A 57438-nucleotide genomic window follows, 5' to 3' on the forward strand; every position below is an offset into this window, starting at 1 on the left:
GATGTGATCGGACAATTGCTTTTGCAGGCGTTTCATGCGGAATTCCTCGACGACGCGCTGGATCACGAACTGATACGCCGTGCCCAGGAAAATGAACCAGATGACGATGCGGATCGGCACGATGAAGAACGCATCGATGAGACGCGCCCGCGCGGTGACGGGCACGATGTCGCCGTAGCCGACCGTCGCGACGGTCACCATCGTGAAGTACACGAGATCGGCGACGGTCATCGGCGTGCTCTTGGTCGAATCGCGCAGGCCGTCCCGATCGAGATACAGGACGAGGAACGCGAGCACGCACAACAGCACGACCGCACCGACACGAAACAGCAGCGTGCGCCGCGGCGACGTCGCGGGACGGGTGAACAGCATGCGCGCACGCGGCGCCTGCCACGGGTTGCGGGCGCGACGCAGGCGTGAGCGCAACGAACGGCGCTTGGCGGAAGGCGTTGCCAACGGGGGAATCTCCTGAAGGATGCGGGCTCGATTCTACGACGGGAAGACGGCGATCCGGCCCGACATCATTGCATCGATTCGTCCGTTACAGCATGCTGCGCAGCCGCACCATCGTCCCGTCGACGAAACGCTGCGCGCGAAACGCCGACAGGTCGAGCGACGGCGCGCCCGTGTCGATCCATTCGGCGAGCAGCCGGCCGACGATCGGCCCCATCGCGAAGCCGTGACCGCAGAACCCCGTCGCGATCGCGAGCCCCGACGGCGTGCCCGGCGCATCGATCACCGGAATGCCGTCGGGCAGCACGTCGATCAGGCCGGCCCACGACTCGACGATCTGCGCATCCTTCAGCGCGGGGAAGATCGCCTTGAGCTTCGCGAGCGCGCGCGGCGCATGCGCGCGATTCGGCTGCGGCTGCGGATCGCGCGGCTCGATCGGTCCGGCCGCACCGTTGATGCGGGCAAGCGCATCGCGCCACGCAGCCGAATTCAGGTGTAGCCGGAACTTGTCGCGCTGCGACCAGAACGCCGGCCAGAACAGGCTCAACCCGCGCAGGTGGCCGAGCGTCAGGTCGACGTCGACCTGCATGTCGTCGGCGAGATTGATCGCACCGTTCTTGCGCTGCCGGATGCCGAGGCCGTGGCCCCACACCGTCGACGCCGACACCGGCGGCACCACATTGGTGCGCATGCACGTGCCGCGTACCGCCTGTTGCGGCAGCCGGATGCCGACGCCGTCGAGCAACCTGAAGCTGGTCGCGCCGGCCGCGCAGATCACGCGCCGCGTGCGGATCGTGCCGCGCTCGGTCACGACGCCGGCCACCGCACCGCCGGCCGTCTCGATTGCGCTCACGCCGCAGCCTTCGAAGAAGCGCGCGCCCGCCTCGACGGCACGCGCGGCGAATGCGGCCGCCACGCGGCGCGGCTCGGCCTGCCCGTCGGTCGCGGTGTACAGCCCGCCGAGCGTGCGCGCCTGCGGCGAAAGGCCGCTGACGCGCTCGTCGATCTGCGCGCGCGTCAGCGTGCGCGTGTCGAGCTCGTGCTCGCGCGCGACGGCGAGCCACGCGTTGAACGACGCCCAGTCCGTTTCGTTGTCCGCAATATAGAGACAGCCGCCCTGCCGCCATTCGAGATCGAAACCGAGGGTTTCCTCTAATCCTTCCCAGATCCGCATGCCGGCCATCATCAGCGGCACCTCGGCTGCTTCGCGGCCCTGCTGCCGCACGAAGCCCCACGCGCGCGTCGACTGCTGTCCGGCGATGCGCGACTTGTCGAGCACGACGGCCTTCAGGCCGCGCAGGCCCAGGTAATACGCGGCTGCGCAGCCCATGATGCCGGCGCCGGCGATCACGATATCGGCCTCGGTCGGGAATGGTGTGCCGGCGAGGGTCAGTGCATCGTGCAGCGGATAGGTTGTCGTCATTGCTTCCTGTCAGGCGTTAATACGTCCGGATACGGACCTCGGTGGTAACGTCGTGACACACCTTTCACACAAACGCACCTTTCACGACGCTGAATAACGACCATTTTGCGGTAAAGTTATCTTTTCCGCGCGTGGCCGGTCGGCTCGCCCCTGGACGTCATGAAGACTGTCCGTCGAGACTGCCGCAAGGCGTCGTTCTGAACGTCACGATCCGTTCCCGTAGCATGACCACTGAAGCAATCACCACGGATTCCCTCGCGGTTGCCGAGCGCGTGCGCGAGCTGATGACCCGCAACGGCATCGGCAAGCGCCAGCAGACCACCGAGCTGTGCCGCATCCTCGACCTGAGTTTCTCGCAAGGCCACCGCAAACTGCGCGGCAGCAGCCCCTGGACGCTCGCGCAAATCAAGAAAGTCGCCGAAGCGTACGGCGAACCCGCCGCTCAGCTGTTCGGCGCGCAAACGCTCGACCCCGGCATGGTCGGCGCCTATTCGCAGGAGGCCGTACTTTACGCGGGCGTCGCCGAAATTCCTTGCACCGCATGGATCGGCGCGCCGCTCGAAGCCGGCGCGCGCCCCGAATTCGTCGCGTATGAACAAAACGGCCGCTGGCGCGTGCTGCGCCACACCGGCGTGCTGTACCAGAACGCGTACGACGTGCACAAGATCGAGATCTATCCGCGCCGCGCGGAGAGCGACAAGCTCGTCGTCGCGGTGATCGACCCCGATCGCGTCAGCGCGACCGAGCTGTGCCGCTATCTCGAACGGCAGGGTTTCGCGACGGCCTCGTTCGACGGCCTCGCGCCGTTCGTCGACGCGCTGCAGGGCCAGGCCTTCGATGCTGTACTCACCGAATGGCTGTTCGACGACGCCACGGCCGCGACCGCGATCAAGGCCGTGCGCACGTCCGACAACCCGGGCGCGCCGATTTTCGTGCTGACGGGCGACCTGCTCACCGGCCGCGCGAGCGAAGCCGACATCAGCGAAGTGATCCGCGCGTTCGACGTCGTCTGCTACGAAAAGCCGGCGCGCATGGCGATCCTCAGCGCCGATCTCGCGAAACGGCTCGCACGCGGGTAGCACCCCGGGCCGCTGCTCCCCCGGGCGGCCGACGTCAGCGCGGCACGGCGGTCGTGAACAGGTGCATAGCTCAGTACAATAGCCGCACCCGTTCACGCCCACGCCGGCATCCGCCGCCCGACGCCATGGCCCGCCTCATCCCCGACGACTGGAAAAGCCTCGCCGCGACCGGCGCGGCCGAACGCGAGCGCGAAACGCTCGCCGCGCTCGAACACGCGCTGCCCGACAGCTACACCGTGTATCACGGCGTGCACTGGACGCGCGCCGACCAGGCGTTCTCGGTATTCGGCGAGGCCGCGTTCGTCGTCGTGAGCCCGGCCGGCCGCGTGCTGCTGATCGAGCAGAAAGCCGGCTTCCTGCGCGAAACGCCGAAGGGGCTCGTGAAGGTCTATCTGCAGAAGGAACGCAATGTTCCGATCCAGCTTGCGCGCACGCAGGAAACGCTGCACCGGCGCCTGACGGCCGCGCTCGGCGCAGGCGTCTACGGCGTCGAGGCGCTGCTGTACTGCCCCGACTACGCGATCCGCGACGCGTCGATCGCCGGCGTCGCGGCCGACCGCATCGTCGATGCCTCGCGTAAAGCGCAACTCGCGCAGGTGATCCTGCAGATCCTGCCCGAGGACGACGAACACTTCCCGAACGCGCCGAAGCTCCACCATTTCCTCGCGGACGAGCTCGCGCTCACGCCCGATACGAGCGCGCTCGTCGGGCAGGCCGGCACGCTCGTCACGCGGCTGTCGGGCGGGCTCGCCACGTGGGCGCGCCAGCTCGAATTCGCGCCGTTCCGGCTGCGCGTCACCGGCACGGCCGGCTCGGGCAAGACGCAGCTCGCGGTGCAGGCGATGCGCGATGCGGTCGCGGCCGGCAAGCGCGCGCTCTACGTGTGCTTCAACCGGCCGCTCGCCGACTACATCGCGCGCATCGCGCCGCCCGGCGCGAAGATCGCGAACTACCACCAGCTGTGCGACTGGGTCGCGCGCGACGGCGGCTATACGCCCGACTTCCAGGTACCCGGCGAATTCGAGCGGCTCGAGGCGCGCTTCGCGGAAACGCCCCTTCCCGAGCACTGGCGTTTCGACGTGCTGGTGGTCGACGAAGGACAGGATTTCCATGCGCCGTGGGCGGCCGCCCTGGAGCGCTTGCTGGCGCCGGATGGCGCATGGTGGTGGCTGGAAGATCCGCTGCAGAACCTGTACATGCGCGAGCCCGTCGCCCTGCCGGGCTGGGTCACGCTGAAGGCGCTCACGAACTACCGGAGCCCGCGCGACCTGCTCGAATTCGTGCGCGACATCGTCGGCCGGGTCGAGCCGCTTGCGGCCGAACTGCGCTCGGGCAGCCCGTTCGACGGTTCGGATCCGTCGGTGTCGTCGTACGGGGAAGAAGGCGCGTCGGGAGATGCGTTGGCCGACGCCTGCATCGATGCGACCAAGCGGGCGATCACGCACGCGCTGTCGCTCGGCTTCCGCAAGCAGGACATCGCGGTGCTGTCGTATCGCGGCCGTGAAGGCTCGGTGCTCGCGCCGCTCGACCAGCTCGGCCCGCACCGGCTCAAGAGCTTCACCGGCAAGTACGACCTGTTCGGCAACCCGGAGTATCGCGAAGGCGACGTGCTGCTCGATTCGATCTACCGCTTCAAGGGCCAGTCGGCGCCGTGCGTGATCCTCACCGAGGTCGACTTCGACACGCTCGACGCGCGTGCCGCGCGCAAGCTGTTCGTCGGTGCGACGCGTGCGACGATGAAGCTGCTGATCGTCGCGTCGTCGCGCGCGGCCGCGCAACTCGCGGCCGTCTGATGTAACGGGCGGGCGGACGGCAGGCGGGCAAGCGCCCGCCCCGCCGCCGCACGCGGTCGATCAGGCTACGCGGAACGCGCCTACCGCGCGACGCAGCCCGTCGGCCTGCTCTTCCAGCGATGCGGCAGCCGCCGCGGCCTGCTCGACGAGCGCCGCGTTCTGCTGCGACACCTGGTCCATCTGCGACACCGCGCGATTCACCTGCTCGATCCCGTCGCGCTGCTCGTTCGACGCAGCCGCAATCTCCGTCATGATGCCCGTCACGCGGCCGATCGCCTGCTGGATGTCCTGCATCGTCGCGCCGGCCAGGCCGACGAGCCGCGAGCCGTTCGCGACGCGCTCGACCGATTCACCGATCAGCGTGCGGATTTCCTTCGCCGCCGACGCCGAGCGTTGCGCGAGCGTGCGCACCTCGCCCGCGACCACCGCGAAGCCGCGGCCCTGCTCGCCCGCGCGCGCGGCTTCGACCGCCGCATTCAGCGCGAGGATGTTGGTCTGGAACGCGATGCCTTCGATCGTGCCGATGATGTCGGCGACCTTCTGCGAGCTCTGGTCGATCTCGTTCATCGTGCCGATCACCTCGCCGACGACCGTCGCGCCGCGCGTGGCGATCTCGCTCGCGGTATCCGCGCAGGCCTGCGCCTCCACCGCATTGTCCGCGTTCTGCTTCACGGTCGCGGTGAGCTGCTCCATGCTCGCGGCCGTCTGCTGCAGCGCGGACGCCTGTTCCTCGGTGCGCTGCGACAGGTCGGTGTTGCCGGCCGCGATCTGGTGCGTCGCCGTCGAGATCGCTTCGGAACCCTGGCTGACCTGGCGCACGGTGTCCGCGAGACTGCGCTGCATGCCGGTCACGCCCTTGACCAGCTCGGCCATCTCGTCGCGCGACGACCAGCGCACTTCCGACGTCAGGTCGCCTTCCGACAGGCGGCGGAAGTGCGACAGCAGGCGATTCACCGGCTGGGTGATCGCGTAATGCAGGCCGATCGCGCAGCCGAGGCACGCGGCCAGGCCGAACGCGATACCGGCAATCGCGCCCGCGCGCATCCAGCCGTAATAGGTCTGCGCGGTGTCGTACACGTCCTTGCCGCGCGCGACCTGGTACGCATCGAGCGCATCGGTCGCCTGCGTGAGCGCGACCGACAGCGGCGGCGCCACCGACATCAGCAGCCGGTCGGCCTCGTCGCGACGGCCGTCGCGGACCGCGTCGATCATCGGCTTCAGCGCCTGCCCGATCAGCGCCTGGCGCGCCGCGTCGAGGCGGCTCGCGAGCGGGCCTTCGTCGCCGTCGTGCGGCATCGACGCGTAGCCGCGCCAGGCGGTGTCCGCCTTCGCGAGATAGTTCTCGGCCTTCTTGACGAGATCGGGCACTTCCGGCGCTTCCGGATGCAGCAGCGCGCGATCGAGCGTCGTGCGCACGATCGTGAGGTTCAGGCTGGCCGCCGACAACGCGGTCTTCGCGGCCAGTTGCTGCGTATAAGCCTCGTCGAGCGCGCGGTTCGAGCTCTGCATGCCGGCGAGGCCGATCAGCCCCGATACGACGAGCAGCACGGCGACGAGACCGAGCGTGGAGAAGATCCGCGTACGGATCGAGAAACGGGAAAACAAGGCGTTCAGGTTCATGACGGGACGTGAGCGGTGAAAAGTGCCGCGGCAATCGCTCCGCAGCACTCTGGATTACGGTTTGCCTGCAAAAAACTTGAGTCCGGCCCCGCTTCTCGCCTGATCCCGGTCAATTTTTCGCGCCGGCAATCTTCTGTTACGGCTGCAACAGATCGAGGCTGAGCAGAAATTGACTAGTCAATCATCCATGGCTATAGTTCGACACAATTCCCTGCCATGGCAGATATCTCGATGACAACCGACACCCTCCTCACTCCGCCGGCCACCGAGACGGCCCGTCGCGACGCGCCGACCGGGCTGATCGTCGCCGCGCTGCTGCTCGTCATGCTGCTGTCCGCACTCGACCAGACGATCGTGTCGACCGCGCTGCCGACGATCGTCGGCGAGCTCGGCGGGCTCGACCAGTTGTCGTGGGTCGTCACCGCGTACCTGCTCTCCTCCACCGTCGTGCTGCCGCTGTACGGCAAGCTCGGCGACCTGTACGGCCGCAAGATCGTGTTGCAGGCCGCGATCGTGCTGTTCCTCGCGGGCTCCGCGCTGTGCGGCGTCGCGCAGGACATGACGCAGCTGATCGTGCTGCGCGCGCTGCAGGGGCTGGGTGGCGGCGGCCTGATGGTCGTCACGATGGCCGCGATCGGCGATCTGGTGCCGCCCGATCGCCGCGCGCGCTACCAGGGGATGTTCGGCGGCGTGTACGGCCTCGCGACGATCATCGGCCCGCTGCTCGGCGGCTTCCTGGTCGAGCACCTGTCGTGGCGCTGGATCTTCACGATCAACCTGCCGCTCGGCTTTCTCGCGCTCGCGGTGATCGGCGCCGCATTCCGGCCGCACACCGCGCACGTGAAGCACCGGATCGACTACATGGGCGCCGCGTTCCTCGCCACCGCCCTCACCTGCGTGATCCTGTTCACGAGCGAAGGCGGCTCGCTGCTGCCGTGGACGTCGCCGCAGCTGTGGATGACGCTCGTGCTCGGCGTCGTCGCGATCGGCGGCTTCATATATGAAGAGCGGCTCGCGGCCGAGCCGATCATGCCGCTCGACCTGTTCCGCCATCGCACTTTCGTGCTGGTCAGCCTGATCGGCTTCGTCGTCGGCATCGCGCTGTTCGGCTCGGTCACGTTCATCCCGCTCTACCTGCAGGTCGTGAAGGGCTCGACGCCGTCGCAAGCCGGGATGCAGCTGCTGCCGATGATGGGCGGCATGCTCGTGACGTCGATCGTCAGCGGCCGGCTGATCTCGCGGCTCGGCTCGTACCGGCTGTTCCCGATCCTGGGCACGCTGACCGGCGGCATCGCGATGGCGCTGCTGTCGACGCTGACGCTCGACACGCCGCTGCACACGATGTACGCGTACATGGCGCTGCTCGGGATCGGGCTCGGCATGGTGATGCCCGTGCTCACGCTCGCCGTGCAGAACACGGTCGAATTCCGGCACATGGGCGTCGCAACGTCGGGCGCGACGCTGTTCCGCTCGATCGGCGGCTCGCTCGGCGTCGCGGCGTTCGGCGCGCTGTTTTCGCACGGGCTGCAGTCGCGCGTGATGGATGCGCTGCCGGCCGGCACGGAGCTGCCGCCCGCGCTCGGCCCGGCCGCCGTGCACCAGTTGCCGGATGCCGTGCGCGACGCGTACCTGCATGCGTTCGCCGGCTCGCTGCATGTCGTGTATCTCGCGGCGGCGACCGTCATCGCGATCGCGTTCGTGCTCGCGTGGTTCGTCGAGGATGCGCCGCTGCGCAAGCACAACTGATCGGGATGCGCGTCGCGCAGCGCCCGGCACCGGAAACGTGCCACGCCGCAGCCTTTGGGCCTTTGACGCGCCGTACCCCATCCGCAGCGGCCCGCCGTCACGGCACCAGCACGACCGCCCCCGTCGTCGCGCGCGACTCCAGCAGCCGGTGCGCATCGGCCGCCTGTTCGAGCGGCAGCCGCGCGCCGATCTCCACGTGCATCCCGCCCGCCAGCCGCTCGAGCGTCGCGCGCGCGGCTTCGCGATACCCCGCGACGTCGCGCGCGATGAAGCCGAGCACACTCGGCCGCGCCAGCGCGATCGAGCGGGCCGGGCCGAGTTCGTCGAGATCGATCGTCTGCCGCGCGCCGATCGCGGCCACCTGCCCGATGCTCGCGACCATCCCGAACGGACGGACCGCGCCGAGCGTGCGCGTCAGCACGTCGCCGCCGATCCCGTCGATCGCGTAATCGACCCCCGCGCCACCGCCGAACGCGCGCGCGGCCGCGACGAAATCCTCTTCGCGGTAATCGACGACCGCCTCGGCGCCGTGCTGGCGGGCGAGCGCGGCCTTCGCGGCCGACCCTGCCGTGCCGATCACCCGCGCGCCGAGCGCACACGCCCATTGCGTCGCCAGCAGCCCGACGCCGCCGGCCGCCGCATGCACGAGCACCGTGTCGCCGGCGCCGACCTGACGGACGCGATGCAGCAGCATATAAACGGTGATCCCTTTCAGCAGCCCGGCCGCGGCGGCTTCGTCGCTCACCCCTTCGGGGATCGGCAACACGCGCTCGGCCGGCATCGTGCGCAGGCTCGCATAGCTGCCGGTCGGCATGCCCGCATACGCGACACGCTGGCCGAGGACGAGATCCGTCACGCCGGGCCCGACCGCGTCGATCACGCCGGCCGCCTCGACGCCAAGCGCGTCCGGTAGCGCGGGCAACGCATGCGCGCCCGTCCGGAAATAGATGTCGACGAAATTCACACCGACCGCGGTCTGGCGAATCCGCACTTCGCCGGCACCGGGCGGCGCGACGGGCGCATCGACGCGGCGCAGCACGCCGGCGTCGCCGTAGCGGTCGATCCCGATCCGGATGGCGGTGGCAGTTTGGGTCATGACGTTCCTCGCAATCGAATGAAGTGACACGATCATCCCATCGTGCATAATCGATCGGAATTCCCGCTCCCCGCCCATTTACTGTGCAAAATTCGACCGATCAGGATCGCGTTCCCACGCCGGCGCTGCCGATGAGCTGGGACGACATCCGTTATTTCCTCGCGGTGATGCGCTGCGGCAGCCTGTCGGCCGCCGCGCGGGCGCTGCAGGTCCAGCATTCGACGGTCGCGCGGCGCATCGACGCGCTGGAGTCCGCGCTCGGCATCCGGCTGTTCGACCGGCTGCCACGCGGCTGGCCGCCGACCGACGAAGGGCTGCACCTTGCCGAGCACGCGGCACGCCTCGAAACCGACGCGCATGCGTTCGCCCGCGCCGCCCAGGGCGCGGCGGCGCTCGACGGCGTGGTGCGCGTATCGGCGTCGCCGGTGTTCGCCAGCCACTTCCTCGCGCCACGCCTTGCCCGCGCGCAGCGCGCGTGGCCGGCGCTGCGCATCGACCTGCTGGGCGAGATGCACGCGGCAAACCTGTACGCGCGCGAGGCCGATCTCGCGGTGCGGCTGTCGCGGCCGACCGAGCCGGGACTCGCCGCGCGCCGGCTCGGCACGATGCGCTTCGCGCTGTGCGCAGCGCCGGAATGGGCGGACGCACCGCCCGATACCTGGCCGTTCGTCGGCTATGACGACGCGCTCGCGCAGACGCCGCAGCAGCAATGGCTCGAACGCTTCGCGGCCGGGCGCCGCTTTGCGTTCGTCACCAACGACCTGGCCGCGCAGCATCGCGCGTGCGCGGCCGGTGCCGGCGTCGCGCTGCTGCCGAGGTTTCTCGTCGACGATTCGCTCGCCGCGGGTGGTGCGGGTGGTGCGGCGGGCACGGCGGGCACGGCGGGCGCGGCACCATCGTCCGCCCCGGCGCCGCTCGTCGAGCTGACTTCCGCGCCACGCTGTGACATCGAGCGCGAGATCTGGCTCGTCGTCCACCCGGACGTGCGCCGCTCGCCGCGCGTGCAGCGTGTCGCGGATGCGATCGCCGACGCGGTTCGCGCGGCGGACGGCCGGCTTTGACGCCACCGGCCCGCTCGCGTCAGAACCGCTGCTGCACCCCGGCCATGATCCCCAGCTGGCTCCGCCCCGTATCGACCGTGCCGCCGGCGGCGACCGCCTTGGCGGCCGTCGCGCCGTTCAGCATGTAGCCGACCGACGTGTAGACGCGCGTCCGCTTGGACAGAAGATGGTTGGCACGCCCGACCAGCAGGGTCGCGTTCGCGCCGCGCGCGTGCCCGCGTTGCAGATAGCGCGTGCCTTGCGCGTCGAACGACAGCGCGGGGGTCGGCATATAGGTGACGCCGGCGAAGACGATGTCGGTCTGCCAATGAGCAGCCGCCGCGACGTTGTTCCGGATCCATCCCGCGCCGAGCTTCGCGCGCCCCATCACTGCGTAACCGGAGACGACGCCGTGCGCGCTCGCATGGGCGCTGCTGTCGAGCGGCGCCGCCGCGCCCGCTCCGCCGCGCTTGACGTCGTAGGACGCCGCGACGCCGAAGCGCGCCGCGTCGTAGGCTACCAGCGCCGTATATTGCCGGCACGCGAGCGGATTGCCCGGCACCTGCCCCGCGCAGCCGGTAGCCGAAGGCCCGGCCGGCCCGGCGGCGTCACGGCCGAAACTGTAGGTGCCGCCGATCGTGAATCCGCGGAACTTGCCCAGGTAGCCGATCGCATTGTCGCTGCGCGCATTCGGCAGATAGGCGTCGAAGCCGCTCGGCGAATGAATCGACGGCCCGATCACGTCGGCGTTGGCAAGCGCGTAGGCCGTCATGTTCATTTGCCTGCCGAGCGTGAGCGTTCCCGCCTCGCCGCTCAACCCCACGTTCGCCTGCCGGCCGAACAGCCGCCCGCCGTGATTGAATCCGCCCGTACCGGGCTGGAAGCCGCTTTCCAGCACGAAGAACGCGCGCGCGCCGCCGCCCAGGTCTTCGTCGCCCTTCACGCCCCATCGCGACGGCACTTCGCCGGTCAGGTGCGGGATGCCCGTCGCGGCTCCGCCCTTCGCCGCATGGTTGTAGTACGAAATACCGGTATCGACGATGCCGTACAGCGTCACGCCGCCTTGCGCATGCGCGATGGCCGATGTCGCCGCCAGCGCCGCCGTGAGTACGCTTGCCTTCACCCTCGCGTTCCACGCCCCAGAATCGATATGCATGACTGAATTTCCAGAAAAAACGACGCGCGCTGCGTTGCCGCGCGCGATCGGCCGCCGGCCTCGCACCGGCGGGCTCCGCCAATGTGCCGCTCAGGATTGCCGGACGGCCGACGCCTGCCGTTCGCCGGCCGCAGCCGCCAGGCCGTGTTGCGAAGCCGAGCGCCGATGGTCGATCAGGCCGACCGCGGCGGCGGCCGCCAGCGCGGGCAGCCCGATCGCCATGAAGTTCTGTTCCAGCGGCAGATCGATGCCGACCAGCAGACCGATGACGATCGGCGCGAGGATCGCGCCGCAGCGGCCCACACCCAGCGTCCAGCCGATGCCGGTGGAGCGGATCGCCATCGGATAGAACTGCCCCGCATACGCGCAATTGACGATCTGGGTGCCGATGGTCGACGCGCCCGCGAACGCGACCAGCACGAACAGCAACGCGGGCGGCATCGGATAGCCGAGCAGCGTGATCGATACCGCGGCGAGCAGATACATCGATACGAGCACCGTCTTGATCGGAAAGCGATCGGCCAGCCAGCCGCCACCGATCGCACCGGCCATCGCGCCGGCGTTCAGCACCAGCACGAAGGTCAATGCCGAGCCAAGGCTGTGGCCGGCGCTCGCCATCAGCCGGGTGAGCCACGAGCTGAGCGCATACACCATGAACAGGCACATGAAGCAGGCGATCCAGAACATGACCGTGCTGAATCCGCGACCGTCGTCGAACAGCTGGCGAACCGGCGCGCCGCCCGCCTTGTCCTCGCGCGGGACGACATAACAGTCGCCCGGTTGCGGCCGGTACGCCGGATCGAGCCGGCGCGCGATGCGCGCGAGCTCGTCGGTCCTGCCGCGCCGGATCAGGAACGGCAGCGATTCCGGCATCCACTTCACGAGCAGCGGAACGAGCAGCACCGGCGCCCCCGCGGCGACGAACACGGACTGCCATCCGTACGCGTCGATCATCCCCTTGCCCATCACGGCCGCGAGCATGCCGCCGACCGAATAGCCGCTGAACATCAGCGTCACCAGCGTGCTGCGCATGCGGCGCGGCGCGTATTCGGTCATCTGGGCGATCACGTTCGGCATCACACCGCCGATGCCGATGCCCGCCAGGAAGCGGGCCGCGCCAAACAGCGCGGGCGTCTGCGCCAGCCCGGCCGCCGCGGTAAAGACGCTGAACAGCGTCAGGCAGGCCGCGATAGCCCAGCGTCGCCCGATCCGGTCGGCTACCGTGCCGAACACGATGTTGCCGAACATCATGCCGAACAGCGCCGAGCTGACCATGAAGCCGGCCTGCGCCGGATTGACGCCCATCTCCTTCATGATCGCCGGCAGCGCGATGCCGGCCACGGCGAGGTCATAGCCGTCGAACACGATGATCAGCGCGCACCAGAACAGCACGACGCCGTGCAGCTTGCCCAGCCGCGCATCGTCGGAGAGCGCCTGCAGGTTGATTTGACGCATGGACTTCCTTCCTTTTTCCAGTGGGGATTCGGGCCTGGCGGAAGTGTTCGCGTCACACGCGTTCGAACCAATACGATCGCTGAGTCAATCGATTTAGTAGATGTCCGAAATATTGTCGTGCAATGCGCCACTTTCCGTCCGGATGCCGGCGCAGTGTAGGAAGCCACAATGATTCTCACTATCCGGAATTTGCAGGCGGCCGTGCGAACTCGATCCGCCTTTTTCCGCGCGCCGGGCGCTATCCGGATCTTTCCCCGCGACGAACGGGACTATCCGATTCTTGCAAAACTTTCGACAAGCCTGACAAAGATCAATATCATCGTTTCAGGATATCTCGCTCACAAGAGAAACCGATGTGGCACGACGCGCGTCCGCAACCAGCCGGGTGCGCCGCACGAAAACCGCCACACAGGAGACGCCCCATGCCCCTCGCCCCGAATGCGGAAGTGCTGTCCGCGCTGTATCGGAATTGCGTGTTCCGATCCGGATTGCGCATGGATGCGCACGAGCAGGTTTCCACGGAACTGGCCGAGCATGCGCTGCGCTGGAAGCAGGGCGTGCCCGACGCAGCGCTGTTCAAGGGGCAACTGAATCAGCTGACCGTCTACGCGCTGCAGTACGGCGCCGAAGTCGAGGTCGCCCCGCGCCCGTTCGACGGCTTTTCGCTCGTCCACACGTCGCTCGCGGGCGGCGCCGAAATCGAGTGCGACGGGCACGTGATGGGCGTATCCGCGGGGCGCACCGCCGTGCTGGCGCCGACGTCGCGGGTTCGCCTGCGCTGGCGGTCCGGCACGCGGCAACTGATCGTCAAGGTGCCGGATTCGCTGATGCGCGCGGTCTGCGGCCGCCGGCCCGACGACGCGGCGCCCGGCCTCGCGCCCGGCTTCCTGCTGCCGACGGCGCTGGCGTCGCAATGGGATCTGATCGCGCAGTCGCTGCTCAACGTGCTCGCCGTTGCCGACGACGGCGGCATCCGGGCCGAATGGCGCGACCACTTCGAACGAAGCCTCGCGCTCTTCCTGCTCGTGCATTGCCCGCCGTCGCCCGCCGCCGCGCAGGCCGGCGCGGCGCCGCCGGCGCGCGGTACGCCGGCGGAATCCGGATCGCGCGGCGGCATCCGGCAGATGGATGCGCTGCACGCATTCATCCATGCGCGGCTTTGCGCGCCGATCTCGCTCGAAGATCTCGCGCGGGCGGCCGGCGTCAGCCTGCGGACCCTGAACGTGCTGTGCCGGCGCTACCACGGCGCGACCCCGATGGAGCTGCTGCGCAACATCCGGCTGGACGCCGCGCGCGTGCAGTTGCTCAGCGACCCGACGGCCAGCATCACCGATACGGCGCTGACGTTCGGCTTCGGGCACCTCGGCCGCTTTTCCGCGTACTACTTCGCCCGCTTCGACGAGTTGCCGCGCGACACGCAGAAGCAGCGGCAGCCGAACTGAACGCCGCGCGCCGGGCGCACGGCCGCCGCTTTACGCGTCAGGCGATCGCCCCCATAGTATCGGCTTGCCCATAACCGCCCCTGCCGCACCGTCACCATGTCCGCCACGCCAGCCGCCTGCGTCGTTCGCGACGCGACCGATGCCGACCTCGATGCGATCCACGCGATCTATGCGCACCACGTGCGCCACAGCGTCGCGTCGTTCGAGGAAACGCCACCCGACGTCGCCGAACTGCGCGCGCGGCGCGACGCCGTGCTGCGCCACGGGCTGCCGTACCTCGTCGCCGAATGCGACGGCCGCGTGGCCGGCTACGCGTACGCAACGCCGTACCGTGCACGCAGCGCGTACCGCTTCACGGTCGAGGATTCGATCTACATCGACGACGCACAGCGCGGGCGCGGAATCGGCCGCGCGCTGCTCGCCGCGCTGATCGAACGCTGCGAGGCCGGCCCGTGGCGGCAGATGATCGCCGTGATCGCCGACGGCGGCACCGGCGGCTCGACGTCGCTGCATCGCGCGTTCGGCTTCGAGCCGGCCGGCATGCTGAAGGCGGCCGGTTTCAAGCACGGCCGCTGGATCGATACGGCGCTGCTGCAGCGCCCGCTCGGCGACGGCGCGAACACGCTCCCCGTCTCGCCCGAGCCTGTCACGTCGCGCTAGAATGATCGCATGTCAAAACAGACTCATTCCACTCCCGACGAGGCGGCGCCGGACGCCCGCAACGAGTACACGGTCGACGAACTCGCGCGCGTGTCCGACACGACCGTGCGCAACGTCCGCGCGTACCAGGATCGCGGTTTGCTCGCGCCGCCGGAAAAGCGCGGCCGCGTCGGCATCTACGACGACACGCACGTCGCGCGCCTGAAGCTGATCAACCACCTGCTCGCGCGCGGCTACACGCTGTCGAACATCCAGGACCTGATCAAGGCGATCGACGAAGGCCACGACCTGCGCTCGATCCTCGGCCTCGAAAACGCGATCGGCGGCCGCTGGTCGCACGAACTGCCGAAGACCTATTCGCTCGCCGCGCTCGCGCAGATGTTCGGCCCGCAGGCGACCACGCAACTGTCGCGCGTGACCGAACTCGGCCTGCTCGAACGGCGCGGACTGTCGTTCGTCGCAAAGAGCCCCGCCCTGCTCGAAGCAGCGGCCGCGATGACGAAGGAAGGCATCCCGCCGCGCGAGCTGCTCGACGTGATCAGCCTCGCGCGGCCGCATTTCGACGCGATCGCGCGACTGCTCGTCGATCTCGTCGTGAAGCGGCTCGACCGCTACGACGCCGGCACGCTGCCGCCCGCCACCGACGTGCCCGAGCTGGTCGACGCGATCTGGCGCCTGCGTCCGCTCGCGGCCGTGTTCGTCGAAGGCGAGACGAACCGTGCGCTGGAAACCGCGGCGAGCGCGTATCTCGGCGGCCGCGTTGCGACGATCCTCGACAAGAAGCTCAGCGACGAGGCCGCGCGACAGTCCGGCACACCGGCCTCGAAAGACGACAGCGACGAAGCATAGGCGCGCCGCCGTCATATTGATATCGGCAATGCTTCGTTTGCGGGCGTGATCGCCCATGCGACGATTCTTCCAGCCGAGCGCCACCACCGCTCGCCCGAAGACGTTTTGCATGGAGTCCGTTCGATGATTCGTTTCACCCGCTGGATCGCCCGCACCGCCGCCGTGACGCTCGTCACGCTGTCCGCCGCGTCGGCCTTCGCACAAGGCGGCGCCGACAAGGTCGTGCGCATCGGCTACCAGAAGGCCGGCCTGCTGTCGGCCATCAAGGCGCAAGGTTCGCTCGAAGCGCGGCTCAAGCCGCTCGGCTATGGCGTGCAGTGGTTCGAATTCCCGGCCGGCCCGCAACTGCTCGAGGCGCTGAACGCGAACAGCATCGACTTCGGCTATACGGGTGCGCCGCCGCCCGTGTTCGCGCAGGCGGCCGGCGTGCAGTTCGTCTATGTCGGCGCGGAACCGCCGGCGCCGCACAACGAAGCCGTGGTCGTGAAGGCCGATTCGCCGATCCGTTCGGTCGCCGGCCTGCGCGGCAAGAAGGTCGCGCTGCAGAAGGGTTCGAGCGCGAACTACCTGCTACTCGAAGCGCTGAAGAAGGCCGGCGTACGCTATGACGAAATTCGCCCCGTCTACCTTGCGCCGGCCGACGCGCGCGCCGCGTTCGAGAGCGGCAACGTCGATGCATGGGTCGTCTGGGATCCGTACTACGCGGCCGCGCAAGACACGCTGAAGGTGCGCACGCTGTCCGACTACACGGGCCTCGCGGCGACCCACAACTTCTACGAAGCCACACGGGATTTCGCGCAACAGCATCCCGACGTGGTCAGCGCGATCCTGAAGCAGGCGCGCGAGACGGGTCAGTGGGTCAACACGCATCCGGCCGAAACCGCCGCGCTGATCGCCCCGAAGGTCGGCCTGCCGCAACCGCTCGTCGAGACGTGGATCAAGCGTGTCCCGTTTGGCGCGGTGCCGCTCGACGAAAAGATCGTCGCGGCACAGCAGGGTGTCGCCGATGCGTTTTACGCGGCGAAGCTGATTCCGCAGAAGCTGAGCGTGGCCGACAACGCATGGGTCGATAAAGGCGTGCAAAGTGCGCTCGCGGCGAAGTAGCGGGAACGCAGTGCGCAATTGCCAACAGGCCGACGGGCGCACGACTCGTCGGGCTTTTTCGTTCTTGCCGAATTTTCGGGAAACGCGGGACGAACTGTCGGCGTCCAGCCAAAGCGCGGGTCACGCTTTGACGTTTATCATGGACGACCGCGACGCGACTCCTGGCCGCAAGGTGGTTCGTGACTCGAATGGCTGTGTCGGATCTGGTTATGTGGCCACTGCGGGTCGTTCAGCGCCCCCTACCCCATCAGGCCCTACTCAACCTGCGCGTCATGCCGGGTAGCACGCGCAGCCAGGCAAGGCCGCATCGCTTCATCCGCAAATCCGACCACCCGAAGAAACAGTTACAAAGTAACGATTGACGCCGGCACCGCCCGGCGGTTAATGTGTCGCCAGAAGTTCAAGAAGTCCGATTGCTGTTCATCAATTCATCGCTCCTCAGCGGTATTCGTTGTCCTCTCTCTCCTTGACGCTTCACGTGCTCTTTACTGAGCAAATCTTCTCATTTTTTCTCAAGGATTCTTCATGGATACCGGTATCGTCAAGTGGTTCAACGACAGCAAAGGCTTTGGCTTCATCACGCCCGACAACGGCGGCGACGACCTGTTCGCTCACTTCTCCGAAATTCGCGCCGACGGCTTCAAGACGCTGGCTGAAAATCAGAAGGTAAGCTTCGAAACGAAGCAAGGCCCGAAGGGTCTGCAAGCGGCCAACATCCAGCCGCTGTAAAGTTTGAAGAACCCGGCTTCCCGTCACGGACGCCGGGTTGCAGCGACACCCTCGCGGAGATTGCTCTCCCAAAGTTGGCGCGACTGCTCTTAGCTGCATCTGTTCATTCAGCAGCTCGCCGAGCGCCACACGCCTCGTTGCACTTCATTCCCCCTCTGGCTGCAAAGCCCTTTTTCGCTTTACGACTGCTTCAGATTCGGCTCGCAATGGCTTTGAATCGGCGTACTCGTGCACCTTTCGCACGGCACGCGAGCACTCGAACATTATTAAAATTAAAATGCAAAACATCCGAATTCAACAGTACAACGGCTATGCCGTTCAATCCTCGGCGCATCGTTTGCCCGACGGTAGTTTTTCATCCAACCTGCTGCTTGAACGCGCCGACAGCACACGCGCCGAAGGCCGCTACCAGTTCTATTCGCTCGACTACTTCACGAGTGAGGAGCAGGCGTTGCAGCATTCGGCCCGCTGGGCACGCAACTGGGTCGACACGCGCGGTTAAAGGCAGCGCCCGGCCATCGATCCGGCGACGCGCGCAAGGTATAGCCTGCGCGCGCCCATTTGCTTCACTGGCCCGCCACCTTCTCCGCCGGCCGCGTTGACCACGATATCGCGGGTCTCGAACCGCTCTGCCAGCACATCCCGAACACGTTCCACCGGATCTCAGGCACGCCAAGGTCGGCAGCCAGGGCGCGGTGGGACGCGCATCGGGAAACACGCCGCCGATCGCTTCGGCGGCGCGTTCCAGCATGTTCGCGCGCGGTCCGACGATGACGACATCCGCATCGTACTGAGCCAAATGCGTCGCCGTGGTCGGGTCGACTCCCGCCCCGCCGTCTCGCCATCTCACACCGACACCAGCCGATTCATCGCACCGCCTCAAAGATCGCCGTTCGAAGACAACCACTCGGGTTCATACGCACCCAGTGCGCGCGCCGGATAAAACCAACGGAGCGGTGCATCGTCGATCCGCACGGGCGGAAGGAGCCGGGATGCCGGCCCCCACGACGTCGATTCGACGTGTTCCGCGCGATCGCGTTGTCCTTCGGCGGCCAGTTCGATCACCTCGCTCATGGGCTCCGAGCGCAACTGCAAATCGGCCGCCGTACGCGCCAGCGACGCGCGGACCTCGACACCGACGCCCCTTTTCATGCGCGTCGTCAGCCCGCGAATGGCGGCCGTCGCCATCAGGTAACCCGTCGCATGGTCGATGGCCTGAACGGGCAGGTTCACCGGCGCATCGTTGCCCGTCACACGCATGCCAGCCTCGGCGATTCCCGTGCTCATTTGAATGAGGCTGTCGAAGCCACGCCGGCAGCGCCATTCACCGGTCCAGCCATAAGCGTCGAGCGACACGTCGATGAGCGCAGGATTCAGTTCGCGCCGATGCGCGGCATCGAGTCCGAGGCGCGCCAGCGCATCGGCCCGATAGCCGTGCACGACGATATCGGCACTGCCGAGCAACTGCTTGAGCGTATCGAGATCCGCGGCATCCTTCAGGTTCAGCCGCGCACACCGCTTGCCGAGGACGACTTCCGGCACCGTGCCCGGTTCTTCCCAGCCGTACGGATCGATGCGCAGCACGTCGGCGCCCAGGCCCGCAAGAAACCGTGTCGCCACGGGGCCGGCGAGAATGCGCGTCAGGTCGAGCACGCGAATGCCACGCAACGGCCGGTCTTTCGAAGGCCGCCAGTCATGCGCGACGGCATCGGTCGCGGCATGAACGTGCAGCAGCGGTTCGGTTGCGACCGCCTTGCCCTGCGGATGCCCGGCCCACTCCTGCGCCGAGTACATCGCCGCCGCACACCCACCGCGCTCGACGATCGCATCTTCAAGCGCACCGGCATCCCAGCGATTCACCGCTTGCGCGACCGACCGTGCATCGGCGGCGCACTCGAGCACCGACAAGGCAGCCAGTCGATGATGCGGCGCGTTGGTGTGCAACCGGATCCAGCGATCGCGCGCCCGATAGTTGCCGGCCACCGGATCCCATTGAGGCGGCATCGTCCAGCCCTGCGGGCGCAGCGACGTGCCGAACCACAGCGACGCCATGCGCCGGTCGACCCGAACCGACGGCAACGTTCCGGTCGACGCATGCAGCAATTCGGCAACCGACATCCCCGCCGCGCCGATCGCCGCCGTGGCCATGTCGGTTACGCGAAATGCCGAAACCAGTTCTCCCGCGCCGCCGAAGCTGCACGACTCGAGGAACGCCTGGGCCCCACCCGCCGCCAGCCAGAACGCCCGTAGATGACGCGACACCCGATCCTCATCGGCCGCGGCCGGTTCCTTCGAGATTTGATCGACACGCATGTTCGCCTCGCATGAATTGGGTGAGGCAAAGATCGTCTCGCTCGCATTTGTTGTCAACGTTGATTATCCTGATCAACCTGTCGAACGATTCCCCCTGCGCACGATGTCGAACTACCTAAATTCGACCGAAGCCGCGGCAAGGCTCGGCGTCTCGCGGCAAACCCTCTATGCGTACGTCAGCCGCGGCCTGCTTCGCGCGGAGCCGGGCGGCAGTCACCGTGAAAGCCGCTACCTCGCGGCCGATGTCGACCGGCTCGCGGATCAACGCGCACGCGGTCGCAAGCCGAAGGAGGTGGCGAAGGCCGCGCTGAACTGGGGGTCGCCCGTGCTCGAATCGAGCATCACGTTGATCGACGGCGGCCGGCTTTTCTATCGCGGCGTGGATGCACTCGATCTCGCTACCCGCGCAAGTCTCGAGGAAGTCGCGGCGCTGCTATGGCGATGCGACGAGCAGACCGCTTTCGGCCGCCACGTCCCCACGACGACGCCGGTACTGCGAACCCTCTTCAGGCACTACGCCGATCAACGCGCCGAGCAGGCCCTGCTGCCGCTCTTCACCGTCGCAAGCGAGGACGCGCCGACGGCAATCTGGCATCAGTCGGCCGATCGCCAGGCGCAGGGCTGCGGCGATCTCGTGCGGATTCTGGCGGCATGCCTGCTGCGCACCCGGATCGATACGGCACCCCTCCATGTGCAATGTGCACGGGCCTGGGATGTCGGGCCTGCGGGCGCCGATCTGATCAGGATGGCGCTCGTGCTGTGCGCGGATCACGAACTGAATGCGTCGAGCTTCACGGGGCGATGCATTGCGTCGACGAACGCGAGCTTGCGGGCCGTCGTGGTCGGCGGCCTGGCCGGCCTGTCGGGCGAGCGGCACGGCGCCACCACCGCGCGCGGCGAAGCACTGTGGGACGAACTGGGCAACAAGGACGTCGAGCAAAAAATGGCCGCGCGTCTCGCCCGGGGAGACGGCTTGCCGGGCTTCGGACATGCGCTCTATCCCGGCGGCGACGTGCGCGCGACGTTCCTGTTGTCGCGGATCCTGCCGCGTCATCCTCAATGGAAAAGGATGATCGATGCGGGGAGCACGCTCGTCGGGCAGAAACCCTCGCTGGATCTCGCGCTGGTGGCACTGCGCAGGCATTTGCGGCTTCCCGTCGGCGCCGCATTCGGCCTGTTCGCGCTTGGCCGCTCGATCGGCTGGATCGCGCATGGGCTGGAGCAGCGCGAGCAATCCGATCTCATCAGGCCACGCGCGGTTTACACGGGGACGTGGCCTGATGGCGCCGGTGCGGATCATGCCCGATCCCGCGGACGGTCGGGAAAGCGGCAGACCACGCAACCCGCAGCGCCGAAAGACGACATGCTTGCCGCCTTCTTCAGGACTCGATAGCTTTTCGCCCGATGACGTCGCGGCCCGTCATCGGCGGCACGCCAACGCGTCGTTGGCATAGGGACGCAGCCACCCGCCGACGTTTCGCGGATGTCGCCAACGAGTCGGCTGGGCGCCTCTACGCAAATCCGCGAAGACGTCTCTCCGGATCATTGAAATACAAACAGCACACCGCCCAATGATCCGGCGATGCGCGCACCGCGCCGGCGGCGCACGCACGCATGCCCAGCATGCCGACTTACTTCAGCGTCCCCGCCACCTTCTTCTGCCTCCACAGGCACAGCAAGTCGCACGCAACATGCGCGGCCGCAATCGCCGTGATGTCCGCGTGGTCGTACGCGGGCGCAACCTCGACCACATCCGCGCCGACCAGGTTCACAGCGCCGAGCGCGCGCACGATCGCAAGCGCCTGCGCCGACGACAGCCCGCCCGCGACCGGCGTGCCCGTGCCGGGCGCGAACGCCGGATCGAGGCAGTCGATGTCGAAAGTCAGGTACGCCGGCCGAGCGCCCACGATATCGACGATCCGCTCGACCGCCGCGCGCGGGCCATGGTCATGCACCCAGGCCGCATCGAGCCGCTCGATCCCGAGAAAATCATCGTTCCATGTGCGAATCCCGACCTGCACCGACGTCGCCGGGTCGATCAGCCCTTCCTTCACCGCCTTGTAGAACATCGTCCCGTGATTGAGGCTGTCCGGATCGTCGTCGGCCCACGTGTCGCAGTGCGCGTCGAAATGGATCAGCGACAGCGGCTTGCCGTAGCGCTCCGCATGCGCGACCAGCAGCGGATACGTGATGTAGTGGTCGCCGCCGAGCGTCAGCATCTTCGCGCCGGAGCCGAGGATCGTGCGCGCATGCTCGACGATCGCGGGCTTGATCGACAGCGGGTTGTGCGCGTCGAACCAGCAATCGCCGTAGTCGACGGCCGCGAGCTCGTCGAACGGGTTGAAGCCCCACGGATACGGATGAAGCTCCGCGAGCTGGACGCTCGCCGCGCGGATCGCAGCCGGGCCGAGCCGCGCGCCGGAACGGTAGGTCGTCGCGAGGTCGAGCGGCACGCCGGAGATCGCGACGTCGACGCCGTCGAGCTCGCGCGAATAGTTGCGGCGCATGAACGACAGCACGCCCGCATAGGTGTTTTCGATCGACGAGCCGTACGGCGTCGTGCGACGGATCGCGCCGTCGCCGTGGAGAAGTTCGGTCATGGTCGGACCTGTTTTCGTGGGGAGGCCAGCCCGCCCCGCGTCGCACGAGCGCACGGGCCGGGCACGGCATGGATTTATCGGGCACACACCGGCTCGCGCATCCAGCCGCGCGGCCGAGCGGAACAACGACAGCAACAACCACATCGATAACGGCAATACCGCGGCGATCATAGCAAGCCGAATCGAGGTCGTTGCCCCGGTTCAACCGGGGCAACGCGCCGAAACTTTCCGCCACCGGCCGCGCCCTCGATTCCTAGAAGGATTCGCCGGTTTTCGCACGCCCTTTCTTCCGGATAATGGCCGGCAGCCGCGCTCTCGACGGCGCGCCGTCCACCGCAGACAACAACAAACCGGAGACACCCGCCTTGATCGCCACGCTTCCCGCCACCTACCGCCGGCTCTGGCCGCTCGCCGTCGTCGCCGCGCTGCTGTACGGGCTGTCGCTCGCCGCCGCGCCCTATCCCGGCCAGGCCGCGGCGAAAGCCGCGATGGGAATCCTGCTGCTCGCGGCGGGCAGCACTTGCGCCGCGCCGCGCGAACGCGCGTGGCTGTGCGCGGCACTCGTGACAGCCGTGCTCGGCGACGTGCTGCTCGCGCTGCCCGGCTGGCCGCTGTCGTTCGTCCTCGGCCTCGGTGCGTTCCTGCTCACGCACCTGTGCTATTGCGCGATCTTCATGCGCTGGCGCGCGCGGCCGCACGGGTGGCGCATCGTCGCGCTCGCCGGGCTGTGGATCGCCGCGCCGGCGTTCTACGTGGCGTTCTTTCCGCACCTCGGCGAGTTGATGGCGCCGGTCGCCGTCTACATGCTCGTGCTGTGCGCGATGGCGAGCTTCGCGCTCATCGCCCGCACGCGCGGCCCGCTGGTGGCCATCGGCAGCCTGATCTTCGTCGGCTCCGATACGCTGATCGGCGTCGGCCGCTTCCTCGGCGGCTTTCCGGGCATCGATTACCTGATCTGGAGCCTCTACGCGCTCGCGCAGGTCACGATCGTGGCCGGGGTTTTCCATGAGACGGCCGCCCGACCGATCCGTCCCTGATACTGTTTCAAACAGGCCGCCGCGCGCCGGCGGCCTCGCCGGCTTCCTCTCTCGCCCTATCGACGGACCTTTCCGCGCCTCCCGCAATGCGGAAACCGGCCCGTTCCAAACCCCGCTCAGCCTTTTCCCGCCTGGCTTCCGGCCCTTAGAGCGCCGCTTCTAGCCTCTTGCGGTTTCCGGGTTCACCCACTATCGTTACATCAAACAATGTAACATTCAAAAATGAGCCAAATCGGAGACACCCGGATGAATGCTCGCACGTTGCCTTTCGGTCCGCCCGGCCACGACGGCCTGGACGAAACCATCGACATCGCCATCATCGGCACCGGCTTCGCCGGCCTCGGGATGGCGATCCGCCTGCGTCAGACAGGCGTAACCGACTTCGTCGTCCTCGAGAAGGCCGCGTCGGTCGGCGGCACGTGGCGCGACAATCATTACCCCGGGTGTGCATGCGACGTGCAATCGCACGTCTATTCGTTCTCGTTCGCGCCGAACCCGCGCTGGACGCGCATGTTCGCGCCGCAACCGGAAATCCGCGCGTATCTGGAAGACTGCGTGCAGCGCTTCGGGATCGGCGCGCACCTGCGCCTGAACCACGAGTTGCAGCGCGCCGAGTACGACGAGGCCGCACAACGCTGGCGCCTCACGTTCGCGAACGGCAAGCGACTGTCCGCGCGCGTGCTGGTGTCGGGGATGGGCGGGCTGTCGCGGGCCGCGCTGCCGTCGATTCCCGGCGTCGAGAACTTCAAGGGCCGCGCGTTCCACTCGCAACAGTGGGATCACAACTATGCGCTCGAAGGCAAGCGTGTCGCGGTGATCGGCACCGGGGCGAGCGCGATCCAGTTCGTGCCGCAGATCGCGCCGCGCGTGAAGGAACTCGCACTGTTCCAGCGCACGCCGCCGTGGATCATGCCGAAGCCCGACCGCAACCTGACCGGGTTCGAGAAATGGCTGTTCCGCACGCTGCCGTTCACGCAGAAGATCGTGCGCAGCGGCATCTACTGGATGCTCGAATCGCGCGTGCTCGGCTTCGCGATCCATCCGTCGCTGATGAAGAACGTGCAGAAGCTCGCGCTGCGCCACATCCGCAAGCAGATTCCCGATCCGGAGCTGCGCAAGATCGTCACGCCGAACTACACGCTAGGCTGCAAGCGCGTGCTGATCTCGAACGACTACTACCCGGCGCTGTCGCGCAAGAACGTCGACGTGATCACGACCGGCATCGACCATATCGAAGCCGACGCGGTCGTGACGACCGACGGCAAGCGCCATGAAGTCGACTGCCTGATCTACGGCACCGGCTTCCAGGTGGCCGATCCGTATCCGCGCGGCGCGATCATCGGCCGCGGCGGGCTCGACATCGTCGACGCATGGCGCGACGGCGCGCACGCGTATCTCGGCTCGACGCTGCCCGGCTACCCGAACTTCTTCATGATCGTCGGCCCGAACACGGGCCTCGGCCACAACTCGATGGTGTTCATGATCGAGTCGCAGATCGAGTACATCCTCGGCGCACTGCAGGCGATGCGCCGCGAACGTGCGGATGCGATCGAGGTGCGCCCGCTCGTCGAGGCGCAATTCAACAGCGACCTGCAGGGCAAGCTGAAGAAAGCGATCTGGTCGACAGGCGGCTGCAAGAGCTGGTACCTCGATCCGCGCACCGGCAAGAACACGACGCTGTGGCCGGGCTTCACGTGGCGTTTCCGCCAGGCGACCGCGCACTTCTCGATCGCCGACTACCACGCGTATCGCGCGCCGCAACACGACGCGACCGCGCGGCCCGCCGCCGCGCCCGCCGCTTCCGCTTCGACTTCCACGTCCGCCGAAGCGGCCTGAGCCAGACAAGGAGCAACCGACATGAGAGATTTCGCCAACAAGGTCGCCGCGATCACGGGCGCCGGCTCGGGCATGGGACGCGCGCTCGCGATCCAGCTCGCGCAGGCCGGCTGCCAGGTATCGCTCGCCGACAAGAACGGCGTCGGCCTCGCCGAAACCGAACGGATCGTCCGCACGATCGCGCCGAACGTGCGCGTATCGACGCGCGTGCTCGACGTCGGCGACCGCGACGCGATGTTCGCGTGGGCCGACGACACCGCGAAGGAGCACGGCAAGGTCAACCTGATCTTCAACAACGCGGGCGTCGCGCTGTCGAGCACGATCGAAGGGATGGAGTACAGCGACCTCGAGTGGATCGTCAACATCAACTTCTGGGGCGTCGTGCACGGCACGAAGGCGTTCCTGCCGCACCTGAAGGCCTCGGGCGACGGCCACGTGATCAACACGTCGAGCATCTTCGGGATCTTCGCGCAGCCGGGCATGAGCGGCTACAACGCGACCAAGTTCGCGGTACGCGGCTTTACCGAATCGCTGCGCCAGGAACTCGACATGATGAAGTGCGGCGTGTCGGCGACCTGCGTGCATCCGGGCGGCATCCGCACGAACATCGCGCAGTCGAGCCGCGTCGCGAAGAACATGGTCGGCTTCATCGTCGAGAGCGAACAGCAAGGCAAGGACAGCTTCGAGAAGTTCTTCATCACGACCGCCGACGACGCCGCGCGCACGATCCTCGCCGGCGTGCGCAAGAACAAGCGCCGCGTGCTGATCGGCCGCGACGCGAAGGGTGCGGACTGGATGGCGCGCATCCTGCCGTCCGCGTACCAGGCGCTCGTCGTGCTCGCGACGCGCCGCGAGGCCGCGAAGGCCCGCCGCGCCGCGCGCGGCACGCCAGCGGCCGCGCCGCTACATGCCACCTACAACAACGCAGGCAACCAGGGAGGAGAACAATCATGACGACCCCGAACATGATGCCCGTACGGCGCGACATCCGTTTCGCGCTGCCGCCCGAACGCGCGAAGGACTGGCACGTGCAGGGCGTGCCGGTCACGCATTTCATGAACGCGCTGTCGCTGCTGTTTCCGGCCGGCGAACGCTTCTTCATGGATTCGGTGCGCAACTACCGCGACCGGATCGAGGATCCCGAACTGAAGAAGCAGGTGCTCGGCTTCATCGGCCAGGAAGCGATGCATACGCGCGAGCACATCGAATACAACGACCTGCTGCAGTCGTCCGGCCTGCCCGCGCACAAGCTCGACAAGCGCCTGTGGACGATCCTCGGCTGGTTCAAGAAGGTGCTGCCGCATTCGATGCAGCTCGCGATCACGATCGCGCTCGAGCACTACACGGCGATCCTCGCGAACCAGCTGCTGTCGGGACACGAGCACCGCATCGACGGCTCGGTCGAAGGCTACCAGCAGATGTGGATGTGGCATGCGATGGAGGAAACCGAGCACAAGGCGGTGTCGTACGACGTATGGACCACCGTGATGAAGCCGGGCCTCGGCAGCTACCTGCTGCGCACGGGCACGATGCTGACGACGACCGTGTTCTTCTGGGCCATCGTGTTCGACTTCCACGTGCGCCTGATGCGCGCGCACCGTCGCGAACACGGCAAGTTCGGCGGCATGTGGCGCCTCGTGAAGTACCTGTACAGCCCGAAACACGGCGTGTTCCCGAGCATTGCGCGCGAATGGCTCGACTACTTCCGCCCGGGCTTCCACCCGTGGGACCACGACAACCACCAGTACCTGCAGGGGCTCGACACGCTGCTCGAGAACATCGACGCGACCAACGCGCGCTACGCGGCGCAAGCCGCCCCGCGCCGCGTGCCGCTGCACCCGGTTCCGCAGGCATGACGCCATGGCGCGCGCCCACGAGATGCTGACCGTCCAGTCCGGCGACGTGAAGCTCGCCGTGTATGTAAGCGGCTCGCGTCGCGCGCCGCCGCTGATCCTCGTGCACGGCTACCCCGATTCGGCGGCCGTATGGGCGCCGATCCGCGCGCGGCTCGCGAAGCGCTACCGCGTGATCGCGTACGACGTGCGCGGCGCCGGCGCCTCCGATGCGCCGCGCCGCCGTGCCGACTACACGCTCGAACGGCTCGCCGCCGACCTGAAGGCGGTGGCCGACGCGACCTGCGGCGGCCGGCCGTTCCATCTCGTCGGCCACGACTGGGGCTCGATCCAGTGCTGGGAGGCCGTGACCGACCCCGCGTTCCGCGGCCGGATCGCGTCGTACACGTCGATCTCGGGCCCCTGCCTCGATCACGTGTTCCGCGCGAAGATGCGGCTCAAGCAGAGCCTGAAGTCGTGGTACATCGCGTTCTTCCACCTGCCGCTCGTGCCGTCGCTGGTGTGGCGGCTCGGCGGCGCGGCATTGTGGCCGCGCTGGCTGCAGCTCACCGAACGCGTGCGGGCGGAGCGCGACCCCGTGCAACTGAAGAACGCGCTGAACGGGCTGCAGCTGTACCGCGCGAATTTCATCGCACGGGCACGCAAGCCGCGTGAACGGTACGCGCAGGCGCCCGTGCAGATCCTGGTGCCGGTGCGCGACCGCTACGTGACACCCGAGATGTCGGTCGACCTCGACCGCTGGCTCGGCGACCACGTGCGCGAGGAAATCGACGGCACGCACTGGATCGTGCTGCGCCATCCCGACATGATCGCGTCGCGGATCGACCGCTTCGCGTCCGCGCAGGAGCGGCCGTCGGTCACGAACGCCGCGGTTCAGCGCACCGCCGGCGCCGGCAGGCGCCTGAACAGCGTCTCGTAGTCGACGACGAGCCCGTCGTCGTCGATTTCCATCTCGGCCGTGAAATTCCGGAAGATGCCTTCGTAGCGGTAGCGCCGGCCCGGCTCGATGCATGCGTAAGCCTGCTTGACCAGCGTGACCTTCAGGTCCGGCGTCGAGATGTACGCGACGTCGATCGGCCGCCGCTCGCCGCGCGCGAGCCCGAGGCGGCCGATCGGCAGCGAATTCGTGAACGGCGTCGCCGCGATGTCGATGTCGATGCAGCCGTCGAGTTCGGGCAACGCGCGGCCCGCGCCGTCGTGCCAGTGGCCTGCGCCGTCGCCGCGCAATTCGAGCGTGCCGCCGCCCATCACCTTGAGCACCGCGTATGTCACGCGCCAGTGCGCATCGCACTCGACGCGATACGCGAGCCCGTACGCGCGGCCGTACCGCTGGCCGACTACCGCGCTTTCGACGACGATCCCGCCGCCGCTCCGGTCGAACGTCAGATGTTCGACCCCGTCGCCCTCGAGCGACGCCCAACGCACTTCGCGCATCGTTCCGCCTCCCGGTTTCCTTGATGCGTGGCATCGTCGCACAAATTCCCGAACGACAACGACAACAAACGCGTACTTGATCCGAAAGGCTGGCGATCGCTCAAATTCGCCGCGGAAACTGACACATTGCCCGAAAACGTCAGCGCAGGCCGGCTGGCATCACCACGCCCCAATTCGGGGCGCCGCCCACAAATCCTGACTATCCATGATTCCCTATTCCGGTGCACAGGATTGTGTCCTATGCTCGCGGCTCGTCCTGTTACGCCGCCGACATGCCTACCGCCCGTTCCGCCTCGCCGTCGATCGACCTGCGCATTTTGCTGCGCGGCATCGGGCAGATCGTCCTGCAGGCGAATGCGTTCACCGGCGCGATGCTGCTCGCCGCGCTGGCGCTGACCGACGTGCGGCTCGCCTGCGCGGCGCTGGTCGGTTCGGCCGCCGCCAGCATGACCGCCGTGCTGACGGGCGCCGAGCGCCGCGACGTCGAACAGGGGCTGCACGGCTTCAACGGCGCGCTCGCCGCGCTGATCGCCGTGCTGTTCGTGCCCCATCCGCTCGCCGCGCTCGCGCTGGTGCCGCTGGTCGCAATCGGCGCGGCGCTCGTGCAGCGCGCGATGCGCGCGCCGCTCGCTCGCTGGCGCCTGTGCCCGTATTCGAGCCCGTGCCTCGCCGTCACCGCGCTGTGGCTGCCGTTTGTCGCGCTGCAGCAAACGAACGGCGCCCCGGTCGGCGCGCCACTGGCGCCGTCTTCCATCGCCGACGCGCTGCTCGCGGGCGTCGCGCAGACTACCTTCGCGCAAGGTGCGTGGGCCGGCGCGCTGATCGTCGCCGGCATCGCCTGCGCGTCTCGTCGCGCGGCCGCGTTCGCGCTCGGCGGCGCCATCGTGTCGACCGTGCTGCTGCTCGCGCTCGGTGCCGATCGCGTATCGTTCGCAGGCGGCCTGCTCGGCTTCAACGGCGCACTCGCCGCGCTCGCGCTGATGCCGCGCGGCCCGCGCGCGGCGTTCGCGGCCGCCGCACTCGCCGCGTTGATCCAGTGGCTCGCGACGCAAACGGGCATCCCCGCATTCACGGCCCCGTTCGCGCTCGCGTCGTGGGTCACGGTGGCCGTCGCGCGCCGCTTCACCCTCGGAGAAACCGATGTCGTCATTCGCACACCGTCCTGATGCCGTGAAACCCGGTGGCCCGATCTCCGACGCCGAACACCGGCTGCGCGTCGACCTCGCCGCCGCGTATCGGCTCGTCGCGCTCAACGGCTGGGACGACCTGATCTACACGCACCTTTCCGCGACCGTGCCCGGCGAGCCCGGCCACTTCCTGATCAACCCGTTCGGCCTCACGTTCGACGAGGTCCGCGCGTCGAATCTCGTGAAGATCGACCTGGCCGGCAACCGGATCGGCGACAGCGAGCATGCGGTCAACGTGACCGGCTTTGCGCTGCATGCCGCCGTGCACGCGGCGCGCGCCGACGCCGTGTGCGTGATGCATCTGCACAATACGGTCGGCATCGCCGTGTCGATCCAGCGCGACGGGCTGTTACCCGCGTCGCAGCACGCGCTGCGGTTTCATGGCGACCTGGCGTACCACGACTACGAGGCACTCGCGTTCTCGCCGGCCGAAGGCGCGCGGCTGACTTCAAGCCTCGGCACGAAATCCGCGATGCTGCTGCGCAATCACGGCACGCTGACGGTCGGCCGCACCGTCGGCGAAGCCTATGTGCTGATGGATACGCTGATCAAGGCGTGCGACATCCAGGTGCGCGCGCAGGCGGGCGGCGGGCCGCTCGTGCTGCCCGACCCGGCCGTCGCCGACCGCACCGCCGAACAACTGCGCGACGGCGGCGCGATCGAAGGCGAACTGGAATGGCCGGCGCTGCTGCGCCGGCTCGACCGGATCGATCCGACGTATCGCGACTGACGTTGCCGGCGTCCCACCGAATTTCCACCCCAAACCATCGGAGCCCCCAGTCATGCCGACTTTCAATATCCAGTTGTTCGAAGGCCGCACGGTCGAACAGAAGCGCGCATTCGTCGAAGCGATCACGCGCGTCACGTGCGAGACGCTCGGCTGCGAGCCGGGCTCGGTCGATATCATCCTGACCGACGTGAAGAAGGAGAACTGGGCGACGGCCGGGAAGCTGTGGAGCGACGAGCGCTGACAGGCATCGCGTCGGCGCCGGCAGAACCTTCCGGGCGGTATGCGCTCGAGCCGCGGTGACATCGGAACCGCCGCGCCGCACACACGGCACTCGATGGGGACTGCATGATCGAAGACAAACACATCGCCAAGACACTGAACGAAATGATCCTGTCGATGGGCATGAAACTGGATCAATCGCTCCATCGGGTCAAAGAGACGCGCCCGGCGCACGAATTCGTCGCCTATCGTGAATTCGTATCGCAGGTGCTGACCACAATGCGGGTCGACTTCATGAACCCGCTCTACGCGCGCCACCCCGACCTGAAGCCACCCGAGCTGACTTGACGCTCGCCTGCAACGCCGAGCACGCGCGTTGCAGGCTCTCCCCTCTCCTCCCGTTGTGCGCCCGCACATCGCTTTGTCACGCAATCGGCGCATAATGCCGGACAGACGCAGCAGCCAATGGCCACCCGGGAGACCGCCATGGAAGCGAAGAACGAGGAAGTCGTCGCACACCTGCTCTCCGACGTCGTCGAATTCGCGCGCGGGCGCCTGCCCGAAGCCACGTTCCGGATCGTCGAACCCTTCCTGCGTCATTACTACGATTTCGTCGATGCCGACGATCTGCAGAACCGCAGCATCGCCGATCTCTACGGCGCCGCGATGGCGCACTGGCAGACCGCCCAGAAATTCGTGCCCGGCAGCGAACGGCTGCGCGTGTACAACCCGATCCTCGAACAGCACGGCTGGCATTCCGACCACACGGTCATCGAGATCGTCAACGACGACATGCCGTTCCTCGTCGATTCGGTGACGATGGCCGTCAACCGCCTCGGGCTCGCGCTGCATTCGGCGCTGCACCCGGTGTTCCGCATCTGGCGCGGTCGCGATGGCGCCATCGAGCGCGTCGATGCGGGCGGCGCGACGCCCGGCGACGGCCAGTCGCAACTCGCGTCGTTCATCCATTTCGAAGTCGATCGCTGCGGCGATGCCGCGCTGCTCAACACGTTGCGCAACGACATCGCGCACGTGCTCGGCGACGTGCGCGCGTCGGTGGAAGACTGGCCGAAGATCGTCGACATCGCGCGCGCGACGATCAAGGACATGAAGGCGCGCGAATCGACCGCGGAAGACATCGAGGCGCGCGCGTTCCTCGAATGGATGGCCGCCGATCACTTCACGTTCCTCGGCCAGCGCGACTACGCGCTCGTGTCGGACGGCACCGGCTTCGGCCTGCGCGGCATCGAGGGTACCGGCCTCGGCATCCTGCGCGAATCGCTGCGCACGTCGGGCGCGCCCGACGTGACGCCGCTGCCGCCGGCCGCCGCCGACATCATCACCGGCGCCTGGCCGATCTTCCTGACCAAGGCGAACTCGCGCGCGACCGTGCACCGGCCCGGCTATCTCGACTACGTGGGCGTGAAGCTCGTCGGCGCCGACGGCAAGGTCACCGGTGAGCGCCGCTTCATCGGGCTCTACACGTCGACGGCGTATTTCGGTTCGTATGCCGACATTCCGATCGTGCGCCGCAAGTGCGCGAACATCGTGCGGCGTGCAGGCTTCCTGCCGAAGGGGCATCTCGGCAAGTCGCTCGTGACGGTGCTCGAAACCTATCCACGCGACGAACTGTTCCAGGCCGACGAAGACCAGCTCTACGACATCGCGCTCGGCGTCCTGCGGCTGCAGGAACACCAGCGCACGCGGCTGTTCGTGCGCCGCGACCGCTTCGACCGCTTCGTGTCGTGCCTCGCGTACGTGCCGCGCGACAAGTACAACACCGACCTGCGCCGGCGCATCGCGAAGCTGCTCGTCGATGCCTACAACGGCGTGAACGTCGAATTCACGCCGCTGCTGTCGGAATCGGCGATCGCCCGCATTCATTTCGTCGTGCACGCGGAACCGGGCACGATGCCCGACGTCGACACGCGCGAACTCGAGACGCGGCTCGTGCAGGTGGCGCGCCGCTGGCAGGACGATCTCGCCGACGCGCTGCTCGACGCATTCGGCGAAGAACAAGGCAACCGCCTGCTGCAGCGCTATGCCGATTCGTTCCCGGCCGGCTATCGCGACGACTATCCGGCGCGCACGGCCGTGCGCGATATCGAGCTGATCGAACGCGTGAAGGAGTCGGGCCAGCTCGCGATGAACCTGTACCGGCCGATCGAGGCCGACGCGCGCGCGTTCCGCTTCAAGGTCTATCGCGCGGGCGACCCGATCGCGCTGTCGCGCAGCCTGCCGATGCTCGAGCATCTCGGCGTGCGCGTCGACGAGGAGCGGCCATACCGGATCCAGACGCAGGACGGCTCGCACGCGTGGGTGCACGACTTCGGGCTCGAGCTCGCCGACGATACCGAGTTCGACATCGAGCGCGTGAAAGGCCTGTTCGAGGATGCGTTCGACCGGATCTGGAGCGGCCGGATCGAGAACGACGACTTCAACCGCCTCGTGCTGCGCGCGCACCTGAGCGCACGCGAAGTGACGATCCTGCGCGCGTATGCGAAATACCTGCGGCAGGTCGGCTCGACGTTCAGCGACGCCTACATCGAGCGCGCGCTGACCGGCAATCCGGCGATCGCTCGGCAGTTCGTCGAACTGTTCCTGCTGCGTTTCGACCCGGCCACCGGCGACACGCGCGACGTGCAGGCCGAGCGGCTGCTGAAGGCGATCGAAGGCGCGCTCGACCAGGTGCCGAACCTCGACGAGGACCGCATCCTGCGCCAGTTCCTCGGCGTAATCAACGCGACCGAGCGCACGAACTACTTCCTGCTCGACGCGAACGGCGAATCGAAACCGTACCTGTCGTTCAAGTTCAATCCGGCGAAAGTGCCGGGCCTGCCCGAACCGAAGCCGATGTTCGAGATCTGGGTGTATTCGCCGCGTGTCGAAGGCGTGCACCTGCGCGGCGGGCGCGTCGCGCGCGGCGGCCTGCGCTGGTCGGATCGCCGCGAGGATTTCCGCACCGAGGTGCTCGGGCTGATGAAGGCGCAGATGGTGAAGAACGTCGTGATCGTGCCGGTCGGCTCGAAAGGCGGCTTCGTCGTGAAGAACCCGCCGCCGCCGAGCGATCGCGAGGCGTGGATGCGCGAAGGCATCGCGTGCTACCAGACCTTCCTGCGCGGCCTGCTCGACCTGACCGACAACCGGGTCGGCAACGCGATCGTGCCGCCGCCCGACGTCGTGCGCCACGATCCGGATGACCCGTACCTGGTCGTCGCCGCCGACAAGGGCACGGCCACCTTCTCCGACTACGCGAACGCGATCTCGCACGAATACGGCTTCTGGCTCGACGACGCGTTCGCGTCCGGCGGATCGGTCGGCTACGACCACAAGAAGATGGCGATCACCGCGCGCGGCGCGTGGGAATCGGTGAAGCGGCACTTCCGCGAGATGGGCATCGATACGCAGACGACCGATTTCACGGTGGTCGGCGTCGGCGACATGTCGGGCGACGTGTTCGGCAACGGGATGCTGCTGTCGCCGCATATCCGGCTCGTCGCCGCGTTCGATCACCGGCACGTGTTCCTCGACCCGAACCCCGATCCGGCGATCAGCTTCGCGGAGCGCCAGCGCATGTTCGCGCTCGAACGGTCGAGTTGGGCCGACTACGATCCGGCCGCGATTTCGGCGGGCGGCGGCGTATATCCGCGCACCGCGAAGACGATCCCGCTGTCGCCGGCCGTGCAGGCCGCGCTCGGCATCGACGCACATGCGCTGCCGCCGGCCGAGCTGATCCGCGCGATCCTGCAGGCGCCGGTCGACCTGCTGTACAACGGCGGCATCGGCACCTACGTGAAGGCCGCGCGCGAAACCCACCTGCAGGTCGGCGACCGCGCGAACGACGCGGTGCGCGTGAACGGCGCGGACCTGCGTTGCAAGGTGGTCGGCGAAGGCGGCAACCTCGGCTGCACGCAGTTCGGCCGCATCGAGTTCGCACAACGCGGCGGCCGCATCAACACCGATGCGATCGACAACTCGGCCGGCGTCGATTGTTCGGATCACGAAGTCAACATCAAGATCCTGCTCGGGCTCGTCGTGTCCGACGGCGAGATGACCGAGAAGCAGCGCAACGCGCTGCTCGCGGAGATGACCGACGAAGTCGGGCTGCTCGTGCTGCGCGACAACTACTACCAGACACAGGCGCTGTCGATCGCCGGCCGCTATGCGGTCGAGCTGCTCGACGCCGAGGCGCGCCTGATGCGCTGGCTCGAACGCGCGGGCCGCCTGAATCGCGTGATCGAATTCCTGCCGACCGACGATGAAGTCGCGGAACGGCAGGCCGCGAAGCTCGGCCTCACGTCGCCGGAACGCGCGGTGCTGCTCGCGTACAGCAAGATGTGGCTGTACGACGCGCTGCTCGAATCCGACGTGCCCGAGGATCCGCTGGTGGCCGCGATGCTCGTCGACTACTTCCCGAAGCCGCTGCAGCAACGCTTCAGCGAACCGATGCGCCGCCATCCGCTGCGCCGCGAGATCCTCGCGACGCACCTGACCAACGCGCTCGTGAACCGCGTCGGCTGCGCGTTCGTGCACCGGCTGATGGAGGAAACCGACGCGAAGCCCGGCGACATCGTGCGTGCCTGCATCATGGCGCGCGACGTGTTCGACCTCGATGCGGTGTGGCGCGATATCGACGCGCTCGACAACCGCGTCGCCGACGACGTGCAGGCGCGCATGTTCGTCGACGTCGCGCGGCTGCTGGAGCGCGCGGCGCTGTGGTTCCTGCGGCACCTGCAATCCGGCGCGGTGGCTGATGGTGGCGTCGCCGAGCTGATCGCGCGTTGCCGCGACGCGGCGCAGCGGCTTGCGCCGCAACTGCCGTCGCTGCTGCCGGCCGACGATCTCGAAGCGCTGTCCGAGCGGCAGCGGGTGCTGGTCGAAGCCGGGGTCGACAGCGCGCTCGCGGTGCGCGTCGCGAGCGGCGACATCTCGGCCGCGCTGCTCGACATCGCCGAAGTGGCCGCGACCAGCAACCGCAGCCTCGAACTCGTCGCGGGGGTCTATTTTTCGCTCGGCACGCTGCTCAATTACAGCTGGATCGGCGAACGGGCGGCAACGCTGCCGACGCCGACGCACTGGGACATGCTGGCGCGCGCGGCCGCGCTCGCGGAAGTCGCGCGCCTCAAGCGCACGCTCGCGACGAGCGCACTCGCGGAATCGCCGGATTCGACCACGCCGGAGACGATCGTCGGCGCGTGGCGCGCGCGCCGCGAAGCCGCACTTGCGCGCTACGAGCACCTGCTCGCGGACCTGCGCGCATCGGGTGGCGCGAGCCTCGCGGTACTGCTCGTGATCGTGCGGGAAATGGCCGTGCTCGAACGGGCGTGATGGTCGCGATGGCCGCGACGGTCGCGACGGCTCAGACCGTCGCGACCAGCAGCTCTTCCGCGTTGTTCGGCGGCCGCAGGCCGTCGGTGCGATCGGCGAAGTAACGGCGCGTCAGATCGGCGGCCGATACGTGCGCGGCGTGCGCGAAGCCTGCCTCGCGCGCGAGCGCCTGGATCTGCGCCGGCATGAAGAAGCTGATGAACGGCGTACCGCTTGCTCGCGCGCCCTTCGCGGCTATTTCCAGCCCGGGGCGCACATCCGGATCCGCATGCTCCAGCGGCAGCAGGAACGTCATCGCGAGCGTCGAGCCCAGCGCGAGCGATGCGGCTTCGCGCAACGCGGCCGCATTCGCTTCGTGCGTCAGGTACATGCTGACGCCGGTGGACACCACGACCGCCGGCTTGCCGGCATCGAAGCCCGCGCCGACGAGCGCCGCGCGCCACGACTGCTTCGCCTCGAAATCGACCGGCACGAAACGCAGCCAGTCGGGCACGCCGAAACCGAGCTCGACCAGGCGGCGCTGCTTCCAGGCCTGCGGCGCGGGCGGGTCGACCTCGAAGACGGTCACGCGCGACGCCATGTCGGGCCGGCGCTGCACGAAGCTGTCGAGGCCCGCGCCGAGGATCACGTACTGGCTCACGCCGCGCGCGGCCTGCTCGACCACCAGATCCTCGATGAAACGCGCCCGCGCGACGATCGACGCACGGAACGGCCGCGTGAACTGCGGATCCATGTCGCCGCGCTGCTGCCAGCCGGGTTCCGGCGCGAGCAGTTGCAGCCCGACTTCGTCGGCGAACACCGGCGGCGGCGCGTCGAGTTCGACGTGCAATGCGCGCCACAGCGCGACACGCGCGGCCGTGCTGTCGGGGGCGCTTTCGCGGGGTTCGGTCATCGCGGCCTCACGCCCCAGTTGTGCGTCGTCAGGTACACGGCTTCGATTCGCTCGGATGACATGTCACTCCTCCTGGGTGGACGGCCCCGCGCCCGGTGTCGGCCACCAGCGCGGACAGCGATTGCTCCGTTTCGACGGCGCGATACTTGACCTGCGGGATCAGGCTGAGCGGCAGGTACACGTTGAACTGCTTGACTTCTTCGTCCGCCATGTTGGCTAGCAATCTAGCAAAAAATCCATCGCAAGCGCGGCCCGTCCGTGCGGGCCGCCATGGGCTGTCGCGAAGCCGGGTTACGTCGCGGCGCGCGCCGCCAGCCGCGCGAACAGCGCGTCGAGATCGAACCCTGTCGTGTCGATGCCGATCGTGTCGCGCAGGCATGCGCCCCAAGCGGCCGCATCGTCGAACGTGACGACGCGCCCGACGCCCGCCGCGTCGCGAATCGTCAGCGTGGTGTTGCGCAGCGCGGCACGGCCATCCGGCAATACGCGGCAGGCGATCAGGTTATGCAGGAAGATCGATTCGGGATACGTCGACGTGAACCAGTTCGCGGCGTCGTAATCGATCCACTCGACCCGCTTCGGCTGGAAGCGATAGGTGGTCTGCCAGCCGTCGGGCGTCTCGATCTGCATGTCGAATTCACCGTCGACCGGCGCGGCGACCACACGGAACACGCCGTGCGGCGTCAGCTGCCGCTCGTCCGGCACGAAACGCAGCGGCGCGGTGAGCGTCGCGCTGCCGAAGCCGATGTCCGCGAGCCAGGCCGCGCCGTCGAGATCGATGCGCAGCAGCATGTGCGTATGCGCGGTGGCGGCTTCCGGCGGCTGCATCCAGCGCACGCGCGCGATCATCGGCGTCACGCGAAAGCCGATCGTCGTGAGCGCCGCGTAGAACAGCTTGTTGAGTTCGAAACAGTAGCCGCCGCGGCGATGCGCAAGCACCTTGTCGACGATCGACGGCAGGTCGAGCGCGACGCGCGCACCGGTCAGCGGATTGAGGTTTTCGAACGGAATCGCCTGCGGGTGCAGCAGATGCAGCCGGCGCAGCACGTCGAGGGTCGGCTCGACCGGGCCGTCGTAACCGATGCGGGAGAAATAGCGCGAGAGGTCAAACGAGTCTGTCATGAACCTGCACCGAAAAAAGGGACACGCCACGATAACATCGCGCGAAATCCCCATGTTGTGCGGGGCCATCTTTGCGTCGCGTGCAATGCCGGCACCGCATCGCGCGTGGCCCCACGCAACGTTACGGCAGCAGCTTCAGCGCGGACGATGCAACCGTCGGCACCGAAATGCCCTGGCTCGTCGCGAACTGCACGGCCTGGCTGAGCGTCGTCGCGAGCGACTGCAACTGGCCCGGCGCGGTTTGCGCGATATACGACGCAGCCTGCATGTTCTGCGGATTCAGGCCCGACTGCAACAGCGATGCCGCGCTCGTCGAGCCGAGATTGCCGAGCCCCGACTGCAGCTGCGAATACTGCGTGAGCCCCTGCCCGAGCGACGCGAGGCCGTTGCTGAACGCCTGCTTGTCGACCGGCCCGTGCGTAGCACCGCCGCTCGCGAATGCCTGGCCGAGCGCCTGCGACACCGATTGCTGCGCGCCGCCCATCTGCGACAACGCAGCCGGCGTCAGCGCATCGCCGCCGGCCAGCTGGCTCGCGGCCTGCTGCGCCTGCCCGGCCGCGCCGGTAAGCCCCATCGCCGACGCCAGCGAAGACTGGCCGGTCAGCACCTGCTGGTTCGCGCCGACATAGGCCTGCAGCAGTTGTGCGACGCCACCCTGCGCGGGCGACGCCTGCTGTTGCCCGCCGCCGAGCAGCGATGCGCCGATCGACTGCAGGTCGAGCTGGGCATGCGCGGCACCGCTTGCCAGGATGCCGAGCGCGATGCCTGCCGAGGCCAGGTGCCGGCCCGTCGCGCGAATCTGCTTCATGTGTTTTCCTCGTGCCGAAACTGTTGAGGCCGATATTGTCGAAGCGCGCCGCGCGCAGCCGCAACGACTGAAACACATCGAAACGAAATCACGCCGCGCAACCGCTTGCAATTCCGCGGCCACGGTACGTACTCAAGGGGATTCGTCCGCATTTGCCGGGCGATTTCCTGGCGTATGCCGAAATTCGTTCTCGCACCGCATCAATCAATGACGACGGTTGTCGGTTTTCGCAAGCGATGCTGGAGGCGGCTCGCCAGCCGTCCCGCGCGCCGCGCTGCACATCGAACGCGCAGTCGACCGAACCAGCGGCGACGCGGGACGTGCTGTCCAGCGTCAAAGGCACGACGCCATACCGTCGCACAGCGCGCTCGTGCTCGGCGTGACGCGCGCCTACGAACCACACGTTCGAGCATCAACGCAAAACGGGCGGCTTTCGGCCGCCCGCTTCTCCATCTGCCATACACGATCCGCAACCGGCTTCGGCTTCGGCTTCGGCTTCGGCTTCGGCTTCGGCTTCGGCTTCGGCTTCGGCTTCCGGCTTCCGGCGTCCGGCTATCAACCCACTCCGCGTTACACAGCCATCCACGCCGGCAACCGCCCGCCGACCCAGTCAGCCGCCTGCTCGTAGCCGCGCGCGAGCTGCAACACGGCGAGATCGGCACGCGGACGGCCGATCAGCTGCATCCCCATCGGCAGCCCCGCGTCGTTGAAGCCGACCGGCACGCTGATCACCGGGCAGCCGGCCAGCGTCCACGGCACGACCGTTTCCATCCAGCGGTGGTAGGTATCCATCGGGCGGCCCGCGATCTCCTTCGGCCAGCGCTGCTCGACGTCGAACGGGAACACCTGCGCGGTCGGCGCCGCGATGAAATCGTAGCGGTCGAAGAAGCTCAGCACGGCCTGGTGCCACGCGGTGCGCTCGACGCTCGCGTCGAACACGGCCGCGCCCTGCATCGCGAGCAGCCCTTCGACTTCATAGATCGCCTCGGGCTTGAGCAGCGCGCGCCGCGCCGGATCGCGATAGTGCGCAAGCAGCCCGCCGCCGGACAGCAGGTGCCGGTGCGTGAGCCACAGGCGCCAGATCCGGTCGGGCGCGAACGCCGGCAGCGCGGCATCGACGTCGCAGCCGATCTCGCGCAGCGTCGCCAGCCCCCGCTCGCACAGCGCGAGCACGCCGGCCTCGGTCGCGAGATAGCCGTTCCAGTCGCCGACCCACGCGATGCGCTTGCCGCGCAGGTCGGCGTCGAGCGGCTGTGCGAACACGGCCGGATCTTCCGCGAGCGACAGCGGATCGTTGCGGTCGTAGCCGGCCTGGATCGCGAGCAGCTGTCCGACGTCGCCGACCGTACGGCCCATCGGCCCTTCGATGCCGAGCTGCTGCACGAACACGTCGACGCCCGGCCAGCGCGGCACGCGGCCCTGCGACGGGCGGAAGCCGTAGATGTTGCAGAACGCGGCCGGATTGCGCAGCGAGCCGCCGAAATCGCTGCCGTCCGCCACCGGCAGCATCCGCGACGCAAGCGCCGCCGCCGTGCCGCCGCTGCTGCCGCCCGCACTCTTCGTCAGGTCGTACGGGTTGCGCGTCGCGCCGTAAACCTCGTTGAACGTGTGCGAGCCGAGCCCGAATTCGGGCGTGTTGGTCTTGCCGATGAAGATCGCGCCGGCCGCGCGCATCCGTGCGACGCCCACGGAATCGGCCTGCGGCACGTTCTCGCGGAAGATCGGCGAGCCGTAGGTCGTCCGCAGCCCCTTCGTCATCGCCAGATCCTTCGGCGCCTGCGGCATCCCGTGCATCCAGCCGTGGTACTCGCCGCGCGCCAGCGCGGCATCCTTTTCCGCGGCTTCGGCGAGCAGCGCGTCGCGATCGCGCAGCGCGACGATCGCGTTGATCGCGCCGTTCACGCGCTCGACGTGATCGAGATACGCGCGCATCGTCTCGACGCACGACACGGCCTTGCCGCGGATCGCGGACGCGAGCTCGCCCGCCGACAGGCGCACGATCGGGTCGACGGGGATGGAAGCGGGAGCGAGAAGCTGCGGGGCGCCGTGCGGCATGCGAAGTCTCCTGGAATCGGAAGGGAATGGCGGGCCGCATGGCGGCGGTCGCTCCCGAATCGGCCGGGAGCGGCCGGGAGCGGCCGCGCCGCGGCCGATGCACTACTCTACGCGACGCCGGATCGGCGACCCCCGATATTTTCTGCCGCGATTCATTGCGGTTCCGACTGAATCGGGGCGGCGGGCCACGCTTCGCGCGCGCCGCCCCGGCTGGTGAAATCGTTTATGCGCATAAACTTAAATTTCTTATATTTCTATTAGGTGCGGGACGAGGCGGCACGCGTTAACGACATTTTTACGCGGTCGCCCGTTCTCTTTAGATCGTTCGGCCCAGCGGCGCGCTACGCTGGAATCATCTCGTTTCCTTGGACAACGTTCATGCTCAAGCTGCTGGTTCCGGTCGGCCACTCTCCCCGCTCGCTTCAGGCGGTTCGCCATGCGACCTTCCTGTATCGCGAACGGTGCGCATCGGAGATCGTGCTGATCAACGTTCAGGCGCCGCTCGAATCGACGCGGCTCGAGGCCTACCATCCGCTGTCGCGGCTGCGTTCGATCGAGGAGAGGTTCGCGTCCGACGACCTGGCCATGGCGGAACGGATCCTGCAGGAAGCCGGCGTCAAGTACAGCGTCGTGATGAAGGTGGGCCCGGTCGCCGATACGATCGCGTCCGTCGCGGCAGAAACGGGATGTGACGAGATCGTGGTCGTCGCACCCAGGCACGATCCGCTGCATGCGCTGATGTCGGTGTTCCGCCGCAGCGTGATGAGCCGGCTGGTGCGGATTTCGAATGTGCCGGTCACGGCCGTGCAATGACGGGGATGGCGCGCGGCGGCGCGTCGAGGGCGCGTTCGCTGACGGGCCCCGGGTTTGCAACGCACGGTGCGCGTGTGCGCGTTGCCGCCCGCACGGGCGCCGGCGTTGACGCGCGCTTACTTGATGGCCTTGCGCCAGAACACGAAATAGGCGGCTGCCGAAGACGCAACGAGCAGGATGGCCCACATCGGGGCGAGGCTGATCAGGACGGAAGAGACGTTAAGCATTTGGATTCCTCACTAATTTGACAGCGATATTCAGCACACACCGTGCTTGCCGGAACCGATGCATTTCTCCGCGATCGCGCCCCGTCAAATCATGCGTTCATGCTATCGCCTTGAACGGCTGCGCGAGCGCCCCCTGCCGTCCGTACCCTGACATTCGTCAAACTCCCGTGAATCGCGCGCCTGTCGCGCAGAAAACCGTCGCGCGAATGCGTCGCCGTCCGCCTGGTTTCGCCTGCCCGGCGCACTGACGCCGCGCCTGCCTCCCGCAATCCACGAGAAACGGGACAGGATCACCCGGCACCCCATTTCAGCAGACGTTTACCGGGGGAACCCCCAAGTGCTTCGTCATACGGGTCCGCGTTACGCTTGGGCAACGAGGAGACGAACCATGAGACGAGCCGTACATATCGCTGTTTTCGCACTGCTGGCCTATCTCATCGGCGATCGCGCGATCCTGCATGCGCAGGGCCGCGATACCAGCCCGCTCGCCTGCGAACAGGGCGCCGCGCAAGTGAAGGGCGACGCACTCGGCCGCGGTTTCGGCGAAGCCGCTGCCAGCAGCCAGGGCGAGGCCTTCATGTCGGGCTGCCTGGTGACAGGGCGCGGCAACCAGGATGTCGCGCTGGCGAACCGCTGACGGGTGTCCGTTGACGCGCCGGTCGCAACCGGGTCGCGACGGCTGAACCGGAGCCGCGCGCACCCGCATCAATTCCCGCTGTTCACGGTCATTTTCTCGATCGATGTCGCGACGGATGTCACGGTCCGGATGCCGTTCACGCTGAACGTCTGCTCGCGGTCCGACTCGTCGCGGGGAAGACGCATCGACAGCTGCGCGACCAGGCCGTCTTTCCGGTAATCGCCAAACCAGTCGATCAACCGGCCGATGTAGCACGTGTCGCCGACGTGAACCGCCATGTCGCCGACGATCTCGTATGCATAGTGGCCGGGCCCGTAACTCGAGTATTCGCTGCGATCGTCGCCCTGCACCGACGGCGGAATCGGACACAGCGGCGTGTCGGAGCCCGCATCGCGCGCGGTGCTGTCGCTCACATCGCGCAGCGCCTTTTCGAGCGCCGCATGCAGCTTGCCGTCGAGCCTCGTCGAACCGGTCTGGCTGGCATCGTGCTGCTCGATCGGCACCGACAGGCGGTAACGATAATGCACCGTCAGTTTCGGCACCTCGCCGATGACGGTAAACGGCCGCAGCAGGTAAAACTCGTCCGTGCCGTAGTGACTGTCGCGATACAACGCATAGACGCGCCCGCGCAGACGAATCCATTCACCGGCCTGATTCGCGCCGCGGCCATTCGTCGTGTACAGGCTGCGGTCGAGCGCCTCGTTCGACTCGCCGGACACCTCGAACTTGCTGCCCTTGCGGCGCAAGACATCGACCGACGACCACAACCCGGTTCCGTTCGATGCCGATTCGACGACCAGATCGCGCTGCCCGTCGCCGTCGAGATCGATCAGCGTGTAGGTCGCCCCCGTCGCGGTGTCGTCCGCACCGCCCGGCGACGCCTTCAACGCCCTCCACTCGTCGGCCGTCACGCCGCCGGGGCGCACCGCCGGCAAACCCGGTCCCTGCCCGTCGCTCGAGTCGCTCGAAAAGCGCGTCACACCGTTCGTGATCCGCAACCGGTCGATCGCTTTCTCGACCGGCGAGCTTGAATCCGTGCGGCGCGCCTGGTCGACGAGCGCGCGCAAGTCGTCGAGCGCGGCCTTGTCTTCGGCGTCGGGGCGATACGCGAGCACCGTGGCGAGCTGCGATTGCAGATCGCCGATTCGCGTCAGATAGCGCTGTTCGAGGCAACCGTGATCGCTGCCGCATTGATCGCGGGTCTTCAGCCAGCCGAGCTGCGCCGTGCGCAACACGGCACGCTGCCCCTGCGACAATGCATCGGACAGTTTCCGGTAAAAGGCCGACAGCCTGCCGTCGTCCAGATGCAAGTCGTTCGACGCACAGACGGTTCTTTCCGTCTCGCCGGATGCCCGCGCGCAGTCGAGTCCTGCCGCGAAGGCATGAGGTGCGTGCGCAAGCAGCACGAGCAGAAACATGCGTGCCAACGAGGCTTCAAGGCGGTATTTCATGAGTGGGTTCCCGGCAGTCGACACGCGCTGGAGGGCGACGAGCGATCGGCCTCCAGCGCCGGATTGTCCATCAATTGACCGGCCGGCGGAACAGCCGGGAGCAAGCGGCGCACGCAGCCGCCGCGATCGGCGACAGCCTGTTCGATTTCCGCTACAGTGGCTTGCCCGGCATCCGGCCGGCGCACCGAAACCCTGCTTCATCTGCAACGACCACCCATCCAGAGATGAGCCATCCGCACACCGAATTGATCCAGCGCTTCTACACGGCGTTCCAGCAGCGCGACATCGACCGGATGCTCGCCTGCTATGCCGATGACGTCGTGTTCGTCGACCCTGCGTTCGGCGAGCTGCGCGGCGACCTCGCACGCGACATGTGGCGCATGCTGGTCGCGCGTGCACAGGACTTTTCATTGACGTTCGGCGACGTCGACGCGGATCAGCAGGCCGGGCGCGCCAAGTGGATCGCCCAATACCGGTTCACCGCGACCAACCGCATGGTGGTCAACCGGATCGATGCGCGGTTCCGGTTTCGCGACGGACGCATCGTCGAGCATCGCGACAGCTTCGACCTGTGGCGCTGGTCGCGTCAGGCACTGGGACTGAAAGGCGCCCTGCTGGGCTGGACACCTTTCGTGCAACGGGCGATCCGCGCGCAGGCGCGGAAGAATCTCGACGCGTATCGCGCGAAACGGAAATAGCACTCGCCGGCATGGCTTCATCGTCGCGTTGATCAGGTCGCAAGCGATGTCGGGCAGAACACCGTCCGGATGCTTGAGACCGTGCAGGCGATACCCGCTTTCGTCGGCTTCGGGATGCGGGCCGACGAGCCCAACGCACCCCTTGCCGTAGCGATCGGTCGCGGCCGCATGAACCACCGACGATGCGACGAGCGACAACACCGCGAAAATCGATTCTCTGGATCGCATGTTCTCGATCGACGGGATTTAATGGCTCGCGGAAGCGCCTCGCGGTCGTTCGGGACGGGGCGACTGGCGCGCGCCGGTGCTCGCCCCGCTTTTTGAAACCTGATTGAAATCCGTGTGAAATAGAGCACAGGCGCGCGAAAGCGGCCCGCGTGTAACGTTTCTTGCGCGCTTGCGCAGATAGTTGCGCCGCCGGCAACCTGGCTCCCGGCGCTTCGTTACCGGCCGCACACCTCGCCGGTCGCGGCCTCGAACGATACGCGTCAGTTCACATGGCGGCAGCCAAAGCCGACAACGAAGGCGCCTGATGCCGTCGGACGATCCCGGAGCGCAGCCGAGCGTCCCGCACCATCACCCCGCCGCCCTCTGCGCCTCCCGGCGGCAGCCGGGTACCCCCGCCATACCTCGCCCGCACGCACGCCCACCCGCGCCTGCGCTACACGTCCGCAACGACCGACTCCCCCGCGCCACCACGTCTCCTCACGCCCCAAACTCAACTCTTATATAAGACATAAGACATTTGACGTTAAAGCGCATTGAGATTAGAATCCCGCTGCAAAGCAGTGTCTGGAACAGCCCCGGAGTGCCGGCAAGGCCTTCCCCTCAAACGCAATATCAGCAGGTCTCCCCATGCTTGAAAACTTTCGTGCTCACGTGGCCGCCCGCGCCGCGCTCGGTATTCCTCCCCTGCCGCTGACGGCTCAGCAGACCGCCGAACTGGTCGAATTGCTGACCAACCCGCCCGCCGGCGAAGAGCAGACGCTGGTCGACCTGATCACCCATCGCGTGCCTGCCGGCGTCGACGAAGCCGCCCGCGTGAAGGCCGGCTTCCTGGCCGCCGTGGCCAAGGGCGAGACCGCCTGCCCGCTGATCTCGCGCGAACGCGCGACCGAGCTGCTCGGCACGATGCTGGGCGGCTACAACATCCAGCCGCTGATCGAGCTGCTGTCCGATGAGGCCGTCGCTGCCGTGGCCGCCGACGCACTGAAGAAAACCCTGCTGATGTTCGACCAGTTCCATGACGTCAAGGAACTCGCCGACAAGGGCAACGTGCACGCGAAGGCCGTGCTGCAAAGCTGGGCCGACGCCGAATGGTTCACGAGCCGTCCGGAAGTGCCGCAAAGCCTGACCATCACCGTCTTCAAGGTGACGGGCGAAACCAACACCGACGACCTGTCGCCGGCCCCGGACGCCACCACCCGCCCGGACATCCCGATGCACGCGCTGGCGATGCTGAAGAACGCGCGCCCGGGCATCACGCCGGAAGAAGACGGCAAGCGCGGCCCGGTCAAGTTCATCGAATCGCTGAAGGAAAAGGGTCATCTGGTCGCCTACGTGGGCGACGTGGTCGGCACCGGCTCCTCGCGCAAGTCGGCCACCAACTCGGTGCTGTGGTTCACGGGCGAAGACATCCCGTTCGTCCCGAACAAGCGCTTCGGCGGCGTGTGCCTCGGCGGCAAGATCGCCCCGATCTTCTACAACACGATGGAAGACGCCGGCGCGCTGCCGATCGAACTCGACGTGTCGCAGATGGAAATGGGCGACGTGGTCGAACTGCGCCCGTACGAAGGCAAGGCGCTGAAGGACGGCAAGGTGATCGCCGAATTCCAGGTCAAGTCCGACGTGCTGTTCGACGAAGTGCGTGCCGGCGGCCGCATTCCGCTGATCATCGGCCGCGGCCTGACCGCGAAGGCGCGTGAAGCGCTGGGCCTCGCGCCGTCGACGCTGTTCCGCCTGCCGCACCAGCCGGCCGACAGCGGCAAGGGCTTCTCGCTCGCGCAGAAGATGGTCGGCCGTGCATGCGGTCTGCCGGAAGGCCAGGGCGTCCGCCCGGGCACGTACTGCGAACCGAAGATGACCTCGGTCGGCTCGCAGGACACCACGGGCCCGATGACCCGCGACGAACTGAAGGATCTCGCGTGCCTCGGCTTCTCGGCCGACCTCGTGATGCAGTCGTTCTGCCACACCGCCGCGTATCCGAAGCCGGTCGACGTGAAGACGCACCAGACGCTGCCGAACTTCATCAGCACGCGTGGCGGCATCGCACTGCGCCCGGGCGACGGCGTGATCCACTCGTGGCTAAACCGCATGCTGCTGCCCGACACCGTCGGCACCGGCGGCGATTCGCACACGCGCTTCCCGATCGGCATCAGCTTCCCGGCAGGCTCGGGCCTGGTCGCGTTCGCGGCCGCCACCGGCACGATGCCGCTGGACATGCCGGAATCGGTGCTGGTCCGCTTCAAGGGCAAGATGCAGCCGGGCGTCACGCTGCGCGACCTCGTCAACGCGATCCCGCTGTACGCGATCAAGCAAGGCATGCTGACGGTCGCCAAGCAAGGCAAGAAGAACATCTTCTCGGGCCGCATTCTCGAAATCGAGGGCCTGCCCGACCTGAAGGTCGAGCAAGCGTTCGAGCTGTCGGATGCGTCGGCCGAGCGTTCGGCCGCCGGTTGCACGGTGCACCTGAACAAGGAACCGATCATCGAATACTTGAACAGCAACGTCACGCTGCTGAAGTGGATGATCGCGCAGGGCTACCAGGATCCGCGCAGCCTGCAGCGCCGTATCGCGGCGATGGAGCAGTGGCTGGCCGACCCGCAACTGCTGTCGCCGGATGCCGACGCCGAGTACGCGGCCGTCATCGAGATCGACCTCGCCGACATCCACGAGCCGATCGTCGCTTGCCCGAACGACCCGGACGACGTGAAGACGCTGTCCGACGTCGCCGGCGCGAAGATCGACGAAGTGTTCATCGGCTCGTGCATGACCAACATCGGTCACTTCCGCGCCGCGTCGAAGCTGCTCGAAGGCAAGCGCGACATCCCGGTCAAGCTGTGGGTCGCGCCGCCGACCAAGATGGACCAGAAGCAGCTGACCGAAGAAGGCCACTACGGCGTGTTCGGCACGGCTGGTGCGCGTACCGAAATGCCGGGCTGCTCGCTGTGCATGGGTAACCAGGCTCAGGTACGCGAAGGCGCAACGGTCATGTCGACGTCGACCCGCAACTTCCCGAACCGTCTCGGCAAGAACACGAACGTGTATCTCGGCTCGGCGGAACTGGCGGCGATCTGCTCGCGTCTGGGCAAGATCCCGACCAGGGAAGAGTACATGGCCGACATGGGTGTGCTCAACGCGAACGGCGACAAGATCTACAAGTACATGAACTTCGACCAGATCGAAGACTTCAAGGAAGTGGCCGATACCGTGCAGATGTAAGCACGCGCAGCGGGCTGCGGCGGGTGGTTGACGTCGCAGCACACCACGCGATGGCGCCGCGGGCTGAATGCCTGCGGCGCCATTTTTTATGCGGCGCCGAAACAAGCTCCACTGGGAGAGGGCGGCAAAGCCGCGATGGCCGGCGTTTCTATCGCTGCGTCACGACGCTCAGGCGCCCTCGCCGCCCGGCTCGCGACGGATCACCAACTCGTTGAAACCGGTGCCCGCATCGGGTTCGCGCGAGAAGCGATGAGCAGGAAGCAGCGCGAGCAGGATCTCGGCGGTCGTGCGCACCACGCAACCGCTCGCCACATGGCCGCCCGTCACGCGGCCGCCCGCATCGGAAACGGACATGTGCAGGTGCGCCCCGTCCGGCGAGACCGAGCCGGCCAGCGTCAGGATTTCGAGATCGCCGCGCAGTTCGGTCGGCAGGTCGGCGCCAGCAAAGCGCAACTGCGCGACGCTCAGGCTGCCGATGCCCTGGATCACGAATGCGGCGTGCGCGTCGTGCTGACGCAATGCTTCCTCGATGGATGCGCGCAGATCGTCGCCAGGGGACAGACGCAGAGGATGGGCTTGCATGGACGATATCCTGTTGGCGGACCATGGATTCGACCAAGGGTACGTTCGGGCGCGGAATCCGGCAAGCCACCTGCTCTCGAGAAACCCGCGCCCACATTCCGGCAACGTGCGAGCGTCACACGGTAAAACGCTCGCTCGCGCACGGCGCATCCGGCACGCCTGCCGCGACGGCTTGTTTCGCACCGGCAGCGCCGCACCGGCTAGGCACACCGATGCAATTGATCTAGTCTGCACGGTATTCTGCAACGCGAGCCCCCTTCGAATGACCGCCCTTCCGAACCGACAATCCCGCCTGCGCGGCGGCCTGCTTGGCCTGCTGATCGGCGACGCGCTGGGCGTGCCCTACGAATTCCACGACGCCGCATCGATCCCGCCTCCCGCCGCGATCGGCATGACGCCGCCGCCGGGCTTCGCCCGCGCGCATGACGGCGTGCCGCCCGGCACCTGGAGCGACGACGGCGCGCAGGCGCTCGCGCTGCTCGATGCGCTGTTGCAGGACCGCGACCTGAATCTCGACACGTTCGCCGACAACCTGCTGAACTGGTTTCACCGCGGCGCGTTCACGCCGGACGGTCGCGTGTTCGACGTCGGCCTGCAGACGCAGCGTGCCTTCCGCGCGCTGGCAGCCGGTGCGGCTCCTGCGGCGGCCGGGCCCAGCGACGAGCGCGACAACGGCAACGGCTCGCTGATGCGCTGCTTTCCGGTGGTCATGGTCGCCGCGTCGCGCGACGAAGCGATCCGGCTCGCGCGCAAGCAGAGCGTCGTCACGCACGGCCACGTGCGCTCGCAGCTTTGCTGCGCGCTCTATTGCCTGACCGCAATGGGGATCGTCGCAGGCCAGCCAGCGCCCGACGCCGTGCGCGCGGCCGAAGACGAACTGCTGGCGCGCCATGAAGGCACGGCCGACGAGATCGAACTGAAGATCGTGCTCGACGGCCGCTTCGATGCGCCGCAAGGATCCGGTTACGTGGTCGACAGCTTCTGGTCGGCCATCCATTGCCTGCTGTCGACGGCCAGCTACGAAGACTGCGTGAAGCGTGCGATCGCGCTCGGCAACGATACGGATACGACGGCGGCAATCGCCGGCAGCCTCGCCGGCGTGCTGTACGGCGAGCAGCCATTGCCCGATCAGTGGGTCACGATGTTGCGCGGGAAAGAAGCCGTCGAGGGCTGGCTCGCGAGACTGTGAGCGACGCCGATCGCGCGGTATCCGCTTGCCGATACGGCACGTGAAGTTCACCCTGCATTCGAATCGAATGCAGGCCCGCCCGCATCACACGCGCCGGTCGCTCGCCAGCAACCCGTACAGCGCGCTGTCCGACACTTCGTCGCCGACGATCCAGCGTTCGCGCAACACCCCTTCCCGAGCGAAGCCGAGCCGTTCTAGCAGCCGCGCCGACGCGACGTTGCGCGGATCGATATCGGCTTCGAGCCGGTTCAGCCGCAGCGTGCCGAACGCATGATCGATCACGGCCGATGCCGCTTCGCGCATGTAGCCGCCGCTCCAGTACTTGCGCTTCAGGCTGAAGCCGATCTCGGCGCGCCGGCATGGCTCGTTCGCATGGAACAGCACGCATTCGCCGAGCGCTTCGCCGGTTTCCCGCAGTTCGAGCACGCAGATCAGGTCCTGCCCGCTCGCTGACGCCTTCACGTTGCGCGCGACGCGCTCGATGGCCTGTTCGACGTGCGTCATCGGCGAGAACGAGAAATAGCGCATCGCTTCCGCATCCGACCAGATTTCGAACAAGGCGTGCGCGTCGGCTTCGCGTAGCGGCCGCAGGACGAGGCGGGCGGTATCCAGCGTGACGGGTTCGAACAGGGGCATGGCGGCGGTCGGTCGAAAAACGGGATCGCAAATTAGAACACGCCGGCCGCATGTCAGCCATTTCGTTCATTCGCACGACCTGCCCCCGCTGCGGCACCCCGGATCGCCGTCAAACAAAAAGGCCCGGACATCGCCCGGGCCTCTTCACGTCATCCATTCCCGCCGGCCGCGCTTACGCTTCAAGCGCCTCGAGCACCTTCCCCTTCGTCTCGATCCCGACGAAGTGCACGGTCACGGCTGCGATCAGCGGCACGACGCCGATCAGGTAGAACGCCGGCGCGAGGTTGCCGCCGACGATCGCGTGCGGCACCACCATCGGCGCGACGAACGACGCGATCTTCAGCCATGCGCTGCCGAGCCCGCAGCCCGACGCGCGGATGCTCGTCGGATACTGCTCCGGCGTATAGACGTACGCGGTAATGAATCCCGACGCCATCAACCCGAGCGACAGCGAGCAGAAGATCGACACGACATACACCGACGACGCGTGATAGAAGCCCGCGAACGCCAGCGACAGTGCGCACAGCACGAACGACCACACGATCACCGGCTTGCGGCCGAGCTTGTCGACCAGCAGCGCCGACGCCAGCGACCCGAGCACGCCCATCACCGAGCCGATCACCGCGAGGTTCAGCGCGAGCTGCAGCGGTGCGTGATAGAAGTTCTTGTAGATCGTCGGCAGCCATGTCGACAGCCCGTACTGGATGAACCCGCAGGTCGCCCACAACGTCGCCACCGCGAGCGTGCGCTTGCGATACGCGGCGCTGAACAGGTCGCTCATCTTGCGCTTCGGATGCTGGCGCACCATCTCGTCGAACGCTGCCGCCTGCGTGACCGGCGGCAGCTCGCCGCGCACCGACGCTTCGAACGCGCCGACCGCTCGCCCGGCTTCCGGGAGCCGCCCGCGCGACGCGAGCCAGCGCGGCGATTCCGGCACGAGGCGCGTGAGCACGAGCGACAGGATCAGCGGCAGGCCGCCGACGAAGTACATGATTTCCCAGCCGAAGCGCGGCACGAGCCACGCACCGAGCGCCATCGATACGAGCAGGCCGATCGGGAATACGATCTCGTACAGCAGCACGAAACGGCCGCGGCCATGCGCGCGCGTGATCTCGTTGATGTACGTCGCCGCGACCGGCAACTCGCCGCCCAGACCCAGGCCCTGCAAAATCCGCAGCAACACGAAGATCTCGAACGTCGGCGCGAAGCCGCACGCGATGCTCGTGACGCCGATCACGGCCGAGCTCCACGCGATCGCCTTCACGCGGCCGTGCTTCTCCGCCAGCGCGGGAAACAGGAAGGCGCCGATCAGCTGGCCGATCGCGCCGGATGCGATCAGCATGCCGATCTGCGTCGGCGACAGCCCCCATTTGTGAATCAGCAGCGGCAGCGTCGCCGCGATCGTGATCACGTCGAAGCCGTCGAAGAACGTCGCGGCGCCGATCAGCACGCGCGCGCGGATCTGCATCGCGTTGGCGGGAAGCCGCTCGAGCCGCGCGATGATCGCGCCGGGCGTGGAGGCGGCAGCTTCCATCGTGGCGCGACCGGCCACGACGTTGTCGAAAGTGCTCATGCGGGATGTCTCCTGTGTCTCGTCGCCCGGTCAGGCCAGAGTCTTGCTCGTGTCTGCCAGCGCTTCCGTATCCACTGCCCGGCCCTGGTTCATCCACTTGCGCGCGAGCTTCAGCTCACGTGCGTTGTTGATGGCGACGACACCTCTCACATGTCCTTCGCCCACGAAAAACAGCGTTGCGCGGCGCGCGGCAAGCTCGCCGCGCACGACGAGCTGCGCATCGGCCGGCAGATCGCCGAGGATCTGCAGGTTCACGTCGTACTGATCGGACCAGAACCACGGAATCTCCGCGTACGGCGCACGCACGCCGAGCACGGCCTTCGCAGCCGCGATCGCCTGGTTCTGCGCGTTGGCCCACGATTCGAGCCGCACGCGCCGCTTCAGCCAGCCGTTGTGATGGTTCGCGACGTCGCCGCACGCGAAGATCGCCGGGTCGCTCGTCGCGCCGAATTCGTCGACGACGATACCGTCGTCGACGGCCAGCCCCGCATCGCTCGCGAGCGACGCGTTCAGTGCGAGGCCGATGCCGGCCACCGCGAAATCGGCGTCGATCGTCGTACCGTCGGCGAGCGTCGCGCGGACCTTCGACGCGTCGCCCGGCTGCGCGTCGAGCGATGCGAGCGCCGCGTCGAGGCGGACGTCGACGCCGTTCGCACGATGCAGGTCGAGCAGGAAATCCGACACGATCTGCGGCACCGAGCGGCCGCACAGCCGCGGCGCACCTTCGACCACCACCGCTTCGACGCCGAGCTTGCGCGCGGTCGCCGCGACTTCGAGGCCGATCCAGCCGCCGCCGATCACGAGCACACGCCGGCTCGCGCGCAGCTTCTCGCCGAGCGCGGCCGCTTCGTCGAGCGTGCGCAGGTAATGCAGGCCCGGCGTCTTCACGAGTGCGTCCGGCAGGCGCCGCGACGTACCGCCGGTCGCGATCACGAGGCGGTCGTATTCGATCTCGCGCCCGCTTTCGGTCTTCACGACGCGGCGCGCACGGTCGATCGACGCCGCGCGTTCCGGCTGCCATGCTTCGACGTTCAGCGCGTCGAATTCGTCGGGACGCACGACCCGCACGGTTTCGATGTCGGCGTCGCCGGCCAGCACGGCCTTCGACAGCGGCGGGCGCTCGTACGGCAGATGCGGTTCGTCCGCGATCATCACGAGACGGCCGGCAAAGCCTTCCGCGCGCAGCGTCTTCAGCACCCAGCCGGCGGCCTGGCCGCCGCCGATCACGACGACCGTGCCGGGTGCGGCCTGCTCCCGCGAGTTCCCTTCGCTCATGATTTGCGCTCCGTCATGAACTTGCCTTCCGGCGCCTTCGCGCTCTTCTGCCGGCGCGTATGGCCGTCGAGGCCGCCGTCGACGGCCCATTCGGCGAACACGGTCGGGCCCGGCTCGAATTCGCGCGGCTGCCACTCGGGCGTCAGCACGTCTTCGTCCGCGTAGTATTCGATCAGGCCGCCGGCCGGGTTCTGGAAGTACCAGAAGTATGCGGACGACACCGGGTGACGGCCCGGGCCGAGTTGCGTTTCCCAGCCGCAGCGGTCGATGTGCATGCCGCCGCCGAACACTTCGTGGATGTCGCGCACGGTGAACGCGACGTGGTTCAGGCCGCGTTTGCCGTTCGGCAGTGCGAGCAGGAACAGGTCGTGGTGGCCGCCGTGCGGCGCGCAGCGCATGAACGCGCCGCGGCCGGGGTAACGATCCGATGTCTCGAAGCCCAGCAGCTCGTGATAGAACTTTTCCTGCGCATCGAGGCAGTTCGTGAAGAACACGACATGCCCGACCTCGACCGGCTCCGCGCGCGGGTAGATCGGGCTCGGCTGGTCGACGCGCAGCGTCCGGCCCCACACGTTCGACGGCGAGCCCGTGATGTCGAGTTCGCGCTTGCGCGTGACTTCGACGCGGATCGCCATCCCGTTCGGGTCGATGCAGCCGATCGCGTCATCCTGCGCGTAATACCCGGGCTGGCCGGCGAGCTTCGTGCGCAGCGCGTCGAGATCCTGCCGCGTCGCGACGCCCCACGTGACTTCACGCAGCGTCGGGCCCGCTTCGAACGCGGGCGGCAGCGCCGGATCGTCGGCCTTCACGGCCAGCACGGTGCAGCCGTTCAGCGTCTCGAAGCGCGCGCGTGTGTCGTCGTGCGCGACTTCCCTCATCCCCCAGTCGGCGAAAAAGCGCCGGCAGGTCGCGAGGTCGTCGACGCCGTACGTGATCTGCTCGATTCCCAAAATGCTCATTGCGTCATTCCCCTTCGCTCAGTTCGCCCACGGCAGCGGCGCGTCGTTCAAACCCCAGTAGAGGCTCTTCTGCTGCATGTACTCGCGGATGCCGAGACGCCCCTTCTCGCGCCCCATCCCGCTCTCCTTCCAGCCCGAGAACGGCGTGGAGATCGAAAACAGCTTGTACGTGTTGATCCAGACGGTGCCCGTCTCCAGCGCACGCGCGATGCGCCACGCGCGCTTGTAGTCGCGCGTCCAGATGCCGGCCGCCAGGCCGAACACGCTGTCGTTCGCCTGCGCGATCAGCGACGCTTCGTCGTCGAACGGCATCGCGACGAGCACCGGGCCGAAGATTTCCTCCTGACAGATGCGCGCGCTGTTCGGCAGGCCTTCGAGTATCGTCGGCTGATAGAAGAAGCCGTGCTCGCGTCCGTCGCCCGACGGCCGCTCACCGCCGCACAGCAGGCGGCCGCCTTCCTCGAGACCGAGCGCCACGTAGCGCTCCACCGATTCGCGATGCTTCGCGGTGATCAGCGGCCCCATCTGCGTGTCGGGGCGCGTCGGGTCGCCCACGCGCAGCTTGCGTGCGCCCGCGACCAGGCGCTCCATGAATGCGTCGTACACCGCGCGCTGCACGAACAGCCGCGAGCCCGCGATGCACGCTTCGCCCGACGAGCTGAAGATCCCGTACAGCACACCGTTGACCGCATGATCGAGATCGGCGTCGTCGCAGACGATCGTCGGCGACTTGCCGCCGAGCTCAAGCGACACCGGCATCAGCTTCTCGGCCGCGATGCGCGCGATGCCGCGGCCCACTTCGGTGCCGCCGGTGAACGACACTTTCTTCACCAGCGGATGACGCACCAGCACGTCGCCGATCACCGAGCCCTTGCCCGGCAGCACGCTCAGCACGCCCTTCGGCACGCCCGCTTCCTCGCAGATGCGAGCCAGCGCAAGCGACACGAGCGGCGTGACTTCGGCCGGCTTGAGCACCACCGCGTTGCCGCCGGCCAGCGCCGGTGCGAGCTTCTGCGCATCGGAGGCGATCGGCGAATTCCACGGCGTGATCGCCGCGATCACGCCGATCGGTTCGTACACGCTCATCGTCAGGTAGTCGCCGCGCGACGGCGTCAGTTCCTCGTCGAGCGTTTCGAGGCACGCCGCGAAATAGCGGAACGTGTTCGCGGCGCTCGCCACCAGCACGCGCGTCTCGCCGATCGGCTTGCCGTTGTCGCGACGCTGCAGGTTCGCGAGCGCCTCGTGGCGCTGCATGATCAGATCGGCGATGCGGTACAGCACCTGCGCGCGCAGGTGCGGCTTCAGCCCGGCCCAGTCGGCGCGGCGCCACGCGGCGTCGGCGGCCTCGACGGCTTCGGCCGCGTCTTGCGCATTCGCGGTCGACACTTCCATGTTCAGCGACTGGTCGGCCGGATAGATGCTCGCGTAAGGCGCGCCACGGCCGCGCCGCCATTCGCCGCCGATCAGGATGTTGCCGTCGGGTACGAGGCTCGTATCGAAAGGAGTCATGTCACAAGTCCCACAAATCTGTCTCTGCACGTCCGCCTTCGCCGTGGCGCGGGCGGACCTTCAACGGCCCGGTCAGATCACGCAGCGGGCCGCGCGGTTGCGCAGCGCGCGGATCGCGCTGTACGCCGTCAGCGCGGATGTCTTCGGGTTGTCAGGCAGCGGCTTGCCGCTCATTTCCAGCGACATCTCGCCGAATGCGCCGCGTGCGGTGATGCGGTGCACATTGCGGACGACGGCCGGATCGGCGATCAGGCGCACGTGCGTCGCGTCGAGGCCGAGGCCCGCGAGCGCGACGGTTGCCGCGACGTTCGCGTTCTTCGGATACAGGCGCGCGGCATCGCGCGCGCTGCCTTCGAAGATCACCTTTTCCTCGCTCATCGTGCGCAGGTCGCACAGCGCCTCGGCGGGCGTACCGAGCCAGCCGAGCGGCGGCTTGCGGCCCACGTACAGCACTTCGTCGAGGCCGCCCTGCTTCGCGGACGCCAGCGCATCGATCCCGCCGATCGCGCCGGACAGCAGCGTCACCGTCGCGTCGCCTTCGTCGGCCGCCTGCGCGAGCACGTCCAGCAGCGCGAGATCGGACAGCGCGCCGATCGATGCGACCGCGCAGTCGGTGCCGGCCTTCAGCAGCGGCACGACGTGATCGACGAGCGCGCTGTGGCCCGCGCATTCGAGCGCGAACTCGGGGCGGCGCGCCAGTGCGCCGACCGACGACACGACCTCCACCGCGCCGCCCAGCACGCCCTGCACCGCCGCGCGCTGGTGTTCCGGCACGATCACGTGCGCGACGCGCAACGACGCATCGTGCTCGACCGCGTGGTACACGGCCGCGCCGATCGCGCCGAAGCCGATCATCGCGACGTCGACCGGTGCGTGGGCCCGCTTCTGCCCGTTATGCATACTGGCGCTCCGACGGCGTTTCTTCCTTCTTCACCGGCGGGCCCGCGAAGTTCGATGCGAACGAGCCGACCGACAGCATGTCGACCTCGACCATCACCGGACCTTCCTTCGCCAGCCCTTCGCGCACGATCGCTTCGGCTTGGTCGAGCGACGTGATCCGGTAATGGGTGAGGCCGAAGCTCGCGCAGAACTGCGCGAAATCGGGCTGGTGCAACTGCACGAAGCAGCGGCGGCCGTCGTAGTGCGCGTCCTGGATGTTGCGGATCACGCCGTAGCACTGGTCGTTCATCAGCACGATCATCACGTTCGCGTTTTCCTGCACGGCCGTCACGAGCTCGCCGACGTTGACCATCAGGCCGCCGTCGCCGACGAGGCAGACCGTCTTCGCCGCGGCGCCCGCGAGCGCCGCGCCGATGCCCATCTGGATGCCCTGGCCGATGCCGCCGCCGAGCGCATGCACGCCCGAGCGCGGCTCGAAGATCTTCAGCA

At 67.6% G+C, this 57438-nt stretch carries 49 protein-coding genes (2 of these 49 only partly in view); 26 read left to right on the forward strand and 23 right to left on the reverse strand.

The window, feature by feature from the left end:
* Both LGN17_RS16650 and LGN17_RS16655 read right to left on the reverse strand, forming a co-directional pair.
* On the reverse strand, positions 1 to 456 hold the beginning of the coding sequence (locus LGN17_RS16650; protein WP_226197768.1) for a potassium channel family protein. Its footprint begins 639 nt before the window's first position; the window shows 456 of its 1095 coding nt (coding positions 1-456); its start codon is at positions 454 to 456; the stop codon falls past the left edge of the window.
* An 85-nt stretch (positions 457 to 541) separates the two neighbouring features.
* Positions 542 to 1876 (reverse strand): NAD(P)/FAD-dependent oxidoreductase, encoded by a 1335-nt coding sequence (locus tag LGN17_RS16655; RefSeq protein ID WP_226197769.1) that lies wholly within the window; start codon positions 1874 to 1876, stop codon positions 542 to 544.
* A gap of 224 nt (positions 1877 to 2100) precedes the next feature.
* On the opposite strand from LGN17_RS16655, the gene LGN17_RS16660 reads away from it, so the two are divergent.
* A complete protein-coding gene (locus LGN17_RS16660) occupies positions 2101 to 2955 on the forward strand; it encodes a helix-turn-helix domain-containing protein (protein ID WP_175968599.1) in 855 nt (284 codons plus the stop codon).
* 125 nt (positions 2956 to 3080) lie between these two features.
* Positions 3081 to 4748: an ATP-binding domain-containing protein gene (locus tag LGN17_RS16665; protein ID WP_226197770.1), complete on the forward strand. Its 1668-nt coding sequence runs from the start codon at positions 3081 to 3083 to the stop codon at positions 4746 to 4748.
* Between the two features lie 60 nt (positions 4749 to 4808).
* Here LGN17_RS16665 and LGN17_RS16670 read toward each other — a convergent pair whose 3' ends face one another.
* Positions 4809 to 6368 carry a methyl-accepting chemotaxis protein gene (locus LGN17_RS16670; protein ID WP_226197771.1) on the reverse strand — a complete coding sequence of 520 codons (1560 nt, stop codon included), beginning with the start codon at positions 6366 to 6368 and terminating at the stop codon, positions 4809 to 4811.
* A gap of 231 nt (positions 6369 to 6599) precedes the next feature.
* On the opposite strand from LGN17_RS16670, the gene LGN17_RS16675 reads away from it, so the two are divergent.
* Positions 6600 to 8114 (forward strand): MDR family MFS transporter, encoded by a 1515-nt coding sequence (locus tag LGN17_RS16675; RefSeq protein WP_226197772.1) that lies wholly within the window; start codon positions 6600 to 6602, stop codon positions 8112 to 8114.
* 97 nt (positions 8115 to 8211) lie between these two features.
* On the opposite strand, the gene LGN17_RS16680 is transcribed toward LGN17_RS16675, so the two are convergent.
* A complete protein-coding gene (locus tag LGN17_RS16680) occupies positions 8212 to 9210 on the reverse strand; it encodes a quinone oxidoreductase family protein (protein WP_226197773.1) in 999 nt (332 codons plus the stop codon).
* A gap of 131 nt (positions 9211 to 9341) precedes the next feature.
* On the opposite strand from LGN17_RS16680, the gene LGN17_RS16685 reads away from it, so the two are divergent.
* A complete protein-coding gene (locus tag LGN17_RS16685; RefSeq protein ID WP_226197774.1) occupies positions 9342 to 10271 on the forward strand; it encodes a LysR family transcriptional regulator in 930 nt (309 codons plus the stop codon).
* A gap of 19 nt (positions 10272 to 10290) precedes the next feature.
* Here the strand turns inward: LGN17_RS16685 and LGN17_RS16690 are convergent, their stop codons facing one another.
* Entirely contained in the window at positions 10291 to 11406 is a 1116-nt protein-coding gene (locus LGN17_RS16690; protein ID WP_226197775.1) for a porin, read from the reverse strand.
* A 90-nt stretch (positions 11407 to 11496) separates the two neighbouring features.
* The gene (locus tag LGN17_RS16695; protein WP_226197776.1) at positions 11497 to 12861 is read right to left on the reverse strand and encodes an MFS transporter; all 1365 of its coding nucleotides are present in this window, start codon (positions 12859 to 12861) and stop codon (positions 11497 to 11499) included.
* Positions 12862 to 13283: 422 nt separating this feature from the next.
* On the opposite strand from LGN17_RS16695, the gene LGN17_RS16700 reads away from it, so the two are divergent.
* From LGN17_RS16700 to LGN17_RS16725, 6 genes are all read left to right on the forward strand, one after another.
* A complete protein-coding gene (locus LGN17_RS16700; RefSeq protein WP_226197777.1) occupies positions 13284 to 14303 on the forward strand; it encodes an AraC family transcriptional regulator in 1020 nt (339 codons plus the stop codon).
* Between the two features lie 96 nt (positions 14304 to 14399).
* Entirely contained in the window at positions 14400 to 14963 is a 564-nt protein-coding gene (locus LGN17_RS16705) for a GNAT family N-acetyltransferase (RefSeq protein ID WP_226197778.1), read from the forward strand.
* Between the two features lie 9 nt (positions 14964 to 14972).
* Positions 14973 to 15812, forward strand: coding sequence for a MerR family transcriptional regulator (locus LGN17_RS16710; protein ID WP_175957799.1), 840 nt, complete (start codon positions 14973 to 14975; stop codon positions 15810 to 15812).
* A gap of 123 nt (positions 15813 to 15935) precedes the next feature.
* Positions 15936 to 16916 carry a sulfonate ABC transporter substrate-binding protein gene (locus LGN17_RS16715; RefSeq protein ID WP_226197779.1) on the forward strand — a complete coding sequence of 327 codons (981 nt, stop codon included), beginning with the start codon at positions 15936 to 15938 and terminating at the stop codon, positions 16914 to 16916.
* A 525-nt stretch (positions 16917 to 17441) separates the two neighbouring features.
* A complete protein-coding gene (locus LGN17_RS16720; RefSeq protein ID WP_034185637.1) occupies positions 17442 to 17645 on the forward strand; it encodes a cold-shock protein in 204 nt (67 codons plus the stop codon).
* 277 nt (positions 17646 to 17922) lie between these two features.
* Positions 17923 to 18147 (forward strand): hypothetical protein, encoded by a 225-nt coding sequence (locus LGN17_RS16725; RefSeq protein WP_175957830.1) that lies wholly within the window; start codon positions 17923 to 17925, stop codon positions 18145 to 18147.
* Positions 18148 to 18524: 377 nt separating this feature from the next.
* Here the strand turns inward: LGN17_RS16725 and LGN17_RS16730 are convergent, their stop codons facing one another.
* The gene (locus tag LGN17_RS16730; protein WP_226197780.1) at positions 18525 to 19958 is read right to left on the reverse strand and encodes a CoA transferase; all 1434 of its coding nucleotides are present in this window, start codon (positions 19956 to 19958) and stop codon (positions 18525 to 18527) included.
* Between the two features lie 103 nt (positions 19959 to 20061).
* On the opposite strand from LGN17_RS16730, the gene LGN17_RS16735 reads away from it, so the two are divergent.
* Positions 20062 to 21351: a citrate synthase family protein gene (locus LGN17_RS16735; protein WP_226197860.1), complete on the forward strand. Its 1290-nt coding sequence runs from the start codon at positions 20062 to 20064 to the stop codon at positions 21349 to 21351.
* A 238-nt stretch (positions 21352 to 21589) separates the two neighbouring features.
* Here the strand turns inward: LGN17_RS16735 and speB are convergent, their stop codons facing one another.
* A complete protein-coding gene (gene speB, locus LGN17_RS16740; RefSeq protein WP_226197781.1) occupies positions 21590 to 22558 on the reverse strand; it encodes an agmatinase in 969 nt (322 codons plus the stop codon).
* Between the two features lie 365 nt (positions 22559 to 22923).
* Between speB and LGN17_RS16745 the strand changes: the two genes are divergently transcribed.
* The 5 genes from LGN17_RS16745 to LGN17_RS16765 all read left to right on the forward strand — a co-directional run bounded on the left by LGN17_RS16745 (position 22924) and on the right by LGN17_RS16765 (position 28203).
* On the forward strand, positions 22924 to 23595 hold the full coding sequence (locus LGN17_RS16745) for a lysoplasmalogenase (protein ID WP_226197782.1): 672 nt from the start codon (positions 22924 to 22926) through the stop codon (positions 23593 to 23595).
* A gap of 246 nt (positions 23596 to 23841) precedes the next feature.
* Positions 23842 to 25431: a flavin-containing monooxygenase gene (locus LGN17_RS16750; RefSeq protein WP_226197783.1), complete on the forward strand. Its 1590-nt coding sequence runs from the start codon at positions 23842 to 23844 to the stop codon at positions 25429 to 25431.
* A gap of 21 nt (positions 25432 to 25452) precedes the next feature.
* Positions 25453 to 26385, forward strand: a complete 933-nt coding sequence (locus tag LGN17_RS16755) for an SDR family NAD(P)-dependent oxidoreductase (protein WP_175968615.1) — start codon at positions 25453 to 25455, stop codon at positions 26383 to 26385.
* Positions 26382 to 27287 (forward strand): metal-dependent hydrolase, encoded by a 906-nt coding sequence (locus LGN17_RS16760; RefSeq protein ID WP_175957792.1) that lies wholly within the window; start codon positions 26382 to 26384, stop codon positions 27285 to 27287. The genes LGN17_RS16755 and LGN17_RS16760 overlap by 4 nt, the downstream gene beginning before the upstream one ends.
* 4 nt (positions 27288 to 27291) lie before the next feature.
* A complete protein-coding gene (locus tag LGN17_RS16765; RefSeq protein ID WP_226197784.1) occupies positions 27292 to 28203 on the forward strand; it encodes an alpha/beta fold hydrolase in 912 nt (303 codons plus the stop codon).
* Here LGN17_RS16765 and LGN17_RS16770 read toward each other — a convergent pair.
* Positions 28158 to 28718, reverse strand: a complete 561-nt coding sequence (locus tag LGN17_RS16770) for a putative glycolipid-binding domain-containing protein (protein WP_226197785.1) — start codon at positions 28716 to 28718, stop codon at positions 28158 to 28160. The genes LGN17_RS16765 and LGN17_RS16770 overlap by 46 nt on opposite strands.
* A gap of 272 nt (positions 28719 to 28990) precedes the next feature.
* On the opposite strand from LGN17_RS16770, the gene LGN17_RS16775 reads away from it, so the two are divergent.
* The 5 genes from LGN17_RS16775 (at position 28991) to LGN17_RS16795 (ending at position 36182) form a co-directional block, all read left to right on the forward strand.
* Positions 28991 to 29884, forward strand: a complete 894-nt coding sequence (locus LGN17_RS16775; protein WP_226197786.1) for an urea transporter — start codon at positions 28991 to 28993, stop codon at positions 29882 to 29884.
* Positions 29859 to 30635, forward strand: a complete 777-nt coding sequence (locus LGN17_RS16780) for a class II aldolase/adducin family protein (protein ID WP_226197787.1) — start codon at positions 29859 to 29861, stop codon at positions 30633 to 30635. Before LGN17_RS16775 ends, LGN17_RS16780 begins: the two co-directional genes overlap by 26 nt.
* Positions 30636 to 30687: 52 nt before the next feature.
* Positions 30688 to 30876, forward strand: a complete 189-nt coding sequence (locus LGN17_RS16785) for a 4-oxalocrotonate tautomerase (RefSeq protein WP_175957787.1) — start codon at positions 30688 to 30690, stop codon at positions 30874 to 30876.
* A 104-nt stretch (positions 30877 to 30980) separates the two neighbouring features.
* Positions 30981 to 31202, forward strand: coding sequence for a hypothetical protein (locus tag LGN17_RS16790; RefSeq protein WP_226197788.1), 222 nt, complete (start codon positions 30981 to 30983; stop codon positions 31200 to 31202).
* A gap of 138 nt (positions 31203 to 31340) precedes the next feature.
* Positions 31341 to 36182 carry an NAD-glutamate dehydrogenase gene (locus LGN17_RS16795; RefSeq protein ID WP_226197789.1) on the forward strand — a complete coding sequence of 1614 codons (4842 nt, stop codon included), beginning with the start codon at positions 31341 to 31343 and terminating at the stop codon, positions 36180 to 36182.
* 31 nt (positions 36183 to 36213) lie between these two features.
* On the opposite strand, the gene LGN17_RS16800 is transcribed toward LGN17_RS16795, so the two are convergent.
* From LGN17_RS16800 to LGN17_RS16820, 5 genes are all read right to left on the reverse strand, one after another.
* On the reverse strand, positions 36214 to 37074 hold the full coding sequence (locus tag LGN17_RS16800) for a class I SAM-dependent methyltransferase (RefSeq protein WP_226197790.1): 861 nt from the start codon (positions 37072 to 37074) through the stop codon (positions 36214 to 36216).
* 28 nt (positions 37075 to 37102) lie between these two features.
* On the reverse strand, positions 37103 to 37285 hold the full coding sequence (locus LGN17_RS16805) for a CopG family transcriptional regulator (RefSeq protein ID WP_226197791.1): 183 nt from the start codon (positions 37283 to 37285) through the stop codon (positions 37103 to 37105).
* Between the two features lie 80 nt (positions 37286 to 37365).
* A complete protein-coding gene (locus LGN17_RS16810; RefSeq protein WP_226197792.1) occupies positions 37366 to 38196 on the reverse strand; it encodes an arylamine N-acetyltransferase family protein in 831 nt (276 codons plus the stop codon).
* Between the two features lie 121 nt (positions 38197 to 38317).
* A complete protein-coding gene (locus LGN17_RS16815) occupies positions 38318 to 39004 on the reverse strand; it encodes a hypothetical protein (RefSeq protein ID WP_226197793.1) in 687 nt (228 codons plus the stop codon).
* Positions 39005 to 39574: 570 nt separating this feature from the next.
* Positions 39575 to 41059 (reverse strand): amidase, encoded by a 1485-nt coding sequence (locus LGN17_RS16820; protein ID WP_226197794.1) that lies wholly within the window; start codon positions 41057 to 41059, stop codon positions 39575 to 39577.
* Between the two features lie 378 nt (positions 41060 to 41437).
* Between LGN17_RS16820 and LGN17_RS16825 the strand changes: the two genes are divergently transcribed.
* Both LGN17_RS16825 and LGN17_RS16830 read left to right on the forward strand, forming a co-directional pair.
* Complete coding sequence (locus LGN17_RS16825) at positions 41438 to 41872, forward strand: universal stress protein (RefSeq protein ID WP_226197795.1); 435 nt, start codon at positions 41438 to 41440, stop codon at positions 41870 to 41872.
* A gap of 615 nt (positions 41873 to 42487) precedes the next feature.
* Entirely contained in the window at positions 42488 to 42736 is a 249-nt protein-coding gene (locus tag LGN17_RS16830; RefSeq protein WP_226197796.1) for an adhesin, read from the forward strand.
* A gap of 68 nt (positions 42737 to 42804) precedes the next feature.
* Here LGN17_RS16830 and LGN17_RS16835 read toward each other — a convergent pair whose 3' ends face one another.
* Positions 42805 to 44187 (reverse strand): lysozyme inhibitor LprI family protein, encoded by a 1383-nt coding sequence (locus tag LGN17_RS16835; protein WP_226197797.1) that lies wholly within the window; start codon positions 44185 to 44187, stop codon positions 42805 to 42807.
* A 224-nt stretch (positions 44188 to 44411) separates the two neighbouring features.
* Between LGN17_RS16835 and LGN17_RS16840 the strand changes: the two genes are divergently transcribed.
* Positions 44412 to 44885: a nuclear transport factor 2 family protein gene (locus LGN17_RS16840; protein ID WP_226197798.1), complete on the forward strand. Its 474-nt coding sequence runs from the start codon at positions 44412 to 44414 to the stop codon at positions 44883 to 44885.
* 855 nt (positions 44886 to 45740) lie between these two features.
* Positions 45741 to 48326: a bifunctional aconitate hydratase 2/2-methylisocitrate dehydratase gene (gene acnB / locus LGN17_RS16845; protein ID WP_226197799.1), complete on the forward strand. Its 2586-nt coding sequence runs from the start codon at positions 45741 to 45743 to the stop codon at positions 48324 to 48326.
* A gap of 168 nt (positions 48327 to 48494) precedes the next feature.
* Here acnB and LGN17_RS16850 read toward each other — a convergent pair whose 3' ends face one another.
* A complete protein-coding gene (locus tag LGN17_RS16850) occupies positions 48495 to 48908 on the reverse strand; it encodes a PPC domain-containing DNA-binding protein (RefSeq protein ID WP_226197800.1) in 414 nt (137 codons plus the stop codon).
* A 262-nt stretch (positions 48909 to 49170) separates the two neighbouring features.
* Between LGN17_RS16850 and LGN17_RS16855 the strand changes: the two genes are divergently transcribed.
* On the forward strand, positions 49171 to 50097 hold the full coding sequence (locus LGN17_RS16855; protein ID WP_226197801.1) for an ADP-ribosylglycohydrolase family protein: 927 nt from the start codon (positions 49171 to 49173) through the stop codon (positions 50095 to 50097).
* An 84-nt stretch (positions 50098 to 50181) separates the two neighbouring features.
* Here LGN17_RS16855 and LGN17_RS16860 read toward each other — a convergent pair whose 3' ends face one another.
* From LGN17_RS16860 to LGN17_RS16890, 7 genes are all read right to left on the reverse strand, one after another.
* Positions 50182 to 50733 carry a GNAT family N-acetyltransferase gene (locus LGN17_RS16860; RefSeq protein ID WP_226197802.1) on the reverse strand — a complete coding sequence of 184 codons (552 nt, stop codon included), beginning with the start codon at positions 50731 to 50733 and terminating at the stop codon, positions 50182 to 50184.
* A gap of 172 nt (positions 50734 to 50905) precedes the next feature.
* Positions 50906 to 52306 carry an MFS transporter gene (locus tag LGN17_RS16865; protein WP_226197803.1) on the reverse strand — a complete coding sequence of 467 codons (1401 nt, stop codon included), beginning with the start codon at positions 52304 to 52306 and terminating at the stop codon, positions 50906 to 50908.
* A 30-nt stretch (positions 52307 to 52336) separates the two neighbouring features.
* Positions 52337 to 53581 (reverse strand): NAD(P)/FAD-dependent oxidoreductase, encoded by a 1245-nt coding sequence (locus tag LGN17_RS16870; RefSeq protein WP_226197804.1) that lies wholly within the window; start codon positions 53579 to 53581, stop codon positions 52337 to 52339.
* Entirely contained in the window at positions 53578 to 54540 is a 963-nt protein-coding gene (locus tag LGN17_RS16875) for a VOC family protein (protein ID WP_226197805.1), read from the reverse strand. Before LGN17_RS16875 ends, LGN17_RS16870 begins: the two co-directional genes overlap by 4 nt.
* An 18-nt stretch (positions 54541 to 54558) precedes the next feature.
* Positions 54559 to 56049 carry an aldehyde dehydrogenase gene (locus LGN17_RS16880; protein ID WP_226197806.1) on the reverse strand — a complete coding sequence of 497 codons (1491 nt, stop codon included), beginning with the start codon at positions 56047 to 56049 and terminating at the stop codon, positions 54559 to 54561.
* A gap of 72 nt (positions 56050 to 56121) precedes the next feature.
* On the reverse strand, positions 56122 to 56949 hold the full coding sequence (locus tag LGN17_RS16885) for an aspartate dehydrogenase (RefSeq protein WP_226197807.1): 828 nt from the start codon (positions 56947 to 56949) through the stop codon (positions 56122 to 56124).
* Positions 56942 to 57438, reverse strand: the final stretch of a protein-coding gene (locus LGN17_RS16890; RefSeq protein ID WP_175957767.1) for a thiamine pyrophosphate-binding protein. The gene runs 1174 nt beyond the window's last position; the window shows 497 of its 1671 coding nt (coding positions 1175-1671); the start codon falls outside the window, past its right edge — the gene reads right to left on this strand; the stop codon is at positions 56942 to 56944. Before LGN17_RS16890 ends, LGN17_RS16885 begins: the two co-directional genes overlap by 8 nt.

It is taken from the genome of Burkholderia sp. AU30280 (genome assembly GCF_020420125.1).
In the GTDB taxonomy this organism is placed as follows: domain Bacteria; phylum Pseudomonadota; class Gammaproteobacteria; order Burkholderiales; family Burkholderiaceae; genus Burkholderia.

Excerpts from the sequence above, each read along its gene's own strand:
- LGN17_RS16670 (WP_226197771.1), bottom strand. The coding sequence starts at position 6,368 with ATGAACCTGAACGCCTTGTTTTCCCGTTTCTCGATCCGTACGCGGATC.
- LGN17_RS16840 (WP_226197798.1), top strand. The coding sequence starts at position 44,412 with ATGAGCCATCCGCACACCGAATTGATCCAGCGCTTCTACACGGCGTTC.
- LGN17_RS16800 (WP_226197790.1), bottom strand. The coding sequence starts at position 37,074 with ATGACCGAACCCCGCGAAAGCGCCCCCGACAGCACGGCCGCGCGTGTC.
- LGN17_RS16735 (WP_226197860.1), top strand. The coding sequence starts at position 20,062 with ATGTCGAACTACCTAAATTCGACCGAAGCCGCGGCAAGGCTCGGCGTC.
- LGN17_RS16680 (WP_226197773.1), bottom strand. The coding sequence starts at position 9,210 with ATGACCCAAACTGCCACCGCCATCCGGATCGGGATCGACCGCTACGGC.
- LGN17_RS16835 (WP_226197797.1), bottom strand. The coding sequence starts at position 44,187 with ATGAAATACCGCCTTGAAGCCTCGTTGGCACGCATGTTTCTGCTCGTG.
- LGN17_RS16685 (WP_226197774.1), top strand. The coding sequence starts at position 9,342 with ATGAGCTGGGACGACATCCGTTATTTCCTCGCGGTGATGCGCTGCGGC.
- LGN17_RS16860 (WP_226197802.1), bottom strand. The coding sequence starts at position 50,733 with ATGCCCCTGTTCGAACCCGTCACGCTGGATACCGCCCGCCTCGTCCTG.
- LGN17_RS16705 (WP_226197778.1), top strand. The coding sequence starts at position 14,400 with ATGTCCGCCACGCCAGCCGCCTGCGTCGTTCGCGACGCGACCGATGCC.
- LGN17_RS16655 (WP_226197769.1), bottom strand. The coding sequence starts at position 1,876 with ATGACGACAACCTATCCGCTGCACGATGCACTGACCCTCGCCGGCACA.
- LGN17_RS16850 (WP_226197800.1), bottom strand. The coding sequence starts at position 48,908 with ATGCAAGCCCATCCTCTGCGTCTGTCCCCTGGCGACGATCTGCGCGCA.
- LGN17_RS16885 (WP_226197807.1), bottom strand. The coding sequence starts at position 56,949 with ATGCATAACGGGCAGAAGCGGGCCCACGCACCGGTCGACGTCGCGATG.
- LGN17_RS16765 (WP_226197784.1), top strand. The coding sequence starts at position 27,292 with ATGGCGCGCGCCCACGAGATGCTGACCGTCCAGTCCGGCGACGTGAAG.
- acnB (WP_226197799.1), top strand. The coding sequence starts at position 45,741 with ATGCTTGAAAACTTTCGTGCTCACGTGGCCGCCCGCGCCGCGCTCGGT.
- LGN17_RS16660 (WP_175968599.1), top strand. The coding sequence starts at position 2,101 with ATGACCACTGAAGCAATCACCACGGATTCCCTCGCGGTTGCCGAGCGC.
- LGN17_RS16805 (WP_226197791.1), bottom strand. The coding sequence starts at position 37,285 with ATGGCGGACGAAGAAGTCAAGCAGTTCAACGTGTACCTGCCGCTCAGC.
- LGN17_RS16865 (WP_226197803.1), bottom strand. The coding sequence starts at position 52,306 with ATGAGCACTTTCGACAACGTCGTGGCCGGTCGCGCCACGATGGAAGCT.
- LGN17_RS16795 (WP_226197789.1), top strand. The coding sequence starts at position 31,341 with ATGGAAGCGAAGAACGAGGAAGTCGTCGCACACCTGCTCTCCGACGTC.
- LGN17_RS16880 (WP_226197806.1), bottom strand. The coding sequence starts at position 56,049 with ATGACTCCTTTCGATACGAGCCTCGTACCCGACGGCAACATCCTGATC.
- LGN17_RS16750 (WP_226197783.1), top strand. The coding sequence starts at position 23,842 with ATGAATGCTCGCACGTTGCCTTTCGGTCCGCCCGGCCACGACGGCCTG.
- LGN17_RS16855 (WP_226197801.1), top strand. The coding sequence starts at position 49,171 with ATGACCGCCCTTCCGAACCGACAATCCCGCCTGCGCGGCGGCCTGCTT.
- LGN17_RS16665 (WP_226197770.1), top strand. The coding sequence starts at position 3,081 with ATGGCCCGCCTCATCCCCGACGACTGGAAAAGCCTCGCCGCGACCGGC.
- LGN17_RS16790 (WP_226197788.1), top strand. The coding sequence starts at position 30,981 with ATGATCGAAGACAAACACATCGCCAAGACACTGAACGAAATGATCCTG.
- LGN17_RS16700 (WP_226197777.1), top strand. The coding sequence starts at position 13,284 with ATGCCCCTCGCCCCGAATGCGGAAGTGCTGTCCGCGCTGTATCGGAAT.
- LGN17_RS16720 (WP_034185637.1), top strand. The coding sequence starts at position 17,442 with ATGGATACCGGTATCGTCAAGTGGTTCAACGACAGCAAAGGCTTTGGC.
- LGN17_RS16780 (WP_226197787.1), top strand. The coding sequence starts at position 29,859 with ATGTCGTCATTCGCACACCGTCCTGATGCCGTGAAACCCGGTGGCCCG.
- LGN17_RS16760 (WP_175957792.1), top strand. The coding sequence starts at position 26,382 with ATGACGACCCCGAACATGATGCCCGTACGGCGCGACATCCGTTTCGCG.
- LGN17_RS16695 (WP_226197776.1), bottom strand. The coding sequence starts at position 12,861 with ATGCGTCAAATCAACCTGCAGGCGCTCTCCGACGATGCGCGGCTGGGC.
- LGN17_RS16690 (WP_226197775.1), bottom strand. The coding sequence starts at position 11,406 with ATGCATATCGATTCTGGGGCGTGGAACGCGAGGGTGAAGGCAAGCGTA.
- LGN17_RS16775 (WP_226197786.1), top strand. The coding sequence starts at position 28,991 with ATGCCTACCGCCCGTTCCGCCTCGCCGTCGATCGACCTGCGCATTTTG.
- LGN17_RS16675 (WP_226197772.1), top strand. The coding sequence starts at position 6,600 with ATGACAACCGACACCCTCCTCACTCCGCCGGCCACCGAGACGGCCCGT.
- LGN17_RS16815 (WP_226197793.1), bottom strand. The coding sequence starts at position 39,004 with ATGAAGCAGATTCGCGCGACGGGCCGGCACCTGGCCTCGGCAGGCATC.
- LGN17_RS16875 (WP_226197805.1), bottom strand. The coding sequence starts at position 54,540 with ATGAGCATTTTGGGAATCGAGCAGATCACGTACGGCGTCGACGACCTC.
- LGN17_RS16830 (WP_226197796.1), top strand. The coding sequence starts at position 42,488 with ATGAGACGAGCCGTACATATCGCTGTTTTCGCACTGCTGGCCTATCTC.
- LGN17_RS16725 (WP_175957830.1), top strand. The coding sequence starts at position 17,923 with ATGCAAAACATCCGAATTCAACAGTACAACGGCTATGCCGTTCAATCC.
- LGN17_RS16785 (WP_175957787.1), top strand. The coding sequence starts at position 30,688 with ATGCCGACTTTCAATATCCAGTTGTTCGAAGGCCGCACGGTCGAACAG.
- LGN17_RS16770 (WP_226197785.1), bottom strand. The coding sequence starts at position 28,718 with ATGCGCGAAGTGCGTTGGGCGTCGCTCGAGGGCGACGGGGTCGAACAT.
- LGN17_RS16730 (WP_226197780.1), bottom strand. The coding sequence starts at position 19,958 with ATGCGTGTCGATCAAATCTCGAAGGAACCGGCCGCGGCCGATGAGGAT.
- LGN17_RS16755 (WP_175968615.1), top strand. The coding sequence starts at position 25,453 with ATGAGAGATTTCGCCAACAAGGTCGCCGCGATCACGGGCGCCGGCTCG.
- LGN17_RS16810 (WP_226197792.1), bottom strand. The coding sequence starts at position 38,196 with ATGACAGACTCGTTTGACCTCTCGCGCTATTTCTCCCGCATCGGTTAC.
- LGN17_RS16870 (WP_226197804.1), bottom strand. The coding sequence starts at position 53,581 with ATGAGCGAAGGGAACTCGCGGGAGCAGGCCGCACCCGGCACGGTCGTC.
- LGN17_RS16820 (WP_226197794.1), bottom strand. The coding sequence starts at position 41,059 with ATGCCGCACGGCGCCCCGCAGCTTCTCGCTCCCGCTTCCATCCCCGTC.
- speB (WP_226197781.1), bottom strand. The coding sequence starts at position 22,558 with ATGACCGAACTTCTCCACGGCGACGGCGCGATCCGTCGCACGACGCCG.
- LGN17_RS16825 (WP_226197795.1), top strand. The coding sequence starts at position 41,438 with ATGCTCAAGCTGCTGGTTCCGGTCGGCCACTCTCCCCGCTCGCTTCAG.
- LGN17_RS16715 (WP_226197779.1), top strand. The coding sequence starts at position 15,936 with ATGATTCGTTTCACCCGCTGGATCGCCCGCACCGCCGCCGTGACGCTC.
- LGN17_RS16710 (WP_175957799.1), top strand. The coding sequence starts at position 14,973 with ATGTCAAAACAGACTCATTCCACTCCCGACGAGGCGGCGCCGGACGCC.